The organism is Pseudoclavibacter sp. JAI123 (assembly GCF_013409665.1).
Classification (GTDB): domain Bacteria; phylum Actinomycetota; class Actinomycetes; order Actinomycetales; family Microbacteriaceae; genus Pseudoclavibacter.
The window spans coordinates 508566-564848 of the sequence record NZ_JACCCM010000001.1; the positions used below are offsets into that span (position 1 = coordinate 508566).

The following is a 56283-nucleotide window of genomic DNA, read 5'->3' on the forward strand; positions in this document are numbered from 1 at the left end:
GCACTTCGGAGACGATGGGGCCCATGTCGGGCTCCGTGTGGGTGTCGGTGGGGGTGCCGTCGCCGATGCGGAGCTTCGCGATGCGCTCGGTCACCTTCTCGATGAGCTGGTCGGCGACGGGCTCGATCGCGAGGACGACGCTGATGGCCATGCACCGCTCGCCCGCGGATCCGTAGCCGGCGTTGATGGCCTGGTCGGCGACGAGGTCGAGGTCGGCGTCGGGGAGCACGAGCATGTGGTTCTTCGCCCCGCCGAGGGCCTGGACCCTTTTGCCGTTCTTGGAGGCGGTCTCGTAGATGTACTGCGCGATGGGGGTGGAGCCGACGAAGCTGATCGCGGCGACGTCGTCGTGGTTGAGGAGGCCGTCGACGGCCTGCTTGTCGCCGTGGAGGACGTTGAAGACGCCGTCGGGGAGGCCGGCTTCCTTCCAGAGCTCCGCGAGCCAGAGCGCCGCGGAGGGGTCCTTCTCGGAGGGCTTGAGGACAACCGTGTTGCCGACGGCGATCGCGATGGGGAAGAACCACATGGGGACCATCGCGGGGAAGTTGAAGGGGCTGATGATGCCGACCACGCCGAGCGCCTGCTTGATGGAGAACACGTCCACACCGGTGGAGGCGTTCTCGGTGAAGTCGCCCTTGCAGATGCTTGGGAACCCGGTCGCGAGCTCCACGACCTCGAGGCCGCGCTGGATCTCACCGGCCGCGTCGGACACGACCTTGCCGTGCTCGGAGGTGATGATCTTCGCGAGCTCGAGCTTCCGCTCGTTCAGCAGCTCGCGGAAGCGGAACAGCACTCCCTGGCGCTTCGCCACGGAGGCGTTCGACCAGCCGGGGAACGCGGCCTTCGCCGCCGCGACGGCCGCGTCGATCTCCGACTGTTCGGCCAGCGCGACGTTCGCGGTGGCGACACCCAGGGCGGGGTTGAAGACCGAGGCCGTGCGAGCCGGCGTCGTCGTTGCGAGGGCGCCGTCGATCCAGTGCTGGATCGTGGGAAGTGCAGAGTCCACGTGTTACTCCTCGGGCTTGCTTGGCTGGTGGGATGGCTGGTGTCTGCGGAGCAGAAGCATGGTCAGACTACGGACGGCCACCCACGCCCGAGTGGCGGCTTTGTAGAGTCGAGGGTCAGCATTCGACCAAACTGGCAACGGGTTTTGCGTCAGACTGGCTTCGACACGATGGCCGAGCTGAGGAGCGACATGTCCGAGTACCGAGTGCAGAATCCTGCGACTGGCGAGATCATCGAGACCTTCGACGACGCGACGGATGCGCAGATCGAGCAGGCCGTCGCGAGCGCGGACGCCGTCTACCGCGAGTGGCGGGAGCGCAGCGTGCAGGATCGCGCCGCCGTCGTGCGGCGGGTCGCAGAGATCTTCCTCGAGCGCAAGGACGAGCTCGCGCACCTCATCGCCGTCGAGATGGGCAAGTCGGTGCAGGAGTCGATCGACGAGGTCGAGTTCGCGGCGTCGATCATCGACTACTACGGCGTGCACGGCCCGAGCCTCATCACCGACTTCGAGATCCCGAGCACGATCCCGGGCAAGGCGTACGTCGAGCACCGCCCCGTCGGCACGCTGCTCGGCGTCATGCCGTGGAACTTCCCGTACTACCAGGTGGCGCGCTTCGCTGCCCCGAACCTCGTGCTCGGCAACACCATCCTGCTCAAGCACGCCGACATCTGCGCGCGGTCTGCGCTGACCATCCAGGAGATCATGGAGCAGGCTGGCGTGCCGGTCAGTGGCTACCAGAACGTCTTCGCATCCCACGACCAGATCGCGACCCTCATCGCGGACGACCGCGTGCAGGGCATCTCGCTGACGGGATCCGAGCGTGCCGGCGCGATCATCGGCGCGCAGGCGGGCCGCAACCTCAAGAAGTGCGTGCTCGAGCTCGGGGGCATCGACCCGATGGTGGTGCTCGACTCTGACGACGTCGCGGCCGTCGCGCAGCAGGCGTGGGACTTCCGCGTCTACAACGTCGGCCAGGTCTGCAACTCGAACAAGCGCCTCATCGTCATGGATGACATCTACGACGCGTTCGTGGAGGAGCTCAAGAAGCTCGCCACTGGGCTCGTTCCCGGCGACCAGCTCGACCTCGCCGATGGTGCCTTCGCGCCCATGTCGAGCCGGACGGCCGCCGAGACGGTGCACGCCCAAGTGCAGAAGGCCGTGGCAGAGGGCGCGACCCTCGAGGTCGGCGGAGTGCTGTCAGACGGACCTGGCGCCTACTACTCGCCAGCCGTGCTCACGGGTGTCCCGCGCGACTCCGAGTCGTACGGTGTCGAGATGTTCGGCCCCGTCGCCACCGTCTACCGGGTGTCGAGCGACGAGGAGGCCCTCGAGCTCGCGAACGACTGCGCCCTCGGCCTGGGCGGCTCGGTCTTCTCGACCGACGAAGCGCGGGCCACCCGCGTCGCCCAGCGACTCGAGGTCGGGATGGCGCATGTGAACACGATCGCCGCGGAGGCCGCCGAGCTGCCGTTCGGCGGCGTCAAGAACTCCGGCTTCGGTCGCGAGATGGGCCCCATCGGCATCGGAGAGTTCGCCAACAAGCGCCTGTTCTTCGTCTCCGCCTGAACCGGGCGGGCGCCCCGCTCAGGCGTTGGCGCCGGTCAGTTGCTGCGGTTCGTGCGCTCGATGACTTCCTGGCCCGTGTTGGGGTCGATGACCTTGCGGGTCGTGGAGGTCGACTGCTTGCGGCGGAGGGCGGTCACGAGGCTGATGATGAACACGACGGCACCCGCTCCCATGAGGATGTAGCCGATCGTCTTCAGGTCGACGAAGCCGTCGAGGTCGATGTTGATGGCGAACGCCAGGATGGCGCCGATGACGATGAGTGCGATGCCGCTGCCGTAGCCCATGGGATGACCTCCGTGTCGGATCGAGCGGACGTCGCTCGGGGTGCATCAAGTTTCGCACCGCTCGCGGCGTATATCGATGCTCAGTCTCCGATTCGTGGGCCTGGTGCGAAACGGTCAAGCGGTTCAGCCTGTCGCAGGCCATGATGGACGCATGGAAGACGAGCAACTCATCACCGTCCTGACCGACGAGGAAAGCCGCGAGCTCCTGCGGGCCACGAAGTTCGGGCGCCTCGCGTTCGCGGTGAACGGCCGCGTCGAGATCTATCCGCTGAACATCGTGTTCAGTGAAGACGACGGCGAGCTCGTCTTCAAGTCGGCGCCCGGTTTCAAGCTCGCGGGGGCCTCCATCGCGAAAGAGGTCGTCTTCCAGGCCGATGCGGTCGGTGACGGCTTCGCGACGAGCCTCGTCGCCCGTGGTGTGGCGCGAGTGCTCAGCACTGAGGCGGAACTCGAACGGGCAGAGCGGCTCGACGTGCGCCCCCTCATCGCGACGCCGAAGAACGAGTATGTCGCCATCGCGGTGGCGGAGGTCACCGGCCGCCGGTACATCACCGGTGACGAGCCCGAGCCGCTCATCGACACCGTCGCGTGACCGTGAGCGATTCCTCTCCGGGCCTGCCCTTGCTCGGCGTTCAGCCTGACCCCGTCGATCGCCTCATCCTCGATGAGGCTTCCGAGCTCGAGGGTGTGGATGCGCCGCTCGCGGTCGTCGGCGACGGCACGGGTGCGCTTGCCGTCGCGGCTGCCGAGCGGTTCGAGCTCGACACGATCCGCACGTTCCACGACTCGGTCACGGATGAGCGGGCGAGCGACGAAGCGGTCCGGGCGAGCTTCCGCTCACTGAAGGCGGTGCGCTTCGGGCTCGAGCCAGCTCTTTTCGACGGGGTGCGGCTCGTTCTCCTGCGCCTCCCGAAGTCGCTCGCTGAACTCGACGAGGTCCTGCGGCTCGTTGCCGCGCACGCGCATCCGGACGTGCGCGTCGTGGCCGGCGGGCGCATCAAGCACATGAGCCGCGGCATGAACGAGACTCTCGAGCGGTCCTTCGCGTCCGTGTCCGCGAGCCTCGGCAGGCAGAAGTCGAGGGTGCTGCACGCGAGCGGTCCGAAGCCCGAGCTGCGCGACGCGGAGACCGGGTACCCGATCGTGCAGAACTCCGACGAACTGGGCTTCGCGATCGCGAGCCACGGCGGCGCGTTCGCGGGTCCTCGCCTCGATCTCGGCACGCGCGAGCTGCTCGCGGCGCTTCGTGACGTCCCCGCCGACGTGCTGCCAGAGCATGGTGTCGGCGTCGACCTCGGCTGCGGCACCGGTGTGCTGGCGGTCTCGCTCGCAAGGCTCCGCCCGCGCTTCGAGGTCATCGCCAGCGACCGCTCCTGGACGGCGGTCGCCTCTGCCCGCGAGACGGCGCGGCTGGCGGGAGTCGAGGAACAGGTGGAGGTGCGTCGGGAGGACGCGGGGTCGAGCATCGAGTCCGCGACCGTCGACGTGGTGCTCCTGAACCCGCCCTTCCACGACCGCCACGAGGTCGTCGAGGACATGGCGCATCCGCTCTTCCAGCAGGCCGCGCGCATGCTGAAGCCGGGCGGCGCCATGCTGACGGTGTTCAACTCGGGCCTCGCTCATCGCGCCGCGCTCGAGCGGATCGTCGGCCCGAGCACGCAGATCGCTCGAGGCGCGAAGTTCACCGTCGTCCTCAGCCGAAGACGCGACTGATCGTCGCCTGCGCCCTGCCAGGCAACACAGCGGCGGATTGACGCGAACCGGCGGGCATCCGGTCGGTAGGCTGATCATCTGAACCGGAGGCGCAATGACCGATCTCATCCACATGCTTCGCGACTGGATGCCGAAGCAGCGCTGGTACTCGGGCGGTGAGGGCCGAGCACCGCAGCTCACCCACCTCGGCAGCTACGTGCTCGCCAACCCGAACGGCGAGGCGGGTGTGCACCTCGTGACGGTGCCGTGCATGCTCGATTCCTCCGGGGACGTGCCGGTCGTCTATCAGGTGCCGATCGTGCTCCGCGAGGTGGATGCGCGTGTGCCCGCCCTCGGGTACATCGGGTCGATCAGCAACGCGGCCGGGCGCGTGAGCGCCGTCGTGGACGGACCTCACGACATCGCGTTCGCGAAAGCGCTCCTGGCGCTGTTGGAGCGGGAGGGGCATGCGACCGGCGCTGGCGGGCGAAGCGACATCGCGGCGTACGGTCTGCCGATGCCCGGGGCTGTCGTCGGCAGCTTCGTCACCAGCCGGGTGCTGTCGGGCGAGCAGTCGAACACGTCCATCATCTGCGAGATGCGGCTGCCGGAGGGAAGCGATGCTCCACCGCTCATCCTCAAGGTGTTCCGGATGCTGCACGACGGCGAGAATCCGGAGGTGACGCTCCAGTCTGCGCTCACCGCGGCCGGATCGGTGCGGGTGCCCCCGGCCATCGGGCATCTCTCGGGCTTCTGGCCTGACCCGCGTACGAGCAGCGGTCGTGCGTCGGGAAACTTCGTGTTCGCGCAGGAGTTCCTTCCGGGCGTCGAGGATGCGTGGCGCGTCGCGCTTCGTGCCGCTGAGACGGGCGACGACTTCGGTGACGCCGCGTACACCCTCGGAACGGCAACCGCTGAGGTGCATCGCACGCTGCGCGACGTGCTTCCGAGCGTCGAAGCGACCGCCCCGAAGGTGCAGGCCGAGGTCGCCGCTATGCGCCAGCGGCTGGATGCGGCCATCGCGGTCGCGCCGTCGCTGGAGCGCCTGCGTGGTGCGGCAGAGGAGGTCTACGCGCGCGCGGCGGACATGAACTGGCCCCGCCTGCAGCGAGTGCACGGGGACCTTCACCTTGGCCAGGTGCTGGCCGTCGAAGATCGCGGCTGGGTGTTCCTCGACTTCGAGGGTGAGCCGCTGCGCAGCATCGAGCAGCGCAACACGGCGGATGCGCCGCAGCGTGACATCGCCGGAATCCTTCGCTCCTTCGACTACGTCGCAGGGTCGCTCGAGATGACGACCGGCCGCAACGTCGCGGGCGATTGGGCCGCGCGGGCGCGTCAGTCGTTCCTCAACGGCTACGCGGCAGCAGTGAGCGGTGAGCCGCGGGTCGGTCGCCACACCGGTGCGATCACCCTTGACGGACGGGCGGCCCGCCGACAGGCGCAGGATGCACGCGACGGTGGCAGCGCTCGGGAAGGCGCGGGCGAGGGCGCGTCAGGCGGCTATCCGCGACCGGACGCGTCGGAGAGTCGACCGCTGAGCGCTGCCGAGGCTGCTGCGCTCATCCGCGTGTTCGAGCTCGACAAGGCCCTCTACGAAGTGATCTACGAAGCATCACAGAGGCCGGCCTGGCTGCGGATCCCCGTGCGGGCGGTGCAACGCATCCTCGCCTGAGCGGAGGCGGGTTGCCGCTCGGCCCCTGGTACCTGATGTCTGGTCGTCGGTTTGGGATGCAGACGAAGTTATCCACAGATCAGGCACGCCATCGTTCCGGGTGCGTCCTCGCGACTACGTTCGCGAGTACGCAACCGGAAGGACGTACGTGACGCGTGACAACACTTTCAACAGCTTCGTGACCGACCCGCGAGGGGTGCCGAGCGCCGGAGGCTACTCGCCCGAGGTGTACGACCTGCTGCTCGACGCGGGTGGGCGACTGGCTTCGTTCTACGCGGCAAGAGCCGCCCGAGCTCGAAGCGCCCACGAGTACCGGCGCTGGCAGGACAAGCTCGCCGCGCTCCGCGAGGAGATCGCCGACGTCGATGCGCAGTCGAACGTGAGCGTCGTCGCGAAGCGCAACGAGCTGATCGAGCGCTGCCGCTCCGAGACGCGCGGCAGCGAAGGGGCGGGCACCGTGCGCGGCGCGAGCTGACCGCGACGGCGATGCGTGCAGACAACCACGATGAGAGGACGAGCATGACCGAGGAACCCCAGAACGACGAGCGCGTCGAGCCTGTCGAGCCCGCCGACGACTACGACCCCATGATCTACGACGCGATGCGTGAAGCCGCGAACCGGCTCGGCGGCTTGTACATGGAGCGCTGGCACCAGGCGAGGACTACTGAAGAACGCGACCTGTGGCTGCAGAAGAACATCGCCGTGAGCCTGGAGGCTGATGCCGTTGACAGTTACTCGCTGGCTGAGGTGCAGGCCAAACGGGCGGAACTCGTGCGAAGGTTCCATGCTGAGGACCAGCAGGTATGAGCGCCGGTTACGAGCTCAGCCGGCGGGAGCTTTCCGAGCTCTTCAACGAAGCAATCACGCCGTGGGTGGATGCTCGCTTGGCGCGAGCCGCGCCTGGACCCGCGACCTTGGTCCTGGTCGGTGCGCAACCCGGTGCAGGGAAGACGCGCGTCGTCTCACGAGCCAGTCGGGATACGGGCAGCGCCGTCGCTGTGGTGGGGGACGATCTTCGACAGTTTCACCCCGACTACGCGCGTCTCATGCGTGAGGATCCGCTGCGGATGCCGGAGGTGACGGCGCAGGCGTCGGGTGCGTGGGCGCGCATGTCGAGCGACTACCTGCGGGAGCGCCAGGCGTCGGTTGTGTTCGAGACGACGTTCAGGCAGCCGGACGCGGTCGTGGCGACGGCGAAGGAGTTCCGGGATGCTGGCTACCGCGTCGAGGTGCGTGCGCTTGCCGTTCCCGAGGCCGTCTCACGCCTCGGGGTGCTGTCGCGCTATGCGGAGCAGGTGCGCGACCAGGGAGTGGGCCGTTGGACGCCGCAGGAGTTCCACGACAACGCCGCCGAGCAGATGCCGAAGTCGCTCGAACGGGTGATCTCCGAGGGCTACGTGGACAGGGCGCTCGTCGTCGATCGCACCGGCCGCACGCTCTACGCCGCCGACATCGACCCCGCCCTGGCGAGCTCGCCAGACGCGAGAGACGGCGCTCACGCTCGCACCGCTGTCGACAACGGCAGGGCGCTCCAGAACCTCGACCGTGCCTCCGCCCGCTCATGGCTCGGCACGCTCGACCGAGACGCGAACGACGTCCTCGACCGCGCCACCCTGGGCCGCGACGTGCTGTCCACCATCGACGACCTCCGCCGCGACGGAGCCCGAATCGCACCCCTCGCGCACGAACCGAACAGCGCGGCAGCGTCCACCGCAGCCGCCAGGCTCACAGCCCTCGGCGACCGAACCAGCCAAGCGCGAGACGCTCTGGAACGCAGAACAGGGCACGACCAAGCTGCCGCTGCGCCCACACAGCAGCTGCAGTCGCAGCTCACCACCACACTCGACACGACACTCGGCACCAGTTCCCGGCTGCAGCCTGAAGCCGTGCGCACGCACACGCAGCAAGCAGCCCCTGTCCAAGAACGCTGAACCGACACCGAGGTCGCCGGGCTGCGTCAGGTCAACCGACCCGGCGCAGCTCCGGCTCCCGCACCCGCAGGAACGGCGCATACGGCAGCAGGAACCGCTGCGCCAGCCGACCGAGCACGCCGGCGTCCGGAGCCAGCTCCACCTCAGCTCCACCACCCACCAGCACCGCAGCCAGATTGCGCTTCGCGGTCGTACCCCACTGCTCCAAGATCGACGTGTGCCCCGTCAACAGGTCCCTGAAGGCCAACGGCGCCCCAGAGGCGCGCTTCTCCTGCGCCGCACCCAGCACACCCGTCTCAAGACGAACAACACCCTGCGCGTGCGCCGGATCCGCTCCGTGCCCGAAATGCCCCGCCCGACCCAGGAACGGGAGATGCACGTTGATGCCGAGAATCGGACCAACTGACGGATCCACAGGGGACAGCAACGCATAGTGCGGCACACGAGCCGACGCCGGCAGATCATCAAGCGACGTCACCCCATGCCCAAGACCAGCGCTCGACACATGCACGACCCGATCCACGCGCATCCCCAACGACATGGCACGCCCCGTCACCCCACCGCCGAAGCTGAAGCCGAACGCGGTCAACGCCACGCGTCCATCCCGAGGAATCGCGTTCACGAACGCCCCGAGCTTGCGGGCGAGGCCATCCGCCATCGCGGCCGACAATGCCAGCGGGCCACGAGGGAAACGGCCACCCTGCCACACCACCAGCCCAGCCTCCCCAGCTGGTGCGAGCTTCAACAACTCCGACATGGTGTGCGCCTTGCCCTCGAAGTCCAACAACCTCGCCTCATTGCCAGGCACGAAGATGCCCACCGAGGAGACACTCTCCGCAAACGGAGAAGCCATGGGATCCTCCGACTCCGAGATCGCAGTCCCCACGTACTCGACGATCGAATCCCGTTCAGGATCGAACGCGAGCACGAACCGAGGCTTCCCACCACGATCCACGAAACCGCGACCGCCGTGCAGCTCCTTCAACTGATGTACAAGACGCTCGCGGTCACGCAGCTCACCCCGGCTCGCGTCCGCCAGGATGCTCTTGATCTCGCCACCCGCGAACGCGCTCGCACTACCGAGAGCCCGCTCGATGGAGGCGCCGGACTCGAGCGCCTTGATGGCCCGCCCAAGCGATTCCTGATTCGCGCGCACACGCAGGGCCCACGGAATGCCCTCGAGGTTGCCGACGAGAAGCGGCACCTGCTGCAGCAGCCGCGCCCGCTCCGAGGCAGACAATGCACCCCACCACTCCCGCGTCGTCGCGGCCGAGGGCGGCGCGTTCAGCACGCGGCGCAGGCGCCCGCGCGAGATCGGCCTCGACTCGATCAGGCGGGTGAGGTCAGCTAACGAAGAACGGGCTCGCACGCAGAAAGCGTAGCGAGCCCGTCCGACAATCCACGACGTGAATCTGCCGAGGCACAGGAGGCGGTCAGCCCCCGGCGCCAGCCAGAATCAGTAGTACTCGCCCTGGCGGAAGTCCCAGCTGTTGAACGATTCGGCGAGGATCGCCATGATGCGGTTGATGTCGAGGCCCTTGCGGATCACGACGGGCGCCGGCGAGATCGAGCGCTGGCCGCCCTGCTCGGGGATGAGGGTGCCGTCGGCATCCACCATCGAGATCATGACGCCCTGCTCGTGGCGCGTCTCCGTCGTCGCCTCCGGCTGGATCGACGCGACGTAGTCGTTGGCCTCGATGATGAGGTCGGCGCGGTCGTGGATGCGCTCGCCGATGCCCTCGACAAGGCCGCGGTTGCCCTTGCCGGACGGGTTCGCGGAGCTGGCGAACGCGAAGCGGCCGTGCTTCTCGTAGAGCTCCTTCGCGAGCTTCTCGCCGGGAACGCCGAACTTGATGACGAAGCAGCTCGTTCCGCGGCCGTCCATCATGAGTTCCTTGGTGCCGTCATCGGGAAGAGCCGCGACTGCCTCTTCCTTCCACGGCAGGATGCAGCCGAGGAGGATGTCGTCGTTCCAGTGGCGCTCGTAGAACGCGTCGATCTCCGGCGTGAGCTGCGCGAGCGCACGGAGCTGCTCGAGCGAGCCGCAGAGCACGACGCCCGGCTTGTTGCGGTTGCGCTCCTTCGCCTCGAACTTGCGCTCGAGTCCCTCCTTGTCGGAGGTCATGATGATGTAGCCGACCTTCGTCGGGACGACGACGAGTCCGCCGTCTCCGGTGAGGATGTCGACGGCTTCTGGCTGCACGTCGCCGTTCCACGCGATCAATTTGCTGTCCATAGCTGCGTTTCTCTCGAGAGTGGTGCTCGGGCTCGTCGAGCCGGAGTGAACTGTCGCGTCCGCTTGGGTCGCGTCGAGCATCGATCCTACTTGGTGTTGGCGCTCGACCAGGGTCGGGGGAGCCTCCGCCCGTAGGGTTGAGGGCATGGAGACTCCCCAGCAGGTCCCAGAAGACGGTGCTTCTCCGGAGCCCGAGCTCGAGGCGCTGGTCGTCGCATCTGGCTCCCGCCCGACCACGTCTGACGAGGCGGCTGCGGTGCTCGAGCGGTTTCTGCGCGAGACGGTCCCCCCGATCTTCGCCCTTGACCCGACCATGGACGTGCGCGGTTTCGATGCGGCGCGCGTCACCGCGCATCCGCTCGCGGGTGACCTCATGGGGCTCGACCTCGACTTCACCGGCCTCGAGGTGACCCTCGATCCGACGGTCGTCGACACCCCGCCGACGCCCGACTTCCCGGCGTTCGGCACCGAGGTGTCGAGGGCGGATGCGAAGGTCGCCGAGGTGCGTGCGCGTGCGCTCCCCATCCGCATCCAGGACGTCGACGTCGATGCGACGGTCACGGCGACCGGGGTGCACGTCGACTGGGCGGAGGACGATCTCGGTCAGCTGGCCCTCGCGCTCAAGCGCGGCACGGCCGGGGGTGAGGCCGTGACGGTCTTCCCAGTCGATGCCCTGTCGATCGATCTCTCGGCGCAGCAGCAGGCAGTGTCGGACGCCGTGGTCAAGTTGGTGCAGGAGTCGGCCGCCAGCCAGGGGTTCAGGGTGCCGCGCCTGGAGTTCGAGCTGACGCAGGCCGGGCCTCGCGGAGTGCACGTGCACGTCTCGGGCAAGGTCAAGCGCGGACTGCTGGGGGCCAGTCTGCTCTTCACGACGGAGGCTCAGCTCGGTGACGACCTCAAGATGCGGCTGCTCAAGCCCGCGCTCACGAGCCACAACCCCATCATCGGGCTACTGCTGCTCGCCGTGCGGAAGCAGATCCGCGAAGAATTGAAGGACCCCATCGATCTGCGCGACCTGCAGCTCGACCCGTTGAAACTCGACGATGTGCAGTTCGAAGTCGGCGAGCGCCTACGGCTGCGCCTCGACTACAGCTGACGGCTGCGAGCTCAGGTCCTATCTGATCGGTCCGCCGGTTCAGCGGCGCGATATTCGTCTTCGTCGGCGCGTACCTGGTCGAGTGCCCGTGCGAGCTGCTCCGTGAATCCGAGGCCAGTGAGGGGCAGCAGGAGCATCAGTGATGTCCACACGAACGACGCCAGCCGCGGGAAGCTCTGGCCATTCGTGAGGACGAGCTCGGCGAGGCAGGCCATGGCCGCGGCTCCCGAGATGCACAGTGCGAGGGGCAGCACCAGCGGGATGACGGTGCGCCGCTGATCTATGGCCCGCTCGATCTCATCCACCCTGGAGAGATTGAGACGGACGCGGTCGTTGGCAGGGTTGATCGAGTTCTCGAGCATTTGACGTGTCTCACGCGGGAGAGGTGATGCGCGGTGCGCGAGCCACATCCAGATCGCGAGCGGCAGCACTGCGGATGCGAGGGCGCCGCACAGCGCGAACAGGGTGATGGAGACAGCTCTGCGGAAGGGGTCGTCGATGTCCTCGACGAACGCACCGGATAGGGCCGCGCCTGCGGCGGCGCCAGCAGCGACGATAGCCGCGAGCGCCCAGCGACGGCGGGGAGGGAGAAGCCGGGGGAGGTTGGACACCGCAGCTCGCCACCCGAGGCGAGTCGTGGACTCGGCCGCAACGGGCACCTCGCGGATCTCGCCGGGGCCGAGCGCGGACAGCACGCCGGGGCCTGCCTTCGCCATCCTCGAGTCGGTCGCGCGTAGGCCGATGATCGCCGCGAAGGCGAAGAGGAAGGGAAGCCCGCCGAAGATCAGGAGGGCCATCCAGCTCCCCGGGAGCCCGAGCAGTCCCGCGATCGTGACGATCGCGAAGAACACGCCTGTCGCGATGCAGAAGGCGAGCAGTGGACGCCGTCTCTGCTTCTCTGCCATCCCACATCCCTGATTCGGCGTGCTTTATGAGCCTTTCGGCGCTGCGATCGAACACCACCGTAACGAAGTCGCTCCGCCGCTGGCTGGGCGCCGCATCCACCTGCGATACGGCGCCCACCCAGTGCGTGCGGCTACTTCGTGACCGAGACGGTGTGCGTGGTGCTCACCGTGCTGCCTGCGGCGTTGATGAACTCGACCGTGTACTCGTACTGGCCAGGGGCATTTCCCTCGACCTCCAGCACCGCCTTCTGGGCCGCGGGGCTCGCTGCGGTGAGCGTGCCGGCGCCGACCTCGACACCGTTCTCGAGGAACCGGTAGGAGGTGGCGTTGGTGCCCCACCAGAGGTTCGCGGTGACGGTGTAGCTGCCGTCTCCGTCCCAGTTGTCCGAGGAGAGGGACGGTGCGCCGGGGGAGGCGTTGGTCACCGTCACCGTGAGCGGTTCCGTCGAGGTCGTCCCCTTCGAGTTCACCAGCTCGCCGGTGAAGACGTAGGTTCCGTTCTTCAGGCCGGCGATGTCGACGACAGCTGACTGAGCCGCCGGTGAGTTCATGCCGAGCGGTGTCGTGCTGACCAGCTGGCCGTCTTGGTAGAGGCGGAAGACGGAGCCGTTCTCGCCCCACCACAGGTTCATGGTCAGCTGGAACTCGCCGTCGCGGAGGCCGGTGTTCCAGCCGTCGTTGGAGGAGAGCACGCCCTTGCCTGGCGCCTTCGTCGCACCGTCGTCCGTGGGAGCTTCGCTCAGGGTCACGGGTGCGGTCGCTGCCGAGCGGGGGCTTTCTCCGGAGGCGTTGACGCCGGTCACCTCGTAGGAGTGCGTCGAGCCGGGAGCGAGCCCCTCGACGGTGCAGCTCGTCTCGGTTGCCTCGCAGACCGGGTCCGAACCGCCCGCCTCGTAGACGCGGTAGCCGGTGAAGCCCGCACCGGTGTCCTGGAGGTCGTCCCAGGACACGGTGATGGCGGTGTCGCCCGCTTGCGCCGCGACAGCGTTCTGCGGGATGCCGGGCAGCGTCTCGTCGGCGACTGCCAGCCAGGAGATGACCGGCTTCTCGCCGCCAGCGCCCTCGTTGGTCACGAGGTAGTCGACCGTGGCTGCCTCCGAGAGCGTGAAGGTCAGCCCTGCGGAGAGCTTGGGGGTGGAGCCGGAGAGCGGGATGCTTCCCTTCGCGAGCTCCGTGCCATTGACCGACACGGTCTGGTACATGGTCCTGCTCAGGTTCCACCACTCGGTGAAGCCACCGGTCAGCGTGTAGGTTCCGGCCTGGAGTGGGAGCCGGTAGCTCAGCTTGGTGGTGTCCTGGTAGAGACCCGTCGAGTACTTGTCCTTGAGGTCGGTTCCGGTCTTCAGCTTCATGCCATCCGCGACATGCCCCCATTGCTCGGCCGACGTGGAGACCTGGTCGACCTTGTCGTTTCGCAGTCCGTCGACGGCGGCTGACACTGCCGCGTACTGCGGCGAGGCGACGCCGTTCGTCCCGGCGTCGATGAAGTAGACGAGCCCGGGCGGGACGATCTCGAACTGCGCGACGACCGGTGCGTCGCTGTCGTCGAGGCGTCCGTGCGCCGTGATCGTCTCGTACTCGGTGCGGGCCTGCTCGTGGGCGGCTGGCTCCCATGTGACGGCCCGTTCGACGTCTGCGACCATCACCGTGTCGGGGAGCGGGTCATCGGTGTCGAGCACGCCCTGCACGCCGAGGTCGCGGGGCAGCGTCTGCACGTAGACGAGCGCGAGTCGGGCGTTGTAGCCGCTCGTCCCGTTGGTGCCGAACTCAAGCTCGACGACGGCTTCCTCGTCGAGCGTCAGCGTCTGCGCGATCGGCGTCGCCGACCCTGTCGAGACCGCTGTCTTCGAGGTGGTCTCGCCGTTCGCGGTGAGTTTCGCGGACAGGTTCGTCGTGAGTCCGGCACGGGGTGCCTGCACGCCGACGATGTCGTAGGAACCGGCGGGGAGAGTGAGGTGGTAGGTCACCGGCTTGTTGAAGTCGGCGCCGATGTACGACGACCCCCAGTCCTGTGGGGTGCCGCCCGCGAGCGTCGTCGCCGCAGTCGAGTACCCCCACGTGCTGCCTGGGGCCGCGCCGTCCCACTTCTGGTCGGCGGTCTCGTTGCGGAGCTCGGGCGAGACGGCCGCCGCGGCCGCATGAGCTGAACCTGCTGCTGACCCGCTCGAGCCGGAGTCGATGAAGTAGTCGAGGTCCGCGGGGATGACGAGCACGCTCGCCGAGAACCGCTGGTAGACGCCGGCTTCGGTCTTCTCCGCGGTCCGGCCGGTGGCCGTGAAGGTCGCAAGCTCACCCGTGGTCTTCGCGCTGGCGTTCGACGCGGCAGTCCAGATGACATCCGCCTCGGTCCCCGAGAGCGTGAGGGAACCGGGCAGGGCACGCTCGGCCGTGGTGATGGCGACGGAACCCAGGTCGGTCACGTCGGCGCTCACATCCTTCGGGGTGAGTGCGTCTGCGGCGGATGCAAGTCGCGCTTCGATCGCCGTCGCGCCTTCGACGTCGAGTCCGTACCCGACCGGGTCGGCGACCGCGGACTGCGCCGCCGTTCGAGCGGCAGCGAACGGGGCCCATGACTGGGGTGCGTAGTCAGCCTCGACGAGCTGCGCGACGGTGGAGACGGCTTCGGTGAGTGCTCCCGTGTCGACGCGCGTCGAATCCGCGACTGCACTGATCGTGGCGACCGAGTCGACGTTGAGCGAGCTGTCGTTGGCCGTCTTGACGACGACCGTGTGAGCGCCGTTCGCGAGGCCGCGGAGCGTGAACGTCGTTCGGGCGCTGCCCGCGCTCCAGGTCGGGGCTCCGAGCGCGAGGGGGATCCCATCCACCTCGACATCGAGCGTTGCAGTTCCGGGGTTGGAGCCGATGATGTCCAGGCCCGTTCCGGTGAAGGAGTAGCTCAGCGCGGCGCCCTTGGCGGTGCTCTTGGATGCCGTTCGCTGCCACTCGAACATGCCCTGTCCGTTGACGTGGCTCCAGTTGGCGTCGAACTCGAGCACCGGCGTCGACGTGTTCGACCAGCTGCTCTGGTGCATCCCGTCGATAATCTGCGTGGCGTATGGCGTGTATCCGGGCAGCGTCTCGATCTTCAGGTTGTCGAACTGCACGAAGTTGAAGCTGGACCCGAGTTGGATGCGCCCGGTTGCCTGCGGCGCGGCGTCCGTGTACGTGGCGATCTGCACGCCGTTGATCGAGGCCGTGTACGTGTCGGCGGCGACGGTCACGGCGATGGTGTTCCAGACGCCCGCGCCCGCGTTGAACGCGACGTCCGCATTGCCTGCCACGGTGCCCGTGGCGAGCGTCGTGCCGTAGCGGGTGAAGGTCCACGCTCCGGTGGGCTCGACCTTGAGCTCGGCTGCCGAGACGTTCTGCCCGTTCGCCGTGCCGCCCTGCTCTCGGGCGCCGATGGTCGCGTACTGCGCCCCCGCGGCCTCGAAGAGCACGTCGGCCGACACGGTGTAGTTCGCCCAGCGGGCGTCGCCGATCGTCGTCTTCGGGTCGCCGCTGTTCCAGGCGCCTCCGGCCATGCCTGGGCCCACCTGCTGCCTGAGCACGCGGCCGTGGGCGGCATCGGCCGTTGCGACCGACTCGAATGCGCCGTTGGTGTCGTTGGTATAGCGGGGCGTCACGCCCTGATCTTCTGGCTGCAGGGCTGGCGTCCCGCTCGGCTTCGCCTTGGCGCCGCGGCTGTCCAGGAATGACTCGCCGGAGTCGACGAGCGATCCGGTGGCAGGGTCGTAGCCGCTGATATTGCCGGTGCTGGCGTACTCGAAGTCGTCGGCGTAGAGGAACGTGTCGTCGGCGACACCGTTCTGGGCGCCGGTCGAGTCCGTGTCCAGGACGTCACGGCCGCCGGCCGGGTCCGTGTATTCGGGGGACGTGGGCAGTGCGCTCGCGTAGCCGTCCTTGGCGGTGAGCGTGCCGTCGGCTGCTGCTGTCGCCTGGTCGAGCGTCGTGAGGGTCATCGAGGACCAGGGTTTGACCTCGACCGTGTAGAGCCCGTCCCCGTTCGGCTCGATCTCCCCGACGGGTGCGAGGTAGTTGGCGTTGTACGCCTGCCCGGCATCCGCGGCGCGAGTCTCCCAGAGCTCGGCCGTGCGGTCTGCGCCGAGGGCCATGTCCTTCGCCGTGATGCGGTAGCTCTTCGTGAAGCTGCTGTCGTTGATGATGACGGTCGAGAAGTCGCTGGCATCTGGAGCCGCCAGGGTCGTGTAGGACGCGCCTCCGAGACGTGCGCCGTCCGGCGGGTTGCCCTTTCCGAGCTGGCTGTCGGAAGCCTGCGGGATGGCACGCCAGATGCCGGCGGTGTTGTCGTCGTTCTCCCAGCCGAGCTTCGCGAACTTGGTGAACTGCTCGATCATGGCGAGACCGCCGTCGTAGTACAGCCAGCCGGACCACGGGTCGCGAGCGCTCACGAGCTCCTTGGACGAGTACTGGAACCCGTCGTAGAACGAGCCGATCGCGGGCTGGAAGATGTTGAGGGTGCGTCGCGACTCGTCGAACCCGGTCGTCACCCAGTTGCCCATCTCGAGAGCGCTGTTCGGCCCGCCGAATCCGGTGCCCGTTCCGCCCTGCTCGTCGCTGTTGGTGTTGTTCGGGCGGTCGGCCGAGTTGGAGAACGTGGACTGGCCCTCCGAGTTCCACACCTCCTTGTCGAGCTGCTCGGCCACCTTCTTGAGGTTGCCGGCGCTGTCGTCGGCGCTCGAGTAGTGGAAGCCCACGACGTCCACCGCGTCGCGCAGCGAGGAATCGGTGGGGGACATCATCTCGTTGCCGAAGGACACCGGCGGGGTGCCGACCGTGTCGGCGGCGACCGTCTCGATGGATCGGTAGAGGTCCCGCTCCTCATCCGAGGCGAAGCCGCTGTTCGGGTCTGCCGAGCTCGTGCCCTCGTAGCCCTTCTCGTCGCCGCGGAGCCAGCCGGAGAAGTCCTTGTACAGCTGGATCTCGGGGGTACGCGTCTCGTTCGCGTCCGGGTTGATCGAGTCGACCATGATCCCGTACTCGCGGTAGGCGGCGAGCACGGTGTTCTTGAACCAGATGTACTGGGCGGCGTGGTCGGTGGCCCAGGCCGGCCGGTTCCAGCGCAGGATGCTGACGTGCACGTCGCCGTGCGCGACGAGCTGCGCGTCGGCGGCGAGCTGGAAGCCCGGCTCGCGCTGCACGTTGGGGTACTCGTCACGCGTGCGCATCGTCGACGGGTTCGGTCCCGTGGAGGTGTTGCGGTCGTTGCCCATCTCGATCTTGATGGTGTTCATGATCGGGCGGTCGCCCCCGAAGAGGGTCTCGATGAGCTCCCAGTACTTCTCCGGATGCTGCGACTTGTAGTCGAGGAGCAGCGCGCTCGTCGAGTTGGCGGTGAGGACGCCGAAGCCCTTGAAGGTGAGCCCGTTCACGTTCTCGGCGGCCGCCGCGACGTCTGCGGCGTCGATGGTGACCGAGACCGGCTCTGATCCTGCGGCCTGGGCAGGCGTCGGTGAGACGAGGACCGGGGCGATCATCGCCGCCGCCGTCGCCGCGATGAGGGACAGGCTCATCCGCCTCCTGCGAGCTCTCGGGGTGCTCGAGACTCGATCGAGCCGCTGGTCCTGAGGCATGTGCGCTCTCCGTTCTGTGCGCTGTCCGCGCTGCCTCGTCGACCGAGTGCGCGGCGGGCACGACTGTGTGCTTCCGAGCTGATCTTGGAGGGGGCCCGGGGAAAAGACCAGCAAAACGAACACGATCGTTCATGCTCGACGGGAAGCGAACACCTCTGTACGCTCGGATCCGTGGAATACATGCCGCAGTTCGGCCTGACGAGGCGAGAACGCATCCTCGGCGAGCTCCGGCGCGCGGGCTCCGTACGAGTGGCTGCGCTGGCGCGGCAGCTCGAGGTGTCCGAGCTCACGATTCGGCGTGACATCACGAACCTCTCCGACCGAGGTCTCCTCACCAGGGTTCACGGCGGCGCGACCCTGCGGAGTCGCCTCGACACGTCGGTGCCAACGGTCGCAGCACAGGCCACCCCGATCCGCTTCCGGGTCGGCATGGTCACCCCCTCGCTCAGCTACTACTGGCCGCAGGTCATCGTCGGGGCGCGGGCGGCGGCCACCGACCTCGGCGTGCAGCTGGTGCTCCGCGGCGCCAGCTACTCCGTCGATGATCAGCGTCGACAGATCTCGTCCCTCGTCGAATCCGGAGGCCTGCACGGGATCATCGCGGCGCCGGAGACCAGCGGCCCCGACGGTTGGGCGCTCCTGCACTGGCTGGAGTCTCTCCCGGTGCCCGTCGTGCTGGCGGAACGCCATGCCGCGTCTGTCGGCTCGCTCACGAGTCTCGAATGGGTCACCACGGACCACGTCTTCGGCGGTTCCCTCGCGGCCGAGCACCTTGCGGCGCTCGGACACCGCAGGGTCGGCATCCTGACGTCGGCGGGCTCCCCGACCTCAGCGCAGCTGCGGCAGGGGTGGACCGGCGCCGTCAAGGAGCTCGGCCTTGAGACGGCCGTCGACGTCGACGCGAATCTCGACGCCATGGACGGGCAGGCGAGGGAGGAGCTCATCGCCCGACTGCTCGACGACTGTCGCCGGGCCTCGGTGAGCGCCCTGCTCATCCACTCGGATCCTCAGGCGGTCCTCCTGCAGCAGTACGCCCGCGACCATGGCTGGTCGATTCCGCAAGACCTCGCGATCATCGCCTACGACGATGAGGTGGCGCAGAATGCCGAGCCGCCCATTACGGCGCTGCGTCCCCCGAAGCAGCACATCGGGCGCCTGGCTGTCGAGACGATGGTGTCTCGCCTCGACGAGGGGTCGAGCCGCCCGGTCCAGCGCACACGGGTCCTCCCCGTGCTGCACGCGCGCAGGTCGACCGCCGTCCCCTCCTGACCGTCAGCGGCCCATCCCCATCGCCCGCTCGTGGTCGATGAGCGCCTGCCGCACGGCGATGTCGGCGGCGTGCCCCGCGAGCTTCCCGCTCGCCCGCACGATGCGGTGGACGGGCACGAAGAGGCCGACGAGGCAGGCCCCGCAGGCGCTCGCGGCAGCCCTGGCGGCGCGGGGATGCCCCGCGATCGCGGCCACGTCGCCGTAGCTGGCGAGGGTGCCTGGCTCGACGAGCCTCGCCGCCCGCCACATGGCGCGGCGCAGCTCGGTGCCGTCCTGGTGGATGTCGATGGTCTCGAGCAGCGCGGGGTCGCCGTCGTCGTAGGCGCGGACGGCGGCGAGCGCAGGGTCGGTGTCGCCGAGCGCCCGCACGTCGAGGAGTTCCGACTGGCGGCCGAACACCGAGTAGGCGAGCGAGCTGGGGCTGCCGAAGCCGGCCGCGCGCACCGTGTCCGAGTCGCCCGCCTTCACGATGGAGAACTGCTCGCCCAGCAGCTCGACGCTGCCGACGCGGAGCGAAAAGGAGGGGGCGGTTCTCTCGTCGTGGGTATCGGCCATGGCAAGAACTCTGCCACGTTCGGAGAAGTCCTGATCAGGCTAGGAAGAGGGCGGCATGCGCGACGCTGGGAGTTGACTGAGGGAGGTCGCCGATGGTGGCACTGGCGCGCTCCAGACTCTAAACTTGAGTCATCACGACTCAACTCTTATTTGTCTGAGTCGAAAGCACACGTTCAACAAGGAGCCCCATGGCAAACATGCAAGGCGCTCAGGCACCAGACGAAGAGGCCAAGAGCGCACTCGAACAATACGGAATCAACCTCACCGACATCGCCCGCTCGGGCAAGCTCGACCCGGTCATCGGGCGTGACTCCGAGATCCGCCGCGTCAGCCAGGTGCTGACCCGCCGCACGAAGAACAACCCCGTGCTGATCGGCGAGCCCGGCGTCGGGAAGACCTCGGTCGTCGAAGGCCTCGCCCAGCGCATCGTCGCCGGCGACGTCGCCGAGTCGCTCAAGGACAAGGAGCTCGTGAGCCTCGACATGTCGGCGCTCATCGCGGGGGCCAAGTACCGCGGCGACTTCGAAGAGCGGCTCAAGGCGGTGCTCAAGGAGATCACCGAGTCCGACGGCCGCATCATCACCTTCATCGACGAGCTGCACACCCTCATGGGCGCTGGCGGCGGCGAGTCGAGCATCTCGGCCGCCAACATGCTCAAGCCCATGCTCGCCCGCGGCGAGCTGCGCCTCATCGGCGCGACGACGCTCGACGAGTACCGCCAGTTCATCGAGTCGGATGCGGCGCTCGAGCGACGCTTCCAGCAGGTGTTCGTGGGCGAGCCCAGCGTCGAAGACTCGATCGCCATCCTCCGCGGCCTGAAGGAGCGGTACGAGGCGCACCACAAGGTCTCGATCGCCGACCAGGCGCTCGTCGCCGCTGCCGCCCTCTCGAATCGCTACATCACCGGCCGCAAGCTGCCGGACAAGGCGATCGACCTGATCGACGAGGCCGCGTCCCGCCTCCGCATGGAGATCGACTCCTCGCCGGTCGAGGTCGACACGCTCCAGCGGCAGGTCGACCGGCTTCGCCTCGAGGAGCTGGCGCTCAAGAAGGAGCACGACGACGCGTCCAAGCAGCGTCTCGCCGCGCTCCGTGCCGACCTCGACGCCAAGAATGCGCGCCTGGGGGAGCTGAAGGAGCGCTGGAACGTCGAGCGCGCATCCCTCAACCGCATCGGCGAGCTGCGCGAGCAGCTCGACAACATCCGCATGCGCGCCGACCGTGCGCAGCGCGAGGGCAACCTCGAGCTCGCCTCTCGTCTCCTCTACGGTGAGCTGCCTGGCATTCAGAAGCAGCTGCATGAGGCCGAGGCCACGGAAGATGGCGGGCCCAAGCTCGTCAACGACCACGTCACGGCCGAGGACATCGCCGGGGTCGTGGCCGCGTGGACGGGCATCCCCGTCGGGCGCCTGCTGCAGGGCGAGATGGAGAAGCTCCTGCACCTGGAGGGTGAGCTCGGCAAGCGACTCGTCGGCCAGGAGAAGGCCGCCGCGACGGTGGCGGATGCGATCCGCCGCACTCGCGCGGGCATCGCAGACCCCGACCGTCCCACCGGCTCGTTCCTGTTCCTCGGCCCGACCGGTGTCGGCAAGACGGAGCTGGCGCGTGCGCTCGCCGAGCTCCTCTTCGACGACGAGAAGGCCATGATCCGCATCGACATGTCGGAGTACGGCGAGAAGCATTCCGTCGCCCGACTCGTCGGCGCCCCTCCCGGGTACGTCGGCTACGAGCAGGGCGGGCAGCTCACGGAGGCCGTGCGGCGCAGGCCGTACTCGGTGGTGCTGTTCGACGAGGTCGAGAAGGCGCATCCGGAGGTCTTCGACATCCTCCTGCAGGTGCTCGACGACGGGCGGCTCACCGACGGGCAGGGCCGCACGGTCGACTTCCGCAACGTCATCCTCATCCTCACCTCCAACCTGGGCTCGCAGTTCCTGATCGACCCGCTGCTCTCCCAGGAGGAGCGCGAGGACCGCGTCATGGCGGCTGTCCGGCAGTCGTTCAAGCCGGAGTTCGTGAACCGCCTCGACGACATCGTCGTGTTCAGCGCGCTCTCGCAGGACGAGCTGGCGCAGATCGTGGCGCTCTACATCGACCGCCTGCAGCGCAGGCTGGGCGAGCGGAGGCTCACGATCAAAGTCGACGACGATGCGCGGGCCTGGCTCGCCGAGCGCGGCTACGACCCCATCTACGGGGCCCGGCCGCTGCGGCGCCTCATGCAGCGCGAGATCGACGACCGCCTCGCGCGGGCGCTTCTCGCGGGAACCGTGCGCGACGGCGACACCGTCTCGGTGGTCGTGGCGAGCGACGGCGACTCGCTCAACGTGCAGTCGACGACGCCGCATTCGGCCGCAGTGGAGTAGGCGGCTGGCGGCGGGGGAGCGTGGTGCCGGAGATCTCTGGTGGGTAACTCGGGCGCGTCGCGCGCGCCGTGCATCCACTACCCCGCTTATCTTGAGCGGCATGGAGCACCTGCGCTGGATACTGCCACTCATCGCCGCACCCGTCGTGGCTGTGCTCGGCATCGTCGGCGTCGTCGCGCTGTCGCTGCGGAGGTTGACCTCCGTCCCGATCGCCAGCGACGACGTCATGGTGCTCTTCGGCCGGGACGCGTACCAGTTCTTCCTCGGCACGCTGGTGCCGCTGGTGCTGCTGGTCTCCATCGTCGGGCTCATCGTCTACGCCGTCTACGCCGTCGGGACGACGTTCGGGTGGATCGCGCTCCGTGAGACCCCGCTCTTCAAGGCGTGGATGCTGCCGCTGCTGTTCTCACCGGCCATCGCGGTCGTCGCGTTCTTCGTCGTCGCGTTCATGCCGTTCGTCGCGGGTCCGAGCGAGGCGCTCGTGCCGGTCGTCAGCGCACTCGGCGCGTTCATGGTGTGCCTCGCCGTCGCGGGTGCGCTGTGGTTCCGTGCGACGCTCGGCGCCCGGGCGGGCAAGCGCGCGGCGGCGGCCCCGGTGACCGGCGAGGTCGGCGTCACCGCCTGAACGCAGCGTCACCGCCTGAACGCAGAGAGCGGCCTTGTGGTCGTCAGAACTCAGTTCTGACGACCACAAGGCCGCTCTGTGCTGGCCCCGAAAGGGGCGTCGCGACTAGTTGAGCGCGGGCGTGTCCTCCGGGATGACGCCCGTGCCGTACAGGTCGGTGGCGAGGTCGCGAAGCGCGCGCAGTGCGACGCGCTGCGTGAGCGGGCCGTAGGAGACGCGGGCGACGCCGAGCTCCTGGAACTCTGCCGCCGTCAGCGCGCCGGGGAGTCCGATGACGGACAGCTTGCCGACGCCGAGGCCCTCGACGAGCGGCTCGACCGTCTCACGGTTGACGGCGCCCGGCACGAAGACGAGGGATGCGCCAGCGTCGATGAACGCGCGACCGCGGGCGATCGCGTCGTCGATGCTCTCGGAGATGGGGCGCTCGCCGCCGCGCACGATGGCGTCGGTGCGCGCGTTCAGCTGGAAGTTGACGCCCTCGCCCTCGGCTGCGCGGATGATGGCGGCGACGCGGGCGACCGACTCGTCGAACGGACGCAGGCGGTCCTCGACGTTGGCGCCCACGATGCCGAGCCCGATGGCGCGGCGGATGGTCTCGGCCGGGTCCTCGAAGCCGTCGTCGAGGTCGGCCGTGACGGGCAGGTCGACGGCGTCGACGATGACCTTGGCGCCCGCGAGGGCGACGTCGAGGGGCATGGTGCCGTCGGCGTAGCCGTAGGAGGCGGCGATGGAGTGGCCCGCGGTCGCGATGGCCTTCGTCTCGGGAAGGGCCGCGACGGTCTGGGCGCTGATCGCGTCCCACACGTTCACGACTCGGAGGATCTCCCGGGCCTGGTGAAGTTCTGCCAAGCGATTGGCGCGGTCTGCTGTGCTGACATCCGTCATCGTGCTGTCCTCTGCTTCTGGTGATGCGGGCCGGGGCGACCCGAGCGATATGGCCGTGCGGCCACGGTCACTGTTCTTACGGCACCCGGCTGATGCCGGGCGGTGAGCCTCGTCGGGCCGCGGCTCAGCGCTCGATCGACGCGAAGTCGCTGAGCTCGCGTCGTGAGCGCGGCGACGTGTCGCGGGCGCGGATCTTCTCGTTCACGGCGTCCGAGTCGTCGTGCTGGCCGACGGCGATGACCGTGATCGGGGTCCGACCGGCGGGCAGTTCGAGCGCCTCGGCGAGCGCATCCACGTGGAAGCCGCCCATCTGGTGCGTGTGGAGGCCACGCGACTGCGCCTCGATCGAGAGGTGCGCGGCAACTGCGCCCGCGTCGTACTCGGCCCAGCGCAGCGCCTTCCCGTCGCGCTCATGCTCGACGGTGACGGCGATGAGGAGCGAGGCACGGTCCGCCCAGGCGAGGTTGAAGTCCATGAGGGCGCCGTAGATCTTGTCGAACGTCGCCGTGCCGCGGGCCCCAGCGACGAGGGTCGTCGGCTGCGTGTTGCTCGCCGAGGGCGCCCACCGCCCGGCTTCGAAGATCGCCGTGAGGTCCTCATCGGAGATCTCATGGTTCGCGTCGAAACCGCGCGGGCTCCAACGGTCGGAGAGGGCGTCGAGGATCGGGACGGAAGTCTCGTTGCGGACGGTCAGCTGCTCGGTCATGTGACTCCGTTCTTGGCGCGATGCGCGGGTCTGCGGGGGAGGTGGCCGTGGCCACCCGTACGGCAACAACCAGTTGTAGTTGCAAGCTATTCCCCCGAGCTGTGCGGGGCGATCAGGGTTACGGCGTATTTCCAGATGCGCCCGCCCGAGCCCGTGCGTATCTTTGGGGCATGTCGCATCCACACACCCACGGGCATCTCGGCGTCGACGTGCCCGACAGCCGCGGTCGAACCGGCCTCGATCGCGTCGGACGTGACCTGACCCGCAACCCCAACGTCGAGGTCGAGAACGTCGAGGTCACGTCCGACGGCTGGCACGTGCTGCGGCGCACGACGTTCCGGTACCGCGGACGCGACGGCGAATGGGCGACGCAGCAGCGCGAGACCTACGACCGCGGCAACGGCGCCACGATCCTGCTCTACGACCTCGACGCACGCAAAGTGCTCCTCGGCCGCCAGTTCCGCTACCCCGTCTACGTCAACGGACACGAAGACGGCATGCTCCTCGAGACCGCCGCCGGCCTCCTCGACGGCGACTCCCCGGAGGACGCGATCCGCCGCGAAGCCGAGGAGGAGCTCGGCGTCGTCGTCGGCCAGGTCACCCCGGTCTTCGAGCTGTTCATGAGCCCAGGGTCAGTGACCGAGAGCATCCACTTCTTCGCAGCCCCCTGGTCGGCCGACGCGTCAGTCACCGGCGGTGGCGGCGTCGAGGAGGAGGGCGAGGAGATCGAATCGGTCGCCCTCGACTTCGACGAGGCGCTGCGGATGATCGCGCGCGGCGAGATCCAAGACGCGAAGACCGTGCTGCTGCTGCAGTGGGCGGCCTTGAACCTGCCCTGGCCCGCCTCGCGAGGAGGAACCCATGTCTGACCCGTTGTTCGAGGGCCTCAGCGCCTTCCCCCTCACACCCATCACATCGACAGGCGTCGACGCGGCCCGCTACGCCGGGCTCGTCGAGCGGATGCAGGCGGCCGGGGTCGACTCAATCAGCGCGCTTGGCTCGACCGGCAGCTACGCGTACCTCGACGTCGCCGAGCGGGCATCCGTCGCGAAGCTCACCGTGCAGCACGCCGGGTCCGTGCCCGTCATCGTCGGCATCGGCGCGCTCCGGACCCGCGATGTGCTCGAGAACCTCCGCTCGGCAGAAGATGCCGGCGCCGCGGCCGTCCTCCTCGCCCCGGTGTCGTACCAGCCGCTCACCGAGGACGAGGTCTACGGGCTCTACGAAGACGTCGCCGCCACCTCGAGCCTGCCGATCATCGTCTACGACAACCCCACCACCACGGGGATCGTCGTGAGCGACGCCCTGCACGCGCGCATCGCCGGCCTCGACCTCGTACGGTCGATCAAGATCCCGCCAGCATCGCTGGACGTGGCACAGGTGAGCTCGCGAGTCACCGCGCTCCGCGACGCGGTCGGCCGGCCCATCTCCGTCGGCATCAGCGGCGACCCCTACGCCGCGGCCGGCCTGCTCGGCGGATGCGACGTCTGGTACTCGGTGCTCGCCGGCGTTCTCCCCACCGAGTGCCTCGCCATCACCCGGGCCGCGCTCGGGGGCGAGGCGGAGCTCGCGCTCAGCCTCTCGGCGCGACTCGACCCGCTCTGGGAGCTGTTCCGCGCCCACGGCAGCTACCGCGTCGCATCCGCCATCGCCGCCCAGCTCGAACTCGTGCCAACCGTCAACCTGCCGAGGCCCGTGCACGAGCTCGATGCTTCGGGTCAGCGTGCCGTCGCGGCGGCGCTCCGCGCGATCTGAAGTTGGGCAGGTTCGGAGGGTGGTGGGTGCGCCGGGGTTCGGCGGGTGACGCGTGAGTGAGATCGTCAGCCTCGAGCTGCTCTTCGACCCCGTGACCGAGGCCCGTATCCGGGACGAGTGGCGCGTGCTGCAGGAGCTCGGCGTGTCCAGCATGGGCGCCCACACGAGTGCCAGCAACCGTCCGCATCTGTCGCTGCTGGTGCGCGGCGGCGTCGCCCCGATCGACGCTGCAGGGCTGAACACTGGTGCTGGTGCTGGTGCTGGCGCCGCCGCGGAGTCCGAGCCCGATGCTGCGACGGTGCATCCTCCGCTCGTGTCTGCCGAAGTGCGCCGAGCTTCCGGTCGCCTTCCCCTGGCGGTGACGTTGGGTGCGCCCCTGCTGTTCCGGCACGGCGACCGCGCGGTGCTCGCCCGGACCGTGCTGCCGACGAGCGGCTTGCTTGAGCTCCACGCCGAGGTGCACGCGCTCTCCGGAACGGTCTCGGCCGCCTCGGATCTGCCGCACACGACGCCGGGAAGCTGGACGCCGCACGTCACCCTTGCCCGGCGCCTGAAGCTGACCGACCTGGATCGCGCACTCTCGGCGCTCGAGCTGGAGCCGATCCAGGCGCAGGCCACCGAGCTGCGGCTCTGGGACGCGCGCGTCGGCACCGCGCACCAGCTCGCCTGACCAACATGAGTGCACAATCGGCCCGCGCGGCCGGTTTGCGCCGGTTTTCGAGCGATATCGCACTGATGTTGGTCAGAGCGCCCGCCGCCCGCGGCTGACCCGCCGTCGCGAGCCGAGCGAGCCGAGCGAGCCGAACGAATCGTGCAGGTCAGCGGGTGATGCGAGCCTCGCCGAGCCGGACGACGACCACGCCGACGAGGATCAGCGCGCCGCCGGTCAGCTGCACCGGGTTGGGGAGCTCGCCGAGCAGCAGCCACGCGAACAGCACGGCGCCGACGACCTCGGAGAGCCCGACAAACGAGGTCAGTCGCGGACCTAGGCGGCGCGCGGCCGCGATGCCGGTGACGTAGGCCCCCGCCGCAGTCACGAGCCCGAGCATGAGGACCGCGGCCCACCATGGCATGGACGCCCCTCCGAGCTGGACCGGCGCATCCGTCACGGTCATCGGCAGCACGCCGACCAGCCCGGCGAGTCCGAGCACGATGGCTCCGACAAGCAGTCCGCCACCCGCGAGCACGGTCGCGGGGAGCTCGGTGTCGGTGTCGGCCGACATGACGAAGTAGAAGGCGACGCCGAGCATCGCGCCGAGCGCCCACAGCACGCCGACCAGATCGAGCTGGACGCCACCGAAGATCTGCAGCACGAGCAGCAGCCCGCCGGCCGCGATGCCCGCGCCGATGAGCGTGAGGGCGTGGGGGCGCTGGCGGTGCCGCAGCCACATCCACAGCACGACGATGGCCGGTGCCGTGTACTCGATGAGCAAGGCGACGCCGACCTGCAGGGTCGCGACGGCCGTGAAGTAGGCGAGCTGCGTGCCGGCGACGGCGATGGCTCCGTAGACACCGAGGCGAATCAGGTTGCCGCGGTCGGCGAGAAGGCGCCAGCGGCCGCGCAGTGCCAGGAGCGCGACGGGGGCCAGCGCGAGTGCGGCGAGGGAGACGCGTGCCGTGACGGCGGCACCGGGTGTCCAGCCAGCGTCGAGGAGCCCGCGCGCGAAGGGGCCCGACAGGGCGAAGGCACCTGCCGAGATCAAGGCGAAGATGAGGCCGGATGCGAGGCGCGAGTTGGCCGCAGGTGCGAGGGTTGCGAGCGGGGCCGTGTTCGGCGCAGGCGTGCTCGCCGCGGCGGCTGCGATCGTCGAGTCATTGGCGTTTGCCTTCATAGAACATGACACTAACTCGCGTTTGGTAATCTGCAAAGGTGCTTTTCACCAATGACACGGAGGAGGCGCTCGCTGCTGCCGCGGCGATCGTCAACAGCGACGTCGAACCGCGCACGCTCCGCACCCGGGACGAGCTCGCCGACTTCTTCCGCGACCTCGGCTACACGGGCCGCTTCGACGGGGGCGACGCCGAGTTCGAGCGCGTCCGCGCGATCCGACCTCGCCTGCGGGAGCTGCTCACCGCCGACCGGGACTCGGCGGCGGCCCTCGTCAACCAGACGCTCGTCGAGTACGACGCCACCCCGCAGCTCGTCCGCCACGACACGCACGACTGGCACCTGCACGCCGTCGACGCCGACCGTCCCTTCGACGAGCGCGTCTCGGTCGAGACGGCGCTCGCGGTCGTCGACCTCATCCGCGCCGACGAGATGTCGCGCCTCAGCATCTGCAGCGCCGACGGCTGCGAGGGGGTCGTCGTCGACCTCACCCGCAACCGCACGAAGCGCTTCTGCTCGACGCGCTGCGCGAACCGCTCTGCCGTCGCGGCGTACCGCGCCCGCCGCCGCGAGCATCCGCACGCTTGAGGCTCCGGGAACCAACTCCGAGGCACGAAGTAGTGGCCCGTTGCTGCTCCCAGTGCCGGGAACAACAACGGGCCACAACGCTCTTGGGGGAGCCGGCCGGCGCGAGCTACACGGCGGCGGGCCCGGACTCACCGGTGCGGACGCGGATGACGTGGCTCACATCCGTCACCCACACCTTGCCGTCGCCGACGTTGCCAGTGCGGGCCGCCTCGACGACGACCTCGAGCGCCTTGTCGAGGGTCTCGTCGGCGACGAGCACCTCCACGCGCGTCTTGGCGCGGAACGAGACCTTCACGGCCTGGCCCCGGTAGTACTCGGTGAGGCCCTTCTGGTGGCCGTGCCCCTCCACCTCGGTGATGGTGAGGCCCGTGAAGCCTGCCGCCTCGAGGGCGTCCTTCACATCGTCGACCTTGGTCGGCTGGATCACTGCGGTCACGAGCTTCATCGGCGGGCGCTCCTCTTCTGTGCGGGCGTTGTCTGCGTGTTCTGGTCGTTCGGGACACGGGGTGTCTGCGTGTTCTGGTCGCGCGGGGCGAACTGCGGTCGGGCGGATGCACCCATCATGGTCAGCGAGTCTCCATCTCGTACGCACGCTCGGCGTGGATGCCCCGGTCGAGGCCGACCGCTTCCACGTCGTCCGGCACGCGGATGGGCACGATCTTGTTCATGACCCACGCGATGAGGTAGGTCACGACGAACGCGTACACGCAGGTCACGACGATGGCGATCAGCTCGCGCCAGAGGAGGCTCGGGTCGCCACCGAAGAAGACGCCAGCGATGCCGGCCGGTGCCGCGGCTGCGCCGAGGAACACGACGAACAGGGCTCCGACGATGCCGCCGATGCCGTGCACGGAGAACGCATCGAGCGCGTCGTCGACCTTCGCGCGGTTCTTCCAGCCGATGCAGAGCGCGACGACGGCACCGGTGATGAAGCCGAGCGCGAGGGCTCCGACCGGCGTGACCGCATCCGCTGCGGGGGTGATGCCGACGAGGCCCGAGATCATGCCGGTCGCCATGCCGAGCGTTGTGGCGTGCTTGTCGCGGATGCGCTCGATGAGCAGGTAGCCCAACGCGCCGGTCAGCGCGGAGAGGGTGGTGGTGAGCACGACGTAGCCGGCGAGGAAGTTCGCGCCAGCGGCCGTGCCGCCGTTGAAGCCGATCCAGCCGAAGAACAGGAGGCCCGCGCCGAGCAGCACCAGCGGCATGTTGTGGGGTCGCAGCTCCGTGTTCTTGCGGCGGCCGAGCACCATCGCGAGGGCGACGGCGGAAGCGCCTGCGTTCATGTGCACCGCCGTGCCGCCGGCGTAGTCGTGCAGGCCGAGGACGTTGCGCATCCACCCGCCGACCGTCTCGCCGTCATCGCTCGTGAACGCGAACACCCAGTGGGCGAGGGGCGCGTAGACGAGGATCGTCCAGAGCGCGGCGAAGATCAGCCACGCCCAGTACTTCATGCGGCCGGCGGCGCCTGACGCGACGATCGCGATGCTGATGGCGGCGAACAGGATGTAGAAGGCGCCCCAGTACGCGTCGACGGAGATGATGTCGCCCTCGGACGCGTCGGTCATGAACGACTCCATGCCGACGAACGCGAGCGGGTCGCCGATGATTCCGGCACCGCCAACCGAGTTGCCGAGCACCATGCCGTGCACGAAGAGCACGTAGATGACGGCGACCACGGCCATGGATCCGAAGACCATCATGGCCATGTTGAGCATGTTCTTGCTGTTGAGCATTCCTCCGTAGAAGAACGAGATTCCGGGGAACATCAGGAGGACGAGACCGAATGCGGCGAGCATCCAGGCGAGATCGGCAGCGGGCATACATGGCTCCTTGGGTTGGGGTCATGGGAGAGGGGCGTGCGGGATGCACGGGTGGAGCAGTCGGGGCGTGGTCGCCCCGAAGTCAGTCGACGAGCCAGGTGGGCGAGGCGAGGAAGTTGTCGGCGGCGAGGATGGCTGCGTCGATGACGCCACCGCCCTGCAGGTCCGGCGGGAGGGCTTCGTCGCGGTGCGTGGTGCTCCAGCCGAGCATCGTGAGGGTGCGCACCATCGAGAGTGCGCAGCCGAGCTCGAGCTGCGCCCTGGTGAGCTGCCCCTCGGATCGATATCCGTCGATCCAGTTGCGCGCCATGGTGCGCACTTCAGGCTTGTGCTCCTGGAAGGTGAGGGCAGACGCGAAGTCGTAGAGGAACCAGCTGAAGCCCGAGTCGTCGAAGTCGATGACGATGAGGCGCTCGCCGTCGCGGATCACGTTGGTCGGGCGGAGGTCTGAGTGGACGAGGCCCCAGTCCTGCCAGCCGGCTGGCGCGGATTGCACGCGCATGAGCGCCGCCATCTCGGCGCGCTCGAGGTGGTCGAGCTGCGCCGGCGTCAGCGAGGCGCGTCTCCAGTCGCCCCACCGTGCGGTGGACCCGAGCAGGTCGGGGAGGCCCCAGGTGAAGCGGTCGAAGCCGGCGGGCCGCCGCCAGCTCCGGGCGTGGTCGTGCAGGCGTGCCGTGATCTGCCCGAGCTCCGTGAACCACGGGGCCGCGTCGTCGACGTCCTGCAGGATCGAGCCGGTCACGTGCTCGAAGTAGACGGCTTTCAGCGTCAGCCCGTCCGGCGACTGGATGCGCTGCGTCACCTGCCCGTCCGCCCCGGGAATCGGGGACGGGACGTCCGCGCATCCGGAGTCGCGGATGGCCTCGACCCAGAGCATCTCCGAGCGGAGCTGCTCGTCGCCCTCCTGGTAGCCGGGCTGCTGGAGGCGGACGACGCCGACGGGCTGGCCGCCGAGCTCGACGAGGTACGACGCGTTCTCGGAGACGGAGATGAGCTTCGTCGAGGCCTCCGGGGGGATCCCGAACGCGGCGAGCATCCCGTCGTGCAGCCAGCTGGGAGCGGGCTCACCCTTGACGAGAGCGTCGAAGACGCGCAGCCCCGAGACGGGCTGTTTGAGCGTTGCCTCGATCATGGTCGTCTCCTCGGGCTGGGGCGATCCGGGCAGCGGATGCGCGGGTCGCGGCGGCTCTGGTGTGTGCCGGCTGAGTGCGGGGTGTTCCATGTCTAGGTGCTGATTCGCTGAAGATGCGGCCCAGACGGGCACTCGTTACACACGATTTACCGGGAGGAAACAGTGCGCTTGCCTTCGCCGGTCAGGATCGGAGCGCCGAACGGGCGAAGTGCGCCCGCGGGAGAGGACGCGTCACGTGAGCAGATCGACGATCATGGACGGCAACAGCTACCGGGTGGGGGAGTCCTCCGCGGCGGCCGAAACCGAGGCCATGGTCGAGCGGCGAACGCGGCTGCTCGGGCCCTCCTACCGGCTCTTCTACTCGAACCCCGTGCACCTCGTTCGCGGCAGCGGCACATACCTCTACGACAGCGACGGCGTGGAGTACCTCGACATGTACAACAACGTCGCGAGCCTCGGCCACGCGCATCCGCGGGTCGTGGAGGCGATGGCGGCGCAGGCCGGCACGCTCAACACGCACACGCGCTACCTGCACGAGGCGATCCTCGACTACACCGAGGACCTGCTCTCGACCATGCCCGCCGAGATCGGCCAGGTCATGTACCAGTGCACCGGCTCGGAGGCGAACGATCTGGCGCTGCGCGTCGCGGCCGCCTACACGGGTGGCAGCGGCGTCATCGTCACGAGCGAGGCGTACCACGGCACGTCCGGGCTCACCTCGGCCGTCTCGCCCGCGCTCGGCAGCGGCCAGACGCTCGGCCTCGAGGTGCGCACGGTGCCGGGGCCCGACACCTACCGCACCGCGCCGGAGCTGGTCGGGGAGAAGCTCGCCGCCGATATCCGCGCCGCGATCGCCGACCTGGCCAAGCACGGGGTGAAGTTCTCGGCGTTCCTCGCCGACTCGGTGTTCTCCTCAGACGGCGTCGCCGCCGACCCGGCTGGCTTCCTCAGGCCCGCGTTCGACGCCGTGCACGAAGCGGGTGGCGTCTGGATCGCGGACGAGGTGCAGCCCGGCTTCGGTCGCCTCGGCCCGCGAATGTGGGGCTTCGCCCGGCACGACATCGTGCCCGACATCGTGACCATGGGGAAGCCCATGGGCAACGGCATCCCCGTCTCCGGCATGGCCGCGCGGCCCGAGGTGCTCGAGCCGTTCGCCACGGGGATCCCGTACTTCAACACCTTCGGCGGCAACCCGGTCGCGATCGCGGCCGCGCAGGCGGTGCTCGATGTGCTGCGCGACGAGGGCCTGCCCGAGCGCGCGGCAGTTGTCGGCGATCAGCTGCGCGCCGCGATCCGCTCGGTGGGGGATTCGCGCATCGGCGACGTGCGCGGGGCAGGCCAGTTCACGGGAGTCGAGATCGTGGCCGACCCCGCCTCGGAGACCCCGGACGGTGCGACCGCGCTCGCGCTGGTCAACGCGCTGCGCGAGCACCGAGTGCTCACCTCGACCGCCGGGCCGAACAACAACGTGCTCAAGGTGCGCCCCCCACTGTCGTTCCAGGAGCACGACATCGACCGGTTCACGGATGCGCTCGCCGCGGCACTCGCGGACGTGCCGGTGCGCTGACGCGACTGCGTCGATGGGTTGCCGCGTCTGCGGCGCTCATCCTCGCACGGCTGGCGCCCACGCATGCGCTGTCGGGGTGCCACGTCGCGAGGGGCGAGAGGCCTTTGAAGGCGCCCGCGCCCGGTAGAGTCCACGGCATGCGGGGAAGCGAGCAGTGAGCGGCGGTCTCATCGCGGCGCTCATCGGCCTCGCGGTCGTCGACTCGCTGAACCTGTCGACGATCGCCGTCGTGATCCTCATCCTGCTCACCGTGCAACGGCCCGCCGCGACCGGTTGGGTCTACGCGGCCGGTGCTGTCGTCGCGTTCTTCGGGCTGACGATGCTCGTGTACTTCGGGGCGAGCTTCGCGGGCACGCTCGTCGAGGATCTGGCGACGTGGATGCGGCGCATCATCTTCGTGGGCTTCGGGGTCATGTTCGTCGTGTTCGGGGTTCGACGCTTCCGCACGCGCGAGCGCCGCGGCTATCCGCTGCTGCGCTGGGTGAATCCCCTCACCGCGTTCCCACTCGGTGTCGTCGCGACGCTCGCCGACCTCCCGAACGCGTTCCCTATGTTCTTCGCGGTGGAGCGGCTCATCGACGCCGAGGTTCCAAGCGCCGCGGCTGTTGCTGCACTCGCGGGGTACGCCGTGATCTACGCCGTGCCGACCGTGGCGGTGCTGGTGGTCGGCATCGTGCTCAAGGATCGCCCCCGCGACCGGTTCCGCGCGGTGTACACGCGCCTCACGAGCGGCGAGGTGAGCGCGAGCCGACCCATGGCCGGGCTGCACTTCACGCTCGCGGCCGTCTGCGTCGCAGTCGCCGCCTTCTTCGTGTGAGCAGTGTGGGCATCGTGGCGGCCATGGGTAGTCTCACTCACATGAGCGTCGCGAAGCCGGAGCGGTCGGCCGCTGCCATCGTGGTCGGCGGTGTCGGGTTCCTGCTTGTGGCTGGGTACGCGGGCCTCGGGATGCTGCAGGTTCTTGTGCTCGACCCTCTCGCAGCGGTCCCCGACATGACCCTCGAGGAGATCTACATCCACGCAGCTCGCTCCAACGAGACCATTCACGTCTGGGTGGTTGTCATGCTCCTGGGGCCGGGGCTGCTGCTGGGGCTCGGGAGTCTTGTGCTCGCCTTCAGGCGGGGCGCGACGTGGGTCCAGAGCGCTGCCGTGGCAGCGGGCCTCCTGCTCCTCGGTGGGCTTCCTTTCTTCTGGGCGTGGTTCGGTGTCGGCATGAATATCGCGGATGCGTTCGGCACCGGCGGTGGCGACCACACTGGCTGGAGTGCAGTCATGTGGGCGACGAGCGGATGCGCCGCGCTGGTCTTGCTCTTGCTCGCGGTCTGGGTGGGCGTCAGGAGCGGCGTCAGGGCTTGGTGGGGCCGTCGCGCTGTGCTCGCCCAGCCGGAATTCGCTGACTCATCACATAGTGAGGCGTAGCATCGGACGCAACCCCACTTCCGGGGTCGCGGCGCCTCGCGCCGCACACTGAAGCCGGGCTGTCGCTCCGCCCGGAGAGAGGCAGCGCCATGAGAGCACTGCAGTACCGCGCGATCGGCTCGCGCCCCGAACTCGTCGAGATCGACACCCCCACGCCAGCCGCCGGCGAGATCCTGCTCAAGGTGACGGCCGCCGGTGCCTGCCATTCGGACGAGTTCATCATGGGCGCATCCGAGGACGACTACTCCTTCAAGCCGCTGCCGCTCACGCTCGGCCACGAGGTCGCTGGCATCGTCGAGGCGATCGGCAGCGGCGTCCACGACGTCGAGATCGGTGAATCCGTCATCGTCTACGGGCCGTGGGGCTGCGGCCGCTGCTACCACTGCGCGAGCGGGGCCGAGCAGAACTGCGAGAAGGGGATGCGCGCGCCCGGCATCTTCAGCGACGGCGGCATGGCCGAGTACATGATCGTCGACGACGCGCGCCACCTCGTGCCGCTCGGCGACCTCGACCCGGTCAAGAACGTGTCGCTCACGGACGCTGGGCTCACCCCGTACCGCGCCGTGAAGTCGGCACTGCCGAAGCTCGTTCCCGGCTCGACCGCGGTCGTCATCGGCTCCGGCGGCCTCGGCCACGTCGCAATCCAGCTGCTCAAGGCGCTGTCGGCCGCGACGGTGGTCGTGCTCGACGTCGGCGAGGCGCAGCTCGAGCTCGCCCGCACCGTCGGTGCGGACCACACGTTCCTGTCGAACCCGGACGCGATCCCAGCGGTCAAGGACCTCACCCGCGGCCTCGGGGCGACCGTCGTCTTCGACTTCGTCGGCATCCAGCCGACGGCCGACCTGTCGGCGAAGATGGTCGCGGCCGCCGGCTCGGTCGTGGTCGTGGGTGTCGCGAGCGGCGCCGTGCCCATCGGTCAGACGACGGTGCCGCTCGACGTCACGGGCCGCGCCATCAACTGGGGCTCCAGGACGGAGCTCATGGAGGTCGTGGAGCTCGCGAAGCGCGGCGCCATCAACATCCACGTCGAGCAGTTCTCGCTCGACGAGGCACCCGCCGCCTACGAGAAGCTGCACGCCGGCGAGATCCGCGGTCGCGCCGTCATCGTCCCCTAGTTCGCGCCAGCTCGCTCCCGCCTCCCGGTCCGCCTCCCCGCTGCGCCGCACGTAGACCTGGGGGTTGTGCATGGTGGTTGAGCCAGGAGCATGCGCAACCCTCAGGCCTGCCGGTGCCGCGGTTCAGTACGCGACGCCGAAGCGCGCGCGACGGTGGGCGGGGTGCTCGATCTCGGCGATGATCGCGGTTGCGAAGTCGGCGCCGGAGATGTTCGAGTCGCCGTTCGCGTCGGTGAGGAGCACGTCGCCGCCGATGCGGTACTCGCCCGTCGCCTCACCGGGTGCCCAGGCGCCGAACGCGGCGGCGGGGCTGACGTAGAACCAGTCGAGTTCAGGGGCGGATGCGCGGAGGTCGTCGAGTACGCCCGCCATCTCGGCGGCCTCCGGCTTGATCGCATCCGGGAAGCCCTCCGTGTCGAACAGCCGTGGGCCGCCCTCGGCGACGAAGAGCGAACCGGCACCGCCAACGACGCCGAAGCGCACGCCTTTCGCGGTGGCGAGAGCCGCGGCCTGCGCGAGCACGCCGCGGGTTCGGCCTTCCAGGTCGCCGCGAGGCGCGAGTGCGGAGACCACGACGTCGGCGCCGTCGATGGCGTGCTCGAGCGTGCCGTCCTCGAGGACGCTGGCGCTGACGTAGGCGACGCCCTCGATCTCTTCGTCCGGGCGCGAGCGGCTGAACGAGGTCACCTCGTGGCCCGCGGACGCTGCCGCCTTGACGAGGTTGCTTCCGGCGTATCCGGTTCCGCCGAGGATGGTGATCTTGGCCATGGTGGTCCTTTCGTCTCGGCGACCGGTGTCGGGCGCCGACAGTCACCGTAGGAGACCAACTGCGGGGAGGGGAAGAAGGCACTTTGGGGAGCGTCGGTTACCGCAAAGTGCCTGTGGCGTGGCTCTTGAGTCTCTCTCGGTGACTGAGTACCGTGCAGTTACCAACGAAAGGTGGGGCATGTCCGAACCGCTCTGGGACCCGTACGTGCGCGACTGCCCGTCGCGCCGCCTGCTCGACCGCATCGGCGACCGGTGGACGGTGCTCGTCGTCGGCACGCTGCACGAGGGGCCGAAGCGCTTCTCGGAGATCCAGGCCGCGGTCGATGGGGTCTCGCAGAAGATGCTCACCCAGACGCTCCGCGGACTCGAGCGCGACGGCCTCGTCACGCGCACCGTGTTTCCGCAGGTGCCACCCCGCGTCGACTACGAGCTGACGGATGTCGGACGCAGCTTGCTCGGCCCGCTGCGCGTGCTCACCGAGTGGGCGACCGAGCACATGTCCGGCGTCGCGGATGCGCAGCTCGAGTACGACGCGGCGCGCGGATGAGCGCTCGGCCGAACCGAGACGAACGCGTGCCGGGCTCGACGCACGAAGCCCCACCACCGCAGCACAACCCCACCACAGCGGCACCGAGTCCGAGGAGATCACCATGACCGCAGCATCCACCGACCGCATCGCGGTGACCGGCAGCACGGGAGCGGTCGGAGGCGTCGTCGCCGAGCTGCTCGCCGACGCGGGAGCCCCGCAGCTCCTCCTCGCCCGCACTCCGGCGAGGGCCCCGCGGCTGCCCGGGTGCGTGGTCGCGCCGTTCAGCTACGCGGACCGCACCGCATCCACCGCCGCGCTTCGCGGGATCCGGACGCTGTTCATGGTGTCCGCGGCAGAGAGCGAGTCGCGGCTCGACGAGCACAAGGCGTTCATCAACGCCGCGGCGGAAGCTGGCGTCGAGCACGTCGTCTACACGTCCTTCTTCGGCGCCTCGCCGGACTCGACGTTCACGCTTGCTCGTGACCACTTCGCGACGGAAGAGCACCTCAAGGCCTCCGGGATGACGTGGACCTTCCTCAGGGACAATTTCTACATGGACGTCATGCCGATGTTCGTCGGCGAAGACGGCGTGCTGCGCGGGCCAGCTGGCGACGGCCGGGTGTCGATCGTGAGCCGCGCCGACGTGGCCGCGGTCGCGTCGAGCGTGCTGCTCGCACCGGATGCGCACCGCGGGGCGACCTACGACCTGACCGGCCCTGAGGCGCTCACGGCGACCGAGATCGCCGCGGCGATCTCGCACGCTCGGGGCACGGCGGTGACCTTCCACGACGAGAGCATCGAGGAGGCGTACGAGTCGCGGGCGAAGTGGGGTGCGCCCGCCTGGCAGAACGACGCCTGGGTCAGCACGTACACGGCCATCGCGAGCGGTGAGCTGTCTCGAGTGACCGGTGACGTCGAGCGCGTCACCGGCCGGCCGCCGCTGACGTTCGCGGCATACCTGGCGGAGGAGTAGCGGGCGTCAGGAACGCAGGAGGCGGTGCTCGGTGCAAGAATCTTTCGATGACGTTCGCAGCCGCTCGCCTCGCTCTCGTTTCCGCGCTTGTCGCCGCGGCGCTCACACTCAGTGGGTGCACGGGAACGGGAACCTCTGGGGGCTCGTCCCCTGAGGCGGCGTCCCCGACGCCGACGATCGCGGAGCCCCCGAGCACCCCGATCGTCGAGCAGACGATCACGGACGAGCTCACGGGAACGTCCGTCACCACGCTCGCGATGGTGACAGATTTCGAGTCCGCGGCGAACGCGTCCGTCTCCGACGGGCTCCAGGCGGTGCTCGTGAAGGTCCGCTTCACTGCGGGCGACGAGTACGGCGGCGCGGAGAGGCCGACGCTGGTCTCCATCACCGACCGCGACGTCAACCTCGACTACGTCTCGCTCGGCCTGACGAACCCGGAGACACTCGCGCCGGCGATGACCGCCGCCGGATACACGCCGATCAACAGCGTCCAGCCGGGTGAGACGGTGACCGGCTGGGTCGGAGCGTGGCTGCGCGATGACTACACGCAGTTCGACCTGGTCTACGACCGCGGCGAGAGCACGGTCTTCGGCGGCGACCAGAGCGGGGACAAGATCCCGCCTTTCCAGCAGATCGTGCCGCTCGAGCCGAGCGCGTAGCGCCTGCGCGGCGCGTCAGCTCTTCGTGAGGTCCTGCGCGAGCATCACGATGATGCCGCTCGGGCCCCGCAGGTACGTGAGCTTGTACACATCCTGGTAGTTGGCGACGCCCCGCAGCGGGTGGCAGCCGTGCTTGGCGGCGATCGCGAGCGACTCGTCGATGTCGTCGACGGAGAACGCGACGCGGTGCATCCCGATCTCGTTCGGCAGCGTCGGCTCCGTCTCGATGGCTTCCGGGTGGAGGTACTCGAACAGCTCGAGCTGCCCGTGCCCATCCGGCGTCTGCAGCACGGCGATCTTGGCGTGGTTGCCGTCGAGGCCCACGGCGGTGGACGCCCATTCGCCGCTCACCTCGTCGCGCCCGAGCACCGTCAGGCCGAGGTCGGTGAAGAAGGCGATGGTGGCTTCGATGTCTCGGACGGCGATGCCGACGTTCTCGAGTCTGATGGGCATGGTGCGCATGCTACTCAGCGTCGTCGAGCGGATGCGGAATCCCGGGTGGGGCGGTCGCCGCGGGCGGGGTTCAGACGCCGCTGGCTCTCACCCGACCGACGCGGCCGCCGATGGGCCAGGTCGTGAGCCGCTCCGTGGCCGGGTCGCCCCAGAGGGCCGTCAGGTCACGGCCGACGTCCTCCAGCAGGCCCGCCCGGCCCGCCTCCCGCGCGGCGCGGACGGCCGACCACGTCGAGAAGTACCCGAGCAGCCCGTCTAGGGTCAGCCGCTTCCGGATGCTCGGGGCCCGGAAGTCGAGCTCCTCGAACGGAAACGGCAGGTCGCGGTATTCGCGCTCGACCAGCCGCCGGGACGGTGGCCAGTACGCGTCGAGGTCGTCGGCGTAGAAGCGCTGTGCTCGTTCGTCGATGGCGGGGTCCTCGATGCTGAGGACGCCGTAGCAGAGGAGCGCGATCACACCGCCATCGGCGCTCACACGGGTGACCTCGTCATAGAACCTGGGCAGCTCGAACCAGTGCGCGGCCTGAGCGGCGCTGACCAGTCCGACGGAGCCGCTGCCGATGCCAGCAGGCAACGACTCCGCGGGTGCCTGCTGGTACACCACGCCCGGATGCGGAGCCGCGTTCGCGATCTGCTCCGCGCTCGGGTCGACACCGATCACCCGGTCGAAAGCTCCCCCGAGCGTCGTCGTGAACTGGCCGTTCCCGCATCCGACATCGACGGCGAGGTCCGTGCGCGGGGCGAGCCGTGCGAGGTCGGTCGCGAGCGAGGCCGGGTAGCTGGGGCGGAAGCGGGCGTACGCCTGCCCGCCCTCGTCGAACCAGTTGCGTGCATCCGGGGTCATGCCGTGATGCTAGGCCGGACAGCTGGACGCGCCACGGTCACTCCGCGGCGGTCTCCGCGGCGAGTCGTGCGAACTCCACCAGGACGCGCGGGTGCTCGAGCACGCGGAAATGCCCACCCGTGTCCAGCTGCACGTTCTCGGCGCCCAGCAGGAAGCTGCCCTTCGGGATATGCGGGTCGAAGCAGCCGTAGACCGACACGATCCGGGAATTCACCTCCTCCTCGAGGGAGAGCGCCAGGATCGTGCGGTCGCGCGGCGAGAAGATCCGCAGGCTCGGGGTGAACAGGAGGCGCGCGTACGAGGATCCTCCGAAGGGTGTCGCCACGGCGAGCATCGAGCGGATGCGCGGCACCCCCGCGCCCTGCGTCATCGCGTACTTGCCGACGAGTCCGCCCTTGCTATGGGCGACGATGATGACGTCGTCGAGGTCGTGGCGCTCGAGCGCCTCGACGAGGTGCGCGGCCGCGTCCGGCACGGGCTTCCGGTTGAAGCCGAGCGGGTCGAGGACATGCACCGGGTGTCCCGTCGCGTGGATGGCGCGGATGGTCGGCAGCATGAAGCGCCACGGCTCGTACACCCCGGGGATCACGACGACGGGGGCACGGTGGCCGTCGAGGAATGCCGCCGGGTCCGTGCGATCGAGTGCGGCGCGTGCCTGCTGCGCGACGACGTAGGCGTAGTCGAGGGCCCACCACCAGAGGCGCGTGGCTGAACGGCGGATGGCGCGGATCATGCGGTCCCCGCGAGCTCGGAGACGCCGCAGGTTGGCAGCGCCACCCATCCCTCGATCGTCGCCGCCTCGAGCAGCTCGGTCGGCACCGGTAGCGTCTTGTCGAGCGCGTGGGCGCGAGCGATGAGGGAGGCCGCGACGGCGTCGAGGGCATCGTCGGAGCTGCCCAGGAGCGCCTGCTGCTCCTGAGTCGTCTCGAGCCAGGGAAGCGCCTCGAGCAGCATCTGCGCGGCCAGGACGCGCGCTTCCGGCTTGGTCTTGTAACCGGGGGTCAGCAGGCCCCACGCGCGCAGGGCCGCCGCCGGGTACACCTCGGCGAGGCGACCGCCGCCGGAGCGGTCGACCTGCTCTCCTGCGGCCGCGAACCCGTCGAGCAGCTCGGCGCAGTGGATGGCCGTCATGCCGAGGCGGTCGGTGGAGACGCTCAGCGGCCAGCGGCCCGTCTGCTCCCGCACGACCCGGTCGGTGTGCCGGTAGGCGAGGCGACGGCGCAGGTCGATGCCGGTGTGTGCGTGCGTGCCTGGCACCCGGGCGGCGTGCGCCGAGACGAACTCCACGAACTCGATCGGCCAGCCGAACGCGCAGTCGATGCCGATGCTCGCCGCGTCTTCGGCCAGCTCGATGATCTCGCTGTCCGAGATGCCGAGCTGCAACTGGGTGAGGCGTGCTGCGCCTGCATCTGCACCCGTACTGGCGCCCCACTCGATGCTGGCGAGCGCCGTGCGCGTGGGTTCTGCTGCCAGGTCGACGCCAACGGTTTTCACCCGCGCCACGCTACGCGAACGTGCTCTGGTCGGTGCTCAGCTCCCGCGGGGTTGACAGTCACGGTGACGACAGCGCGATTTCTGTCTCCGGGAAGCGTGGTCGGGCTGTGTCGTCACCGTGGCTGGCAGCTCGGTGCGCGCACCGGGGGCTCTGCCGCGAGGGGCGGTCGGTTCGGCGCCACCTGGCTAGGCTGGCGGGGTCGAGGCGCGCTCCGCTGCGCGGGGTCGGGGAGGTGCGCGCGTGAGTGTGAAGTCGAGGATCGCGGGAACGGATGCGTCGGCCCGCCGTTCGCTGCTGATCGCGGTGCTCTCGCTGCTCGGCGCGACGTTGTTCTGGGCGAGCAACTACATCGTCGGCGCGGCCGTGCTCGAGACGATGGACCCGCTCAGTCTCGTGCTGTGGCGGTGGACGCTCGCAGCCGTGCCGCTGCTCGCGATCGCGCACTTCGCGGAGCGCCCGGATTGGCGCGAGGTGCTGCGGGCGTGGCCGTGGCTGCTGGCGCTCAGCTGCACTGGCCTGGCCGGGTACAACCTGACGCTCTACGCGGCGTTGCAGTACAGCGACGCCTTCAGCGCGTCGCTCATCAACGCGTTCAACCCTGCCGTGATCGCGGTGGCGGCGGCGATCTTTCTCAGGCAGCGCCTCACGCGGACCGGTGTCGCCGGCGTGGTGATCGCCCTGGCCGGGGTGTTCGTCGTGGTGAGCGGTGGCGACGTCGGTGCGTTCCTGGAGACGGGGTTCGGCGTCGGGCAGATGCTCATGTTCGGCGCTGTCGGCATCTGGACGGCCTACACGATCATCGGCCGCAGGTCACCGCCGCTGCCGCCGATCACGTCGACGTCGATCCAGGCGGTCATCACGGTGCTCCTGGTCGCGCCCGTCACCTTCGCGACGGGTGGTCCGCAGCTCCCGGTGTCAGCGGATGCGGCCACCTCGCTGGCGCTGATCGCCGTGTTCCCGTCGGTGCTGTCCTACCTGCTCTGGAACCGCGCGCTCGCGGTGATCCCGGCGGCTCGAGCGGGGGTGTTCCTGAATCTGATCACGGTGTTCACGGTCGCGTTCACCCTGCTGGCGGGCCAGCCGTTCGCGGTCGGACAGCTGGTGGGAGGCGGCGTCGTGATCGCCGGCGTGGTGATCGCGAACGCCGAGGCGTTCCGGCGGCCGGGGGAGCCGCATCCGCGGATCTCCTGATCAGCTGGCTTGCGAGCGCGCGCGTCTTCACTGCGGCGAGGTCGGGAGAAGCTCGGATGCGCTCAGTCGGCTCGTGTGCCCGCGGGCGCCATCGGGGCTCCGGCCGAATCTTCGTGCGTCGGCGTCCTCCGGCCGACCAGCCAGCTGGAGACGGCTGCCAGGGCGACCAGCACCAGCACGGCGATGAGCGCGGACCTGAGCCCGAAGTCCTCGCCGAGGAAGCCGAGTGCGGGCGGGCCGACGAGGAACGCGATGTACCCGAGGGTGGCGGCGAACGCGACGCGGGCATCCGGCCGGTCGCCTGATGCTCCGGCTGCCGACAGCGCGACGGGGAAGCCGAGTGCGGTGCCGAGGCCCCACAGGATCGCGGCGCCGGCCGCGACCGCCTGGTTGTCGACGAAGATGATGAGCGCCAGGCCCGCCGCCCCGATGAGCGCGCTCGCGCACAGCACTGCTGGCCGGCCGAAGCGGTCGACGAACGAGCCGCCCACGAAGCGACCGACGGTCATCGACAGGGCGAAGACCGCGAAGATCCCGGAGCCCCAGGCGGCGTCGAAGCCGTGGCCGTCGACCATGACGAGGGGCAGCCAGTCGTTGGCGCTGCCTTCGGCCATGGCGAGCGCGAGCACGATGACGCCGATGAGCAGCAGCGTCCTGTCTCGCCAGAGCGGGTGGCTCGCAGGCGCGCCTCGCTCGTCGGTGCTCACGGTGGTCGCAGCCTTCCCGGTGGCGGGCGGCAGGAGGCGGATGGACGCCACGAGCCCGACCGCGACGACCACCGCCGCGATGCTGAGGTGCAGCAAGACCGGGAACGACGTGGCCGTGGCCACGATGCCGCCCACCGCGCCGATGGTCGTGCCGAGGCTGAAGAAGCCGTGCATGGCCGGCAGCGTGGACTTGCCGAGCTGCCGTTCCACGTCGGCGCCCTCGATGTTGAGGGCCACCTCGGCGCCGCCCATGCCGAGGCCGAAGAGTGCGAGGCCGAGCGCCACGACGGCCCCGGACGCCAGTGCTGCGCCCGCCCCGATGGTGAGGGCGCTCGCGGCGACGAGCGACATGCCCACGGTGATCACGGGGCGGGCGCCGAACCTGCTGACGAGCCTGCCGGAGCTGAGGATGCCGACCATCGACCCGACCGAGATGCCGAAGAGGATCAGCCCCATCTCCGCGGTCGAGGCGCCGAGCGCATCCCGAACATCCGGGGTGCGGGTCACCCAGGAGGCGATGGTGATGCCGGGGAGGAAGAAGAGCACGAACAGCGCGATGCGGCGCCGTCGGGGGGAGGGGGACATGGGGTCCGTTTCAGGCTGGGGAGAGGCTCCAGCCTAGCGACGCCTCAGGACGCGGTGGCTTCCCCCGGGTAGACGACGCCGATGGCGGCTCGAGCCTGGTCGAGCACCTCCATGATCTCGATGGATGCCTGCCAGGGCATCACCGGTGACTGCGTGGCACCATTCGCGAGAAGGCGCGCGAACTCCGCGGCCTCGAACTGGAAGCCACCCGACACCGTCGCATCCCACTCGGTGGTGACGGCACCGCTGACACCGTCGGTCGACTCGTCGGACGCCTGCTCGGAACCGTCACCGCCGAACTCGCTCACGCGCAGCATCCCGGGAACGAAGAACTCGGCGGGCAGCTCGACGATGCCGCGCTCGAACACGAACTCCGCCCTCGAGGGGGCCCGCCCCTCGAAGCTGCAGCGGGCCGTGCCGACGGCGCTCGCGGTGCGCATGATGACGGATGCGGAGCCGTCGACGGCGTACCCTGGCAGCAAGTTGCCGGCTGCGGCGACCTCGACGGGCGGGCCGAGGAGGTCGTGCACGGCGGCGATCGAGTAGACGCCGATGTCGAGCAGTGCACCGCCGCCCTGTTCGACGTCGACGATGCGCGGGACGGGAGCGTGCATGATCCCGGCGAAGTTCGCGTGCGCCGTGACGAGGCGGCCGAGCAGCCCGTTGGCGGCGATCTGCCTCGCCACCGTGAACTGGGGGAGGAACCGGGTCCACATGCCGTCGACGACCAGCACTCCATGCTCTTCTGCGGCGGCGAAGACATCGCGGGTCTCGGCGGCGTTGAGGGCGAAGGGCTTCTCGACGAGCACCGGCTTGCCGGCGCGGATGCACGCGAGCGCGAGGTCGCGGTGGGTCGAGTTGATGGTGGCGAGGTAGATGGCGTCGACGTCCGGGTCGGCGATGAGGTCGGCGTAGGAGCCGTGCGCGCGCTCGATGGCCAGCTCGTCGGCGAACACCTGGGCGCGTGACAGCTCGCGCGCCCCGACCGCCGCGATCGTCGACAGGGTGTGCTCGGGCACCTCCCGCGCGAACCTGCGCGCGATGTGGCCGGCGCCGAGGATCCCCCAGCGCAGCGGGGGCGCATCCACCGGGTCGAGCAGCTCGACGCCCTCCGCGAGGCGGGCGATGGGGGTGGGGAGCTCGGCGACGAACGCGGGGGAGATGGTGGAGGTCATCGTTCGAGTCTGGCAGGGGAGCATGGTGCCAGTCGAGGAGCGGATCCGGCGCGGATGCTCGGGGGCTCGCGCTGTCTGCCTACCCCAGCCCCAGGTCGATGACGATCTTGCCGCGGGCCCGGCGCTCGTCGAGGCTCGCGACGGCCTCGGGGACCTGCCCGAGCGGTACGACCTCGCTGATGGAAGCGCGCAGCTCACCGCGCTCGACGGCGGGTGAGAGCCTGGCCCATTGTTCGGGGAGCGAGACGAGGCACTCTGGCATGAGCCCCTCCCAGGCGGCACCGACGACGGAGATGTTGTTCAGGAGGATTCGGTTGGTTTTGACGGTCGGGATGCTGCCGCCCGTGAAACCGAGCACGACCAGGCGGCCGCGCTTCGCGAGGCACCGCAGGGAGTCGGTGAAGCGGTCACCGCCGACCGGGTCGAGGACGACGTCGACGCCGCGGTGGTCGGTGAGCTGGCGGACCTCGGTGAGGAAATCGGCCGCGAACACCGTGTGGTCGGCACCGACCGCCTCGGCGAGCGCGGCTTTCTCCTCGGTCGAGACGACAGCGATGACGGTGGCGCCGATGAGCTTCGCCTGCTGGATGAGGGCGACGCCGAGACCGCCGGCAGCGCCTTGGATGAGCACGGTCTCGCCGGGCTGCACCTGCCCGCGGTCACGGAGCGCGAAGTCGGCGCTCAGCAGGTTGATGGGCAGCGCGGCGGCGTCGACGAAGCCGATCGAGTCGGGCAGCGGCAGCACGCGGTTGGCCGGAGCGACGACGTAGTCGGCGAACGCGCCGTGGCTCGCGACGCCGAAGACCCGGTCGCCCTCTGCGAACCCGGAGCCTTCGCCAGCCTCGGCGACGACGCCCGCGAACTCGCTGCCCAGCGCAAACGGGGTCGGGATGCGGTGCTGGTACTCGCTGCGCGACTGCAGCACATCCGGGAACGCGACGCCGGCCGCACGCACCTCGACGAGCACGTGGCCGGGCGGTCGATGCGGGACGGGTAGGTCGCGGAGCTCGAGGCTGCGCGGTCCGCCGTCCGTCGAGTTCACGATCGCCCGCATCGAGCCGGCACGGCCGTGCACGGGCTCGGTCGCGGGCTCGCGGTCGGGGTCGAGCGTCGGGTGATGCGTGGGCTGGTCTGGCTGCGCATCCGACATGACTGCCACGGTAGCCGCTGCTGCTCTCACAAGTGGTGGCCTGCGAGAATCTCTGAATGGTTGTCAAGGTCACTCGTTCGCGACCATTCGGGGCGATTCGAGGCGCTCGGCGCTGACTGGTCCCGGGGCCGGTTGGTTGGTCGAGGTCGCGGCGGGGGTCAGTTGTTTTGGCCTGTGCGCGCCGTGCGCTCGCCGTACCCCTCGATGGCGAGGTTGAACCTGCTCAGGTAGTCGGCGAATCGATTGACGTCGTCGTCTGGCCATTCGTCGAGGATGTGCTCGAGGGCTGTGAGGGAGCGCTGCCGTGTGGCGAGGAGGCGCTTCTCCCCTTCTGCGGTGACGTTGAACTTGCGTGCGATCCCTCCGGAGGGGTCGTGGATGCGCTCGAGCAGGCCTGCATTCATCGCCGAGCTGGTCTGTCGGTGCACGGTGGAGGTGTCGAGTCGCAGGGCAACGCTGAGTTCGCCGATCGACATCGGGCCCTGCTGGTGGAGCCTGCTGAGCAGCAGGTAGGCGCTGCGTTCGACTCCGTCGTCGGGGCGATGCTGGGACGCCGAGAAGCGGCCGAGCAGCATCTGCTGGTACTCGATGTCGGCGATGCGTCGATCCATGAAGCCTCCGTCTCAACGCCGTGAGTCCGCGTTGGTGTGGGCCGAGTCTACCGAAGTGTGTATCCTGCAATTGCAGAATACATATTAGTTGCACTATGCATCTTCAGGAGAACAGCTTGGCTACTTCCCCCACTCGCTCCGGACGCGTCGTCGCCGTGCTCGCATTCGCGGGCATCGCCGCCTCGCTCACGCAGACGATGATCACTCCCCTGATCGCGCAGCTCCCCGCGATCTTCGACACGTCGCTGTCGAACACGGCCTGGATCGTCACTGCGACGCTGCTTGCAGGCGCCGTCGCCGTGCCGATCGCGGGGCGTCTCGGTGATCTCTTCGGGAAGCGGCGCATGCTGCTCATCTCGACCGTGCCGCTCATTCTCGGCGGGGTCCTGTGCGCGATAGCGCCGAGTGTCGAGGTCATGATCGCCGGACGTGCGCTGCAGGGCGCTGGGACCGGCCTGGTGCCGCTCGGCATCGCCATGCTGCGGGACACCGTGCCGCGCGAGAAGCTCTCGTCGGCCATCGCGACGGTGAGCGCGACCCTCGGCGTGGGCGGAGCGATCGGCCTGCCGGTGGCCGCTGCCGTCATCGAGTTCGCCGACTGGCGGACGCTCTTCTGGGGCAGCGCGGTGGTGACGGTGCTGGCCGCGCTGGCGCTTCGTCTGGTGCTCCCGGCCGTCCCGGCTGCGGCTGCCGGCCAGCGGTTCGATGCACCCGGTGCGATCGGCCTCGCCATCGGCCTCATCTCGCTGATCCTGGCGATCTCGCAGGGGTCCTCGTGGGGCTGGACCTCGGGCGCCACGCTCGGTCTCTTCGGAGTCGCAGCCGTCGTCGTCGTCGCGTGGGGCTTCTGGGAGACGCGGACGAGAGATCCGCTGATCGATCTGCGCACCGCGGTGCGACCTCGCGTGCTCTTCACGAACATCGCCTCGATCTTCGTCGGCTTCGGCATGTACGCCAGCATGCTGGTACTGCCTCAGGTGCTGCAGCTTCCGACGAGCACCGGATTCGGCCTCGGGCAAAGTGTCCTGGCCGCCGGACTCTGGATGGCCCCCGCCGGCCTCATGATGCTCGTGCTCTCGCCTGTCGGCGGGCGGCTGACCGACCGACGCGGTCCCAAGTTCACGCTCGCGCTCGGCTCGGCCGTCATCGCGCTCGGCTATGGAGTCGCGCTCCTCGGCATGGGGAGCGTGTGGGGGATCCTCGCGACCTCGCTGGTCGTCAACAGCGGTGTCGCGCTTGCCTACGGTGCCATGCCAGCCCTCATCATGGGGTCCGTCCCCCTCTCTGAAACGGCTGCCGCGAACGGATTCAACACGCTCATGCGTTCGCTGGGCACGACGGTCGGCGCGGCCATCGTCGGCGTCGTCCTCGCGCAGATGACGCTGGAGTCTGGCCCCGGCCCCGCCATGCCGACGGAAGCGGGTTTCCGCGTGGTGCTCGTGATCGGTGCCGGCATCGCGGTCCTCGCGACCGCGGTGGCCTGCTGCATCCCCGCGAGCAAGCGCGGCGTCGACGGCGGCGTCGCCCTGACGGACGTGGCGTCGACCGACGCGGTCCCGGTGCTGTCCAGCCGTTGACACGGACGGAGCGGAGTGGGCCGCGTGCTCACTCCGCGCCGTCAGTGCCCCGGGATGATCGGCCGGCGCGTGCCGCCAGAGCGTCAGAGACGGCGGTCATGCCTCGCACGAAAGCCCGCAGGTCCCCGAGCTCGAGGTCTCCCAGGATGCCGTCTCTGAACTCAGGCCCGGTGACGACGAGGTTCCGCATCGCCGATCGGGCGGTGTCGGTCGCTCGGACGCGCTTCGCTCGTGCATCGTCTGGATCCTCGTGGCGGGATACCATCTCGCGGGCCTCGAGCCGGTCGAGCAGCTTCGACATCGATGCCATGGAGACGTCGAACATGCCGGCGAGCCTCGCGCCGGTCGTGCCGTCCTCGGTCGTCACGAGCACCGTCAGCACTTTGAGCTGCTGCACCGTGAGGTCGATGTCGAGGAGGGGAGGCAGGAAGGTTCGAAGAGCCGCGTCTCTGAAGGTCGCGTCGAGCGCCGTCGCCTGCGCGAGCAGCTCGATCCGTTCGTCTTCTTGTCCCGGCACACGACCACCGTACGTCGAATCGACGGACAGGCTCACGACCTGCCTCCCCCGCGGTGGAGCTACCCGCCGTTCGAGGGTCGGATGCCTTCGCCGAGCGCCTCGAACGCGTACACGAAGCCGCCCTCCTCGCCACTCGCGGTGAGGAACCCGTTTGTGGTGCCGGGCTGGATGGCTATGTTGGTCGCCGACGAGACTCCAGCGTCGTCGGGGACGACGACCTCTGCGACCAGCGACCCATCGGGGTCGTAGACGAGGATCGCGGCACGATTGTGCAGGCCCACGTACAGATTCCCGTCCGCATCGACGGCCGCCGAATCGATCTGCGCCTTGCCGGCATCGACGCGGATCGCCGGGTGGGCCGTGGCGACCGAGGTGCCGTCGTCGGCGAGCGTCAGGTAGTCGACCTGGTTGCCGGTGTTGAGCGTCACCCAGAGTCCGCTCGAGTCGGGCGTGAAGGCGAGCCCGTTCGGCGACGCGAGCTCGCTGGCCAGGACGTCGGCGGTCGCCCCGTCGGGGGAGACGCGCACGAGACGCCCGGTCGGTTCCCAGTACGGCGCCAATGCACCGGCGGCGTCGGTCACGAACATGGCACCTGCATCGTCGAAGGACAGGTCGTCGGGGCTCATCTGGGCCCCCTCGATCTCGCCTTCGAAGACCACGCGTGGATCCTCGCCCTCAGCGGTCATGCTCAGGATGCGGCCGCCGAGGAAGTCGGTCACGTACAGACGTCCGTCGGCTGGGTTGAACTGCGCCGAGGTGAGCGCGCTCTGGTCGTCGGTGTAGATCGACGAGGACTCGCCCGTGTCCACGTTGATCCGGTGCACTTTCGGGGACCCTGGAGGGGCTGTCACGTCGACGAGGTACAGCAGTCCGTCGTCGCTGAACGTGGGCCCCTCGAGCAAGGTCATACCCGTTGCCTCGTGCACGGTCGTGACCTGCGCGACCTCCGTCGCCACGATGGTCGGCTGCGGCGCCGAGGTGTCGCTTGCAGGCTGTCCAGCGGTGGTGGAGCATCCGCTGAGTGCGAGCGTGAGGAGCGCCGCACCGGCTCCGATAGCCGCAGGCTGCTTGCGATTCCGAGGCGAGGTCATGCGCTGACCCCCGCGCCGACGGTCTCCTGCGGGCGCGACGTGGACGGGTCGACGAGGATCTCGTGCATCCGGTTCGCGCGCCACTCGCGCAGCACCCGATGGAAGACGACCGGGCCTGGGCTGTAGGTCGCACCGCCGATGGAGCGAGTTCCTTCTCCGTTGTAGTAGCCGGGCGTGCACTCCGCCTGGAACGCGCGCGTATCGGAGGCCGTGGCTGCGACTTCCCGCACCCACGCGTGCTGTGCTTCGAGTGTCGGTTCCAGGTATCTGGCACCGCGTCGACGCCCTTCTCCGATGACCGCTGCGATGTGCTCGGCCTGTTCCTGCAGGATGTGCGTGAAGTTCACCGAGTTGGCGTTCTGCAGCGCGCTGAGGTGGAAGAGGTTCGGGAAGCCGTGGGTCGAGAATCCGTGGAGCGTCTCGATTCCTTGTCCCCACGCTTCGAGCAGCGTCTGCCCGCCGCGCCCCGTGACGGGCAGCGTGCCGGAGAGCACGCCGGACACGCCGACCTCGAAGCCGGTCGCGAAGATCACGCAGTCGACTTCGAACTCCTCGTCGCCGACGAGCACCGACGTCTCCGTCATCCGCGTGATGCCTCCGTGGTCGGCGGTGTCGACGAGCGTCACGTTCGGCCGGTTGAAAGTCTGCAGGTACTCGTCGCTGAAGCCCGGTCGCTTGCACATGTACCGGTACCAGGGTTTGAGGGCTTCAGCGGTGGCGGAATCGGCCACGACGTCGTCGACGCGCGAGCGGATGCGGTTCATCGTGCGAGCGTCGTCGAGCTCGTCGCGCAGTTCCCGCTCTTCGGGCGAGACGCTCTCGTCGACGGCTCCGCTCAGGATCTGGCGCTGCAGGTCGACCGTCGCCGTCCAGCCGTCGGTCACGAGACTCTCCTCGACGTGTTCCCCGGCGAGGACCTCCAGGAAGTTCTCCATCCGCTCTCGCTGCCAGCCGGGGCGCAGGGAAGCAGCCCACTCCGGATCCGTGGGGCGGTTGTCGCGGACATCCACCGTGGACGGCGTGCGCTGGAAGACGAAGAGGTGCTGGGCGTCTCGACCGACGTGGGGGATGAGCTGCAGCCCGGTCGCCCCCGTGCCCACGACTGCGACCCGTTTGTCGGCGAGCCTGGACAGTCCGCCGTCTGCGTCTCCGCCCGTGTACGAGTAGTCCCAGCGGCTGGAGTGGAACGTGTGCCCGCGGAAGGTCTCGATGCCGGGAATGCCGGGCAGCTTCGGCTGCGTGAGCGTGCCGGACGAGGTCACCACGTATGTCGCGTGGAAGCGGTCACCGCGGTCGGTCGTCACGAGCCAGTTCTCGCGTTCTGCGTCCCATTCGAGAGCGGTCGCTCTGGTCTGGAACAGTGCGTCGTTGTACAGGCCGTAGTGCTCTGCAATGGCAATCGCGTGCTGACGGATCTCCTCGCCTGGCGCGTACCGCCATTTCGGCATGTAGCCGACCTCTTCGAGCAGCGGCATGTAGACGTACGACTCGATGTCGCAGTGGATGCCGGGGTATCTGTTCCAGTACCAGGTGCCGCCGACGTCGCCTGCTTCGTCCATGATCCTCACCGAGTCGACGCCGGCGTCCTTCAGCCGGGCGGCGGTCAGGAGGCCGCCGAAGCCGGCACCGATGATGAGGGCTTCGACCGTGTCCGACAGTGGTCGGCGCTCGCGATGCGGGGTGTACGGATCTTTCGCGTAGTAGCCGAACGCGCCTGCTGTGCTGGTGTACGTTCGCGTCGAGCCCGATGGGGCTCGGCGGTCACGCTGCGCTCGGTATGTGCGACGCAGCTGGTCCAGGTCGACCGACGCTTCATCGGGTGTCGGCCCGGTCTCGTGGGGAAGGGAAGTGCTCATAGGGGTCCTCCGTGCGGGTGTGGCGGTCGACGCGCGACGCGCCGCCCGAGTCGGCGCGGCACTCGCAGGGGGCGCGGATCTCGCGCCTCGCGACCGACTCTTCTTCGGATCGGTGTCTCGTTCCTTTCGGAACAATTAACCTCACGCTAAGTAAATGACCTGGGTGTTTTCTGACTTTGCGGCACGAATTGGCAACCGGTTGCTCAAAGTCGTAGTTCGTGCTGTACTACTGCGAGACGTTGCACCCACACCTCCGTGAAGAGAGAGGCCCCTCAATGCTGAGGACACGACCACCTGCGAGCCGTGCGCTCTACGGACTCGACGACCAGAGAGCGCCCGCCACCTTGATCGGGGGCGGGGGCGAGCGATGACGGTCGACGCGACGCGCAGCGCAGCGCAGCTCGGATCCTCGACACGCGTGCTCAGGCCGGACGCTGACCGGCTCTTCCCCGCGGACCCCGCCACCAGGGCGATCGCTCGTGACCTCTACGAGCGGATAGCTGATGCGCCGATCATCTCCCCGCACGGGCACGTGCCGGTCAGCTGGATCGCGAACGACCATCCGTTCGCCGACCCGACCGAGCTGCTGGTGACGCACGATCACTACGTCACTCGCCTCCTCCATGCGTCTGGAGTGGACCTTGCCTCGCTCGGCGTCGGCGGCAGCGAGGTCGACCCGCGCTCAGCCTGGCGGACCTTCGCCACGCACTGGGAGAAGTTCGCCGGCACGGCATCCGGGTACTGGATTCGGGAAGAGCTCATCGAGGTGCTCGGGATCAGGACCGAGCTCGGTCCCGCGAGTGCCGATCGCGTCTACGACGAGATCGCGAGAAAGCTCGAGAAGCCCGAGTTCAGGCCGCGCGCCCTGTTCGAGCGGTTCGGCATCGAGGTGCTGGCGACCACCGACGATCCGCTCGACGACTTGCATGATCACGCCGCCATCGCGCGCAGCGGACTGCCTGGCCGTGTGCTTCCCACGTTCAGGCCAGACCGCTACCTGGATCCGGACAGCGAGGACTTCTCGTGGGATGTCCAGCGCCTGCTCGACGCAACGGGGCAGCCCCGATCCTTCAGCGGCTATCTCGATGCGCTCCGCGCCAGGCGCGAGCATTTCATCCGTCACGGCGCCGTCTCGACCGATCACGGGGTCGAGGATCCGTACACCGTCGACCTCTCGGATCATGACGCCGAACTGCTCTTCCAGCTGGTGCTCTCTGATTCGGCAGATGAGGCGCAACGGCGGGATTTCCGCGGACACATGCTCCTGCGAATGGCGCAGCTGAGCGTCGAGGACGGCCTCGTGATGACGGTCCACGCGGGTGTCGTCCGCAACCACAGCACCGAGACGCACCGGCTCTTCGGCGCTGACAGCGGTCACGACATTCCCCGCCAGACCGATTTCGTTCGGGGACTCCGGCCGCTCCTGGAGCGCTTCGGCCTCGAGCGATCGCTGCACCTCGTGCTCTTCGCAGTTGACGAGACCGTGTACTCGCGGGAGCTCGCGCCGATGGCAGGCTTCTACTCGAGCGTCTTCGTCGGCGCACCCTGGTGGTTCCTCGACGCGCCGGACGCCATGCTCCGTTTCCGCTCCGCTGTCACCGAAAGCGCAGGGTTCTCGCGAGGCTCGGGGTTCATCGACGACACGCGTGCGTTCCTCTCGATCCCGGCACGACACGACACGGCGAGACGTGCCGATGCCGCGTTCCTCGCGCGCCTCGTCGGCGAGCAGCGCATCTCCGCCAGCACAGCAGGCCGAATCATCGACGACCTCGTCGGTCCACAACCAAGAAGGGTGTTCAAGCTATGACCGCCACAGCAGAGCAGGGGCAGGCACTCGCCCGTTCGGAGCCGGCGCCGCCGATCCGCATCGTCCATCTCGGGCTCGGAGCGTTCAGTCGCTCGCATACCGCCTGGTACACGGCGAACGCAGCGGACTCGAGCGAGTGGGGCATCAGCGCCTACACCGGTCGGAGTCGCGAGCTCGCGGACTCGCTCGAGCAGCAGGATGGACTGTTCACGCTGGTCGAACGTCGCGCCGACGGGGACACGGCCTCGATCGTGACGAGCATGGTGCACGCACGCCCGGGTGGCGACCTCGAGAACCTCATCACCGACATCGCCCGCCCTGCGACGGCGATCGTCACGCTCACGATCACAGAGCAGGGGTACCGGGTTCGACCGGACGGGCGGCTCGACACCTCCGATGCGGATGTCGCGGCTGACCTCGCCGCGCTGCGCTCGGGCGACGAGATCGCCTCCCTGACGACCGCCATCGGACGACTGGTCGCTGGCCTCGATCGGCGACGTCGATCAGCTGGCGGGCCGCTCGCTCTGGTCTCGTGCGACAACGTCCCCGACAACGGGGCAGTCCTCCGTGACGCGGTCATCGAGATGGCGAGCGCTGTCCCGGGTCTCGAAGGCTGGTGCGTAGAGCATGTCTCCTTCGTCTCCACGTCGATCGATCGCATCACGCCGCGTGTGGAGGCGCTGGAGCTTGCGCGGCTGCAGGCCGAGTACGGCGACCGGGCACCGGTCGTCGCCGAGCCCTTCCGCGACTGGGTTCTGGAGGGTGACTTCCCGGCCGGACGACCGCAGTGGGAGACCGCAGGCGCTCGATTCACCGACGAGCTCGGGCCGTGGGAGTCGAGGAAGCTCTGGATGCTCAACGGAGCCCACACCCTGCTCGCCTCACTCGGTCAGCTCCGCGGACATCGTTCCGTTGCGCAGGCCATCGGCGACACGGTGTGCCGGCGCGCCGTGGAGCAGCTCTGGGACGAGGCGGCCCACCACCTGCCAGCGGGGCTCGACCTCGACGCCTATCGCCGGGCGCTGCTCGAGCGCTTCGCGAATCCGCGTATCGAGCATCGCCTCGGGCAGATCGCGGCGGATTCCCCGACCAAGCTGCGGCTTCGCATCGTCCCTGTCACGGAGCTCGAGCTGGCGGCGCGGAGACCGGCTTCTGGATGCGCGGCCGCAGTCGCTGCCTGGATCGCGGCGTCGGATCGCGGGCTCGTACCGGGCATCCCGGGTGCCGAGGAAGGGGCTCAGGTCTCTGAGCTCGTTGCCGCGTTGAGTGGGCGCCTGGCCGCGGACACGGCGTTCGTCGACGAGGTCGAAGGCAAGGCCCGCGCCTATGGGCGCGGCTTCACGATCTAGTTCAAGAAGTAATTGGCAATCGGTTGTCAAAACACCTTCCGACTGCTTTACTGAACGCAACGTCACCGCCACTCCTGCATCGAGAGTGCAACGGCGAACGCGACAAAGGTTCTTACAAAGGAGTTCGAATTATGTCCATCAACCCCCAAATCAAGCGTCGATTCAGGTGGCAGGCCGCCCTCGCGGCAGGTGTCGTCGCGTCTCTTGCGCTCGTCGGATGTGCTGGAGGTGACGCAGCGGAAACCGGTGGCTCAGTCGAGCATGATCTGAAGGTCTCCGCCGTCTCGCCTCCCAACTCGCTCGACCCGTCGCAGCTCGTGGACGGGCAGCAGATGTTCGTGTGGAGCGCGCTCTTCGACACGCTCCTCAAGCGCGACCCGGTCAGCGGCGAACTGCAGCCGAACGCCGCAGAGTCCTGGGAGTACAACGAGGACGGCACCCAGCTGACCCTGAAGCTGCGCGACGGGCTGACCTTCAGCTCCGGCGACCCGGTCACCGCCGAGGCCGTGGCAGCCACGATGCTCCGCTCCAAGGAGACGCCGGGCCAGGTGCAGCCCCGCTTCAAGCTCGTCACCGACGTCACAGCGGTCGACGACAAGACCGTTCAGGTCTCCTTCGAGACGTTCGACCCGCAGTTCGTCGAGAACCTCGCACAGGGGCCAGGGGCCATCGGCGACCCAGCCACCATGGACGAAGAGCGCACCGCCACCGATCCGGTCGGCTCCGGCCCGTTCGTCCTCGACACCGCTCAGACAGTGCCAGGCAGCAGCTACGTGCTCACCAAGCGCGACGACTACTGGGACGCTGACAACATCCCCTACTCCTCGATCACCGTCCGAGTCCTCCAGGACCCGACGGCCGCATTCAACGCGCTGCAGTCTGGCGAGATCAACGCGACGACCGTGCAGTCACAGCTACTCGGTCAGCTCGACGCCTCGAAGTTCACGACGACCACGATCGACGCGGTCGCCGTCGCCTACCTCAACGTGCTCGACCGGGCGGGGGAGCAGTGGCCAGCGCTCGGCGACCCCCGAGTGCGGCAGGCGATCAGCCTCGCCATCGACCGGCAAGGCGTGCTCGACGGGATCTACCAGGGAACCGGCCGGGTGACCGAGCAGATGTTCAGTCCCTATGGCAGCGCGTACGACGAGGGCCTCGACGACACCTACGCCTACGACCCGGAAGCGGGCAAGAAGCTCGTAGAAGAGGCCGGCTTCGCAGGCGAGAAGTTCCAGATCCCGAGCACCTTCCTCACCACGAGCATCGAGCCCGTGCTGTCGCAGGCCTTCACCGACATCGGGCTCGAGATCGAGTGGGTGACGGTGCCCCCGCAGCAGGCG

The 56283-nt window shown here is 68.9% G+C and carries 52 protein-coding genes (2 of these 52 running past the window's edge); 27 read left to right on the top strand and 25 right to left on the bottom strand.

The features are described 5' to 3' along the window. Window positions 1-1006, bottom strand: partial view of a CoA-acylating methylmalonate-semialdehyde dehydrogenase gene (locus HDC34_RS02500; RefSeq protein ID WP_179555708.1) — the 5' portion only. The gene continues 515 nt to the left of window position 1, outside the view; 1006 of the gene's 1521 nt are visible here — the first part of the coding sequence; its start codon is at window positions 1004-1006; the stop codon falls past the left edge of the window. A gap of 189 nt (window positions 1007-1195) precedes the next feature. Here HDC34_RS02500 and HDC34_RS02505 point away from each other — a divergent pair, with 189 nt between their 5' ends. Further along, entirely contained in the window at window positions 1196-2572 is a 1377-nt protein-coding gene (locus tag HDC34_RS02505) for an NAD-dependent succinate-semialdehyde dehydrogenase (protein WP_179555709.1), read from the top strand. Between the two features lie 35 nt (window positions 2573-2607). On the opposite strand, the gene HDC34_RS02510 is transcribed toward HDC34_RS02505, so the two are convergent. Further along, window positions 2608-2856 carry a DUF6458 family protein gene (locus HDC34_RS02510; RefSeq protein WP_104310118.1) on the bottom strand — a complete coding sequence of 83 codons (249 nt, stop codon included), beginning with the start codon at window positions 2854-2856 and terminating at the stop codon, window positions 2608-2610. Window positions 2857-3007: 151 nt separating this feature from the next. On the opposite strand from HDC34_RS02510, the gene HDC34_RS02515 reads away from it, so the two are divergent. The 6 genes from HDC34_RS02515 to HDC34_RS02540 all read left to right on the top strand — a co-directional run bounded on the left by HDC34_RS02515 (window position 3008) and on the right by HDC34_RS02540 (window position 8151). Next, window positions 3008-3448, top strand: coding sequence for a pyridoxamine 5'-phosphate oxidase family protein (locus HDC34_RS02515; RefSeq protein ID WP_179555710.1), 441 nt, complete (start codon window positions 3008-3010; stop codon window positions 3446-3448). 2 nt (window positions 3449-3450) lie between these two features. Further along, entirely contained in the window at window positions 3451-4569 is a 1119-nt protein-coding gene (locus HDC34_RS18120) for a methyltransferase (protein WP_179555711.1), read from the top strand. 94 nt (window positions 4570-4663) lie between these two features. After that, window positions 4664-6220 carry an aminoglycoside phosphotransferase gene (locus HDC34_RS02525; protein ID WP_179555712.1) on the top strand — a complete coding sequence of 519 codons (1557 nt, stop codon included), beginning with the start codon at window positions 4664-4666 and terminating at the stop codon, window positions 6218-6220. 148 nt (window positions 6221-6368) lie between these two features. Next, on the top strand, window positions 6369-6695 hold the full coding sequence (locus HDC34_RS02530) for a hypothetical protein (protein WP_179555713.1): 327 nt from the start codon (window positions 6369-6371) through the stop codon (window positions 6693-6695). A gap of 44 nt (window positions 6696-6739) precedes the next feature. Beyond that, window positions 6740-7027 carry a hypothetical protein gene (locus tag HDC34_RS02535; protein ID WP_179555714.1) on the top strand — a complete coding sequence of 96 codons (288 nt, stop codon included), beginning with the start codon at window positions 6740-6742 and terminating at the stop codon, window positions 7025-7027. After that, window positions 7024-8151, top strand: coding sequence for a zeta toxin family protein (locus HDC34_RS02540; protein ID WP_179555715.1), 1128 nt, complete (start codon window positions 7024-7026; stop codon window positions 8149-8151). Before HDC34_RS02535 ends, HDC34_RS02540 begins: the two co-directional genes overlap by 4 nt. Window positions 8152-8182: 31 nt before the next feature. Here the strand turns inward: HDC34_RS02540 and HDC34_RS02545 are convergent, their stop codons facing one another. After that, a complete protein-coding gene (locus HDC34_RS02545) occupies window positions 8183-9442 on the bottom strand; it encodes an alpha/beta hydrolase (protein WP_179555716.1) in 1260 nt (419 codons plus the stop codon). Between the two features lie 165 nt (window positions 9443-9607). Continuing rightward, complete coding sequence (locus HDC34_RS02550; protein WP_104254793.1) at window positions 9608-10387, bottom strand: L-threonylcarbamoyladenylate synthase; 780 nt, start codon at window positions 10385-10387, stop codon at window positions 9608-9610. A gap of 145 nt (window positions 10388-10532) precedes the next feature. Here HDC34_RS02550 and HDC34_RS02555 point away from each other — a divergent pair, with 145 nt between their 5' ends. Then, window positions 10533-11483: a hypothetical protein gene (locus HDC34_RS02555; RefSeq protein WP_179555717.1), complete on the top strand. Its 951-nt coding sequence runs from the start codon at window positions 10533-10535 to the stop codon at window positions 11481-11483. Between the two features lie 11 nt (window positions 11484-11494). On the opposite strand, the gene HDC34_RS02560 is transcribed toward HDC34_RS02555, so the two are convergent. Beyond that, window positions 11495-12388 (bottom strand): hypothetical protein, encoded by an 894-nt coding sequence (locus HDC34_RS02560; RefSeq protein ID WP_179555718.1) that lies wholly within the window; start codon window positions 12386-12388, stop codon window positions 11495-11497. A 131-nt stretch (window positions 12389-12519) separates the two neighbouring features. Then, entirely contained in the window at window positions 12520-17922 is a 5403-nt protein-coding gene (locus tag HDC34_RS02565) for a chitinase N-terminal domain-containing protein (protein ID WP_179555719.1), read from the bottom strand. A 240-nt stretch (window positions 17923-18162) separates the two neighbouring features. Here HDC34_RS02565 and HDC34_RS02570 point away from each other — a divergent pair, with 240 nt between their 5' ends. Beyond that, on the top strand, window positions 18163-19251 hold the full coding sequence (locus HDC34_RS02570) for a substrate-binding domain-containing protein (protein ID WP_179557061.1): 1089 nt from the start codon (window positions 18163-18165) through the stop codon (window positions 19249-19251). Window positions 19252-19254: 3 nt separating this feature from the next. Here the strand turns inward: HDC34_RS02570 and HDC34_RS02575 are convergent, their stop codons facing one another. Then, entirely contained in the window at window positions 19255-19806 is a 552-nt protein-coding gene (locus HDC34_RS02575; protein WP_179555720.1) for a methylated-DNA--[protein]-cysteine S-methyltransferase, read from the bottom strand. Between the two features lie 188 nt (window positions 19807-19994). Between HDC34_RS02575 and HDC34_RS02580 the strand changes: the two genes are divergently transcribed. Both HDC34_RS02580 and HDC34_RS02585 read left to right on the top strand, forming a co-directional pair. After that, the gene (locus HDC34_RS02580; protein WP_179555721.1) at window positions 19995-22166 is read left to right on the top strand and encodes an ATP-dependent Clp protease ATP-binding subunit; all 2172 of its coding nucleotides are present in this window, start codon (window positions 19995-19997) and stop codon (window positions 22164-22166) included. A gap of 100 nt (window positions 22167-22266) precedes the next feature. Next, window positions 22267-22791: a hypothetical protein gene (locus HDC34_RS02585; RefSeq protein WP_179555722.1), complete on the top strand. Its 525-nt coding sequence runs from the start codon at window positions 22267-22269 to the stop codon at window positions 22789-22791. Window positions 22792-22896: 105 nt separating this feature from the next. On the opposite strand, the gene HDC34_RS02590 is transcribed toward HDC34_RS02585, so the two are convergent. Together HDC34_RS02590 and HDC34_RS02595 are read right to left on the bottom strand one after the other, a co-directional pair. After that, on the bottom strand, window positions 22897-23676 hold the full coding sequence (locus HDC34_RS02590; protein WP_179555723.1) for an isocitrate lyase/phosphoenolpyruvate mutase family protein: 780 nt from the start codon (window positions 23674-23676) through the stop codon (window positions 22897-22899). A 124-nt stretch (window positions 23677-23800) separates the two neighbouring features. After that, entirely contained in the window at window positions 23801-24382 is a 582-nt protein-coding gene (locus tag HDC34_RS02595; protein WP_179555724.1) for a nitroreductase family protein, read from the bottom strand. A 170-nt stretch (window positions 24383-24552) separates the two neighbouring features. Between HDC34_RS02595 and HDC34_RS02600 the strand changes: the two genes are divergently transcribed. Genes HDC34_RS02600 through HDC34_RS02610 form a run of 3 tightly spaced genes read left to right on the top strand, consistent with a single transcriptional unit; the run spans window position 24553 to window position 26807 of the window. Continuing rightward, on the top strand, window positions 24553-25251 hold the full coding sequence (locus HDC34_RS02600; RefSeq protein ID WP_179555725.1) for an NUDIX domain-containing protein: 699 nt from the start codon (window positions 24553-24555) through the stop codon (window positions 25249-25251). Beyond that, a complete protein-coding gene (locus HDC34_RS02605; RefSeq protein ID WP_218854864.1) occupies window positions 25244-26137 on the top strand; it encodes a dihydrodipicolinate synthase family protein in 894 nt (297 codons plus the stop codon). The genes HDC34_RS02600 and HDC34_RS02605 overlap by 8 nt, the downstream gene beginning before the upstream one ends. A 52-nt stretch (window positions 26138-26189) precedes the next feature. Beyond that, window positions 26190-26807, top strand: a complete 618-nt coding sequence (locus tag HDC34_RS02610) for a 2'-5' RNA ligase family protein (RefSeq protein WP_179555726.1) — start codon at window positions 26190-26192, stop codon at window positions 26805-26807. A 148-nt stretch (window positions 26808-26955) separates the two neighbouring features. On the opposite strand, the gene HDC34_RS02615 is transcribed toward HDC34_RS02610, so the two are convergent. Continuing rightward, window positions 26956-27969: a DMT family transporter gene (locus HDC34_RS02615; RefSeq protein ID WP_179555727.1), complete on the bottom strand. Its 1014-nt coding sequence runs from the start codon at window positions 27967-27969 to the stop codon at window positions 26956-26958. Window positions 27970-28007: 38 nt separating this feature from the next. On the opposite strand from HDC34_RS02615, the gene HDC34_RS18125 reads away from it, so the two are divergent. Then, window positions 28008-28553, top strand: coding sequence for a CGNR zinc finger domain-containing protein (locus HDC34_RS18125; protein WP_179555728.1), 546 nt, complete (start codon window positions 28008-28010; stop codon window positions 28551-28553). Window positions 28554-28659: 106 nt separating this feature from the next. On the opposite strand, the gene HDC34_RS02625 is transcribed toward HDC34_RS18125, so the two are convergent. The 3 genes from HDC34_RS02625 to HDC34_RS02635 all read right to left on the bottom strand — a co-directional run bounded on the left by HDC34_RS02625 (window position 28660) and on the right by HDC34_RS02635 (window position 31505). Next, entirely contained in the window at window positions 28660-28998 is a 339-nt protein-coding gene (locus tag HDC34_RS02625) for a P-II family nitrogen regulator (RefSeq protein ID WP_104254769.1), read from the bottom strand. 121 nt (window positions 28999-29119) lie between these two features. Continuing rightward, window positions 29120-30373: an ammonium transporter gene (locus tag HDC34_RS02630; RefSeq protein WP_151424981.1), complete on the bottom strand. Its 1254-nt coding sequence runs from the start codon at window positions 30371-30373 to the stop codon at window positions 29120-29122. An 82-nt stretch (window positions 30374-30455) separates the two neighbouring features. Continuing rightward, window positions 30456-31505 (bottom strand): phosphotransferase enzyme family protein, encoded by a 1050-nt coding sequence (locus HDC34_RS02635; RefSeq protein ID WP_179555729.1) that lies wholly within the window; start codon window positions 31503-31505, stop codon window positions 30456-30458. Between the two features lie 235 nt (window positions 31506-31740). On the opposite strand from HDC34_RS02635, the gene HDC34_RS02640 reads away from it, so the two are divergent. From HDC34_RS02640 to HDC34_RS02655, 4 genes are all read left to right on the top strand, one after another. Continuing rightward, window positions 31741-33072: an aspartate aminotransferase family protein gene (locus HDC34_RS02640; protein ID WP_218854865.1), complete on the top strand. Its 1332-nt coding sequence runs from the start codon at window positions 31741-31743 to the stop codon at window positions 33070-33072. A gap of 154 nt (window positions 33073-33226) precedes the next feature. After that, a complete protein-coding gene (locus HDC34_RS02645; RefSeq protein ID WP_179555730.1) occupies window positions 33227-33889 on the top strand; it encodes a GAP family protein in 663 nt (220 codons plus the stop codon). 41 nt (window positions 33890-33930) lie between these two features. Next, window positions 33931-34491, top strand: coding sequence for a hypothetical protein (locus HDC34_RS02650; RefSeq protein WP_179555731.1), 561 nt, complete (start codon window positions 33931-33933; stop codon window positions 34489-34491). 89 nt (window positions 34492-34580) lie between these two features. Further along, complete coding sequence (locus HDC34_RS02655) at window positions 34581-35606, top strand: NAD(P)-dependent alcohol dehydrogenase (RefSeq protein ID WP_179555732.1); 1026 nt, start codon at window positions 34581-34583, stop codon at window positions 35604-35606. A gap of 123 nt (window positions 35607-35729) precedes the next feature. Here the strand turns inward: HDC34_RS02655 and HDC34_RS02660 are convergent, their stop codons facing one another. Beyond that, a complete protein-coding gene (locus HDC34_RS02660) occupies window positions 35730-36374 on the bottom strand; it encodes an NAD(P)-dependent oxidoreductase (protein WP_179555733.1) in 645 nt (214 codons plus the stop codon). Between the two features lie 178 nt (window positions 36375-36552). Between HDC34_RS02660 and HDC34_RS02665 the strand changes: the two genes are divergently transcribed. From HDC34_RS02665 to HDC34_RS02675, 3 genes are all read left to right on the top strand, one after another. Beyond that, on the top strand, window positions 36553-36921 hold the full coding sequence (locus HDC34_RS02665; protein WP_179555734.1) for a helix-turn-helix domain-containing protein: 369 nt from the start codon (window positions 36553-36555) through the stop codon (window positions 36919-36921). A 103-nt stretch (window positions 36922-37024) separates the two neighbouring features. After that, complete coding sequence (locus HDC34_RS02670; protein ID WP_179555735.1) at window positions 37025-37876, top strand: SDR family oxidoreductase; 852 nt, start codon at window positions 37025-37027, stop codon at window positions 37874-37876. 47 nt (window positions 37877-37923) lie between these two features. Further along, on the top strand, window positions 37924-38535 hold the full coding sequence (locus tag HDC34_RS02675; protein ID WP_179555736.1) for a hypothetical protein: 612 nt from the start codon (window positions 37924-37926) through the stop codon (window positions 38533-38535). A 15-nt stretch (window positions 38536-38550) separates the two neighbouring features. Here the strand turns inward: HDC34_RS02675 and HDC34_RS02680 are convergent, their stop codons facing one another. The 4 genes from HDC34_RS02680 to HDC34_RS02695 form a co-directional block, all read right to left on the bottom strand. After that, on the bottom strand, window positions 38551-38988 hold the full coding sequence (locus HDC34_RS02680) for a VOC family protein (RefSeq protein WP_104310568.1): 438 nt from the start codon (window positions 38986-38988) through the stop codon (window positions 38551-38553). A 70-nt stretch (window positions 38989-39058) separates the two neighbouring features. Then, on the bottom strand, window positions 39059-39832 hold the full coding sequence (locus tag HDC34_RS02685; RefSeq protein WP_179555737.1) for a class I SAM-dependent methyltransferase: 774 nt from the start codon (window positions 39830-39832) through the stop codon (window positions 39059-39061). Window positions 39833-39869: 37 nt separating this feature from the next. Further along, the gene (locus HDC34_RS02690; protein ID WP_218854866.1) at window positions 39870-40565 is read right to left on the bottom strand and encodes a triacylglycerol lipase; all 696 of its coding nucleotides are present in this window, start codon (window positions 40563-40565) and stop codon (window positions 39870-39872) included. Then, complete coding sequence (locus tag HDC34_RS02695) at window positions 40562-41326, bottom strand: DUF429 domain-containing protein (RefSeq protein ID WP_179555738.1); 765 nt, start codon at window positions 41324-41326, stop codon at window positions 40562-40564. Before HDC34_RS02695 ends, HDC34_RS02690 begins: the two co-directional genes overlap by 4 nt. A 241-nt stretch (window positions 41327-41567) precedes the next feature. Between HDC34_RS02695 and HDC34_RS02700 the strand changes: the two genes are divergently transcribed. After that, window positions 41568-42518 (top strand): DMT family transporter, encoded by a 951-nt coding sequence (locus HDC34_RS02700; protein ID WP_308807242.1) that lies wholly within the window; start codon window positions 41568-41570, stop codon window positions 42516-42518. Between the two features lie 62 nt (window positions 42519-42580). Here HDC34_RS02700 and HDC34_RS02705 read toward each other — a convergent pair whose 3' ends face one another. The 4 genes from HDC34_RS02705 to HDC34_RS02720 form a co-directional block, all read right to left on the bottom strand. After that, the gene (locus HDC34_RS02705; protein ID WP_179555739.1) at window positions 42581-43810 is read right to left on the bottom strand and encodes an MFS transporter; all 1230 of its coding nucleotides are present in this window, start codon (window positions 43808-43810) and stop codon (window positions 42581-42583) included. Window positions 43811-43854: 44 nt separating this feature from the next. After that, complete coding sequence (locus tag HDC34_RS02710) at window positions 43855-44985, bottom strand: Gfo/Idh/MocA family protein (protein WP_179555740.1); 1131 nt, start codon at window positions 44983-44985, stop codon at window positions 43855-43857. Between the two features lie 79 nt (window positions 44986-45064). Next, on the bottom strand, window positions 45065-46135 hold the full coding sequence (locus HDC34_RS02715) for an NADPH:quinone oxidoreductase family protein (RefSeq protein WP_257023058.1): 1071 nt from the start codon (window positions 46133-46135) through the stop codon (window positions 45065-45067). Window positions 46136-46293: 158 nt separating this feature from the next. Then, window positions 46294-46746 carry a MarR family winged helix-turn-helix transcriptional regulator gene (locus HDC34_RS02720; protein ID WP_179555741.1) on the bottom strand — a complete coding sequence of 151 codons (453 nt, stop codon included), beginning with the start codon at window positions 46744-46746 and terminating at the stop codon, window positions 46294-46296. 116 nt (window positions 46747-46862) lie between these two features. Between HDC34_RS02720 and HDC34_RS02725 the strand changes: the two genes are divergently transcribed. Then, window positions 46863-48323 carry an MFS transporter gene (locus HDC34_RS02725; RefSeq protein WP_257023059.1) on the top strand — a complete coding sequence of 487 codons (1461 nt, stop codon included), beginning with the start codon at window positions 46863-46865 and terminating at the stop codon, window positions 48321-48323. Window positions 48324-48351: 28 nt separating this feature from the next. On the opposite strand, the gene HDC34_RS02730 is transcribed toward HDC34_RS02725, so the two are convergent. Genes HDC34_RS02730 through HDC34_RS02740 form a run of 3 tightly spaced genes read right to left on the bottom strand, consistent with a single transcriptional unit; the run spans window position 48352 to window position 51787 of the window. Next, window positions 48352-48876, bottom strand: coding sequence for a MarR family winged helix-turn-helix transcriptional regulator (locus HDC34_RS02730; protein ID WP_179555743.1), 525 nt, complete (start codon window positions 48874-48876; stop codon window positions 48352-48354). Window positions 48877-48899: 23 nt separating this feature from the next. After that, window positions 48900-49931: an SMP-30/gluconolactonase/LRE family protein gene (locus tag HDC34_RS02735; protein ID WP_179555744.1), complete on the bottom strand. Its 1032-nt coding sequence runs from the start codon at window positions 49929-49931 to the stop codon at window positions 48900-48902. Next, on the bottom strand, window positions 49928-51787 hold the full coding sequence (locus HDC34_RS02740) for an NAD(P)/FAD-dependent oxidoreductase (protein WP_179555745.1): 1860 nt from the start codon (window positions 51785-51787) through the stop codon (window positions 49928-49930). The genes HDC34_RS02735 and HDC34_RS02740 overlap by 4 nt, the downstream gene beginning before the upstream one ends. Window positions 51788-52154: 367 nt before the next feature. Here HDC34_RS02740 and uxaC point away from each other — a divergent pair, with 367 nt between their 5' ends. The 3 genes from uxaC to HDC34_RS02755 all read left to right on the top strand — a co-directional run. After that, window positions 52155-53594: a glucuronate isomerase gene (gene uxaC / locus HDC34_RS02745; RefSeq protein WP_179555746.1), complete on the top strand. Its 1440-nt coding sequence runs from the start codon at window positions 52155-52157 to the stop codon at window positions 53592-53594. Further along, window positions 53591-54943 (top strand): mannitol dehydrogenase family protein, encoded by a 1353-nt coding sequence (locus HDC34_RS02750; RefSeq protein ID WP_179555747.1) that lies wholly within the window; start codon window positions 53591-53593, stop codon window positions 54941-54943. The genes uxaC and HDC34_RS02750 overlap by 4 nt, the downstream gene beginning before the upstream one ends. A 131-nt stretch (window positions 54944-55074) precedes the next feature. Then, window positions 55075-56283, top strand: the 5' portion of a protein-coding gene (locus tag HDC34_RS02755; protein WP_179555748.1) for an ABC transporter substrate-binding protein. The gene runs 342 nt beyond the window's last position; only the first 1209 of its 1551 coding nucleotides appear in the window; its start codon is at window positions 55075-55077; its stop codon lies off the right edge, out of view.

Coding starts and splice junctions, on each gene's coding strand:
- HDC34_RS02505 (WP_179555709.1), top strand. CDS start 1,196: ATGTCCGAGTACCGAGTGCAGAATCCTGCGACTGGCGAGATCATCGAG.
- HDC34_RS02510 (WP_104310118.1), bottom strand. CDS start 2,856: ATGGGCTACGGCAGCGGCATCGCACTCATCGTCATCGGCGCCATCCTG.
- HDC34_RS02515 (WP_179555710.1), top strand. CDS start 3,008: ATGGAAGACGAGCAACTCATCACCGTCCTGACCGACGAGGAAAGCCGC.
- HDC34_RS02525 (WP_179555712.1), top strand. CDS start 4,664: ATGACCGATCTCATCCACATGCTTCGCGACTGGATGCCGAAGCAGCGC.
- HDC34_RS02535 (WP_179555714.1), top strand. CDS start 6,740: ATGACCGAGGAACCCCAGAACGACGAGCGCGTCGAGCCTGTCGAGCCC.
- HDC34_RS02540 (WP_179555715.1), top strand. CDS start 7,024: ATGAGCGCCGGTTACGAGCTCAGCCGGCGGGAGCTTTCCGAGCTCTTC.
- HDC34_RS02550 (WP_104254793.1), bottom strand. CDS start 10,387: ATGGACAGCAAATTGATCGCGTGGAACGGCGACGTGCAGCCAGAAGCC.
- HDC34_RS02555 (WP_179555717.1), top strand. CDS start 10,533: ATGGAGACTCCCCAGCAGGTCCCAGAAGACGGTGCTTCTCCGGAGCCC.
- HDC34_RS02560 (WP_179555718.1), bottom strand. CDS start 12,388: ATGGCAGAGAAGCAGAGACGGCGTCCACTGCTCGCCTTCTGCATCGCG.
- HDC34_RS02565 (WP_179555719.1), bottom strand. CDS start 17,922: ATGAGCCTGTCCCTCATCGCGGCGACGGCGGCGGCGATGATCGCCCCG.
- HDC34_RS02570 (WP_179557061.1), top strand. CDS start 18,163: ATGCCGCAGTTCGGCCTGACGAGGCGAGAACGCATCCTCGGCGAGCTC.
- HDC34_RS02575 (WP_179555720.1), bottom strand. CDS start 19,806: ATGGCCGATACCCACGACGAGAGAACCGCCCCCTCCTTTTCGCTCCGC.
- HDC34_RS02580 (WP_179555721.1), top strand. CDS start 19,995: ATGGCAAACATGCAAGGCGCTCAGGCACCAGACGAAGAGGCCAAGAGC.
- HDC34_RS02585 (WP_179555722.1), top strand. CDS start 22,267: ATGGAGCACCTGCGCTGGATACTGCCACTCATCGCCGCACCCGTCGTG.
- HDC34_RS02590 (WP_179555723.1), bottom strand. CDS start 23,676: ATGACGGATGTCAGCACAGCAGACCGCGCCAATCGCTTGGCAGAACTT.
- HDC34_RS02595 (WP_179555724.1), bottom strand. CDS start 24,382: ATGACCGAGCAGCTGACCGTCCGCAACGAGACTTCCGTCCCGATCCTC.
- HDC34_RS02600 (WP_179555725.1), top strand. CDS start 24,553: ATGTCGCATCCACACACCCACGGGCATCTCGGCGTCGACGTGCCCGAC.
- HDC34_RS02605 (WP_218854864.1), top strand. CDS start 25,244: ATGTCTGACCCGTTGTTCGAGGGCCTCAGCGCCTTCCCCCTCACACCC.
- HDC34_RS02615 (WP_179555727.1), bottom strand. CDS start 27,969: ATGAAGGCAAACGCCAATGACTCGACGATCGCAGCCGCCGCGGCGAGC.
- HDC34_RS02625 (WP_104254769.1), bottom strand. CDS start 28,998: ATGAAGCTCGTGACCGCAGTGATCCAGCCGACCAAGGTCGACGATGTG.
- HDC34_RS02630 (WP_151424981.1), bottom strand. CDS start 30,373: ATGCCCGCTGCCGATCTCGCCTGGATGCTCGCCGCATTCGGTCTCGTC.
- HDC34_RS02635 (WP_179555729.1), bottom strand. CDS start 31,505: ATGATCGAGGCAACGCTCAAACAGCCCGTCTCGGGGCTGCGCGTCTTC.
- HDC34_RS02650 (WP_179555731.1), top strand. CDS start 33,931: ATGAGCGTCGCGAAGCCGGAGCGGTCGGCCGCTGCCATCGTGGTCGGC.
- HDC34_RS02655 (WP_179555732.1), top strand. CDS start 34,581: ATGAGAGCACTGCAGTACCGCGCGATCGGCTCGCGCCCCGAACTCGTC.
- HDC34_RS02660 (WP_179555733.1), bottom strand. CDS start 36,374: ATGGCCAAGATCACCATCCTCGGCGGAACCGGATACGCCGGAAGCAAC.
- HDC34_RS02665 (WP_179555734.1), top strand. CDS start 36,553: ATGTCCGAACCGCTCTGGGACCCGTACGTGCGCGACTGCCCGTCGCGC.
- HDC34_RS02670 (WP_179555735.1), top strand. CDS start 37,025: ATGACCGCAGCATCCACCGACCGCATCGCGGTGACCGGCAGCACGGGA.
- HDC34_RS02675 (WP_179555736.1), top strand. CDS start 37,924: ATGACGTTCGCAGCCGCTCGCCTCGCTCTCGTTTCCGCGCTTGTCGCC.
- HDC34_RS02680 (WP_104310568.1), bottom strand. CDS start 38,988: ATGCCCATCAGACTCGAGAACGTCGGCATCGCCGTCCGAGACATCGAA.
- HDC34_RS02685 (WP_179555737.1), bottom strand. CDS start 39,832: ATGACCCCGGATGCACGCAACTGGTTCGACGAGGGCGGGCAGGCGTAC.
- HDC34_RS02690 (WP_218854866.1), bottom strand. CDS start 40,565: ATGATCCGCGCCATCCGCCGTTCAGCCACGCGCCTCTGGTGGTGGGCC.
- HDC34_RS02705 (WP_179555739.1), bottom strand. CDS start 43,810: ATGTCCCCCTCCCCCCGACGGCGCCGCATCGCGCTGTTCGTGCTCTTC.
- HDC34_RS02710 (WP_179555740.1), bottom strand. CDS start 44,985: ATGACCTCCACCATCTCCCCCGCGTTCGTCGCCGAGCTCCCCACCCCC.
- HDC34_RS02715 (WP_257023058.1), bottom strand. CDS start 46,135: ATGTCGGATGCGCAGCCAGACCAGCCCACGCATCACCCGACGCTCGAC.
- HDC34_RS02720 (WP_179555741.1), bottom strand. CDS start 46,746: ATGGATCGACGCATCGCCGACATCGAGTACCAGCAGATGCTGCTCGGC.
- HDC34_RS02735 (WP_179555744.1), bottom strand. CDS start 49,931: ATGACCTCGCCTCGGAATCGCAAGCAGCCTGCGGCTATCGGAGCCGGT.
- HDC34_RS02740 (WP_179555745.1), bottom strand. CDS start 51,787: ATGAGCACTTCCCTTCCCCACGAGACCGGGCCGACACCCGATGAAGCG.
- uxaC (WP_179555746.1), top strand. CDS start 52,155: ATGACGGTCGACGCGACGCGCAGCGCAGCGCAGCTCGGATCCTCGACA.
- HDC34_RS02750 (WP_179555747.1), top strand. CDS start 53,591: ATGACCGCCACAGCAGAGCAGGGGCAGGCACTCGCCCGTTCGGAGCCG.